The sequence below is a fragment of the Aromatoleum aromaticum EbN1 genome, assembly GCF_000025965.1.
Classification (GTDB): Bacteria; Pseudomonadota; Gammaproteobacteria; order Burkholderiales; family Rhodocyclaceae; genus Aromatoleum; species Aromatoleum aromaticum.
Genome location: NC_006513.1, coordinates 3572376 through 3627097 on the forward strand (window position 1 = coordinate 3572376; position 54722 = coordinate 3627097).

Below are 54722 nucleotides of genomic sequence, written 5' to 3' on the forward strand. Positions count from 1 at the left end.
CGCCGACCCGGTCGCGCGCAAGATCCGCGAACAGGCCGTGCTGCACATCGTGCCCAACATGAATCCCGACGGCGCCGTTCACGGCAACCTGCGTACCAACGCCGCCGGGCGCAACCTGAACCGCGAATGGCGCGCGCCCGACCCGGTTGCGAGTCCCGAAGTGTTCTGCGTGCGCGAAGCGATGGAGGCGAGCGGTTGCGACCTGTTCCTCGACATCCACGGCGACGAGTCGCTGCCGTACGTGTTCTTCTCGACCGCCGAGGAAGTGCCCGGCTTCACCGCCGAGATGGCGCAGCAGCAGGCGCGCCTCGTTGCCGCCCTGGCCGCGGCGAGCCCGGATTTCCAGACGCGGCACGGCTACAAGTCCGGCCGGTTCGGCGACGAACTGTTGACGCTCGCAAGCAAGTGGGCTGCATACCGCTTCGGTTGCGTGTCGCTGACGCTGGAGATGCCGTTCAAGGACAACGCCAACCTCCCCGATGGCCTGGCCGGCTGGAGCGGCGCGCGCAGCAAGCGGCTGGGCGGCGCGATGCTGAATGCGATCCTCGCGCACCTGGAGGGCTGACCGAGGTGATCGAATCCCTCGCGATCAAGGTTTTGTCGTTCTCATGAACGGTTCTTGAAATGCTATTTTTGAACTACCCTGACATCGGGTTTCGAGAGGAGTGGACCATGGGATAGCTTGATCGGATCAGCCAGGAGCCCGGGGTGATGGGCGGCAAAGCGTGCATCCGGGGCATGCGTGTCACGGTCGGCATGGTCGTGGGACAGATCGGTGCAGGGCATAGCATCGACGAGATCCTTGCCGACTACCCCTATCTTGAACGTGAGGACATCATGCAGGCGCTTCGCTACGCTGCATGGCGGGCCGAAGAGCGCGAGGTGGTGCTGGTCTCCGCATGAAGCTGCTCGTCGATATGAATCTGTCGCCGCGCTGGATCGGGGTGCTGGGCGATGCAGGATTCGAAGCGGTGCACTGGACTTCGCTGGGGGCGAAGAACGCCCCAGACTCGGAAATCATGGCCTACGCCAAAGCCGCCGATTACGTGGTGCTCACCCACGATCTGGATTTCGGCGCGATCCTCGCCGCTACGCACGGCGAGAAGCCGAGTGTCGTGCAAATCCGCGCGGAGGATGTCAGCCCGGACGCAATAGGCGAGCAGATTATCGTCGCCCTGCGACAGATGACCTCCGAGCTGCGGAGACGCCGTGGCTTTTCCGCCCTACGCTCGCTGCGCCGGCACTGAGGGGCTTGCGTTCATAAATAGGACGCCCTAAAAATTTGTAAGGAACTGTATTGTTGGGTGAAGTGAGCTTGATGTAAAGTGCATATATTCACGCTGACGGGTTGCGCCCCGTCATTTAGGCGGTCCACTTATAGTTAGCCCTTTTCATCATGTCCGAATATCAGCTCACCGAACGACTCATTGCTCTAAGCGTTGGCGACACATGGGATGAGGCGAAACTCGAATGGGGCCTTGAGGATGTCTGGCGTGACGACGAACCCGACACCTGCCTTTGCGGGCATTTTCCCATAATCGAAATCTGTCTCCTCAGAAATGCAAGGAACCGCAACACCGGAATTGTCGGAAACTGCTGCGTCAAGAAATTCACCAACCTTCCTTCCGACCTCATCTTCCAGGCCGTTAAGCGAATCGAAAGCGACGTTGAGCGCGCCATCAACGTCGAGACAATTCATCATGCCCATGAAAAAGGGTGGATCAACGATTGGGAGAGAAAGTTCTACATAGACACTTGGCGAAAACGAAAACTGTCGGGTGCCCAGCATACGAGGCGCGTGCAGATCAATCAGAAGGTGTTGGCCAACATCGTGAGGGCGCGTAATCGTGCAAAGGGCTAACACAACGTTCGAGGGGACCTGCGCGAAAAGCCGCGCAGGCCCCTCAACTTCACGTTAGCGCGAAAGGAGACAGGCGTTGTTTGCATCTATATCGTGCTGGTGGGGGAGCTTGGATTCCACAGCCATAGGAAACCTCATTGCCACATTCGCTGCGGTGGTGGCTATTGGCAGCCTGGCCTATCAGTCGCGATCCACCCGGAAGCAAATAAAGCTACAAAACTTCATTGAATATACGAAGCGGTATCAAGAGATTATTCTTCACTTCCCAGAGAGGATAAACAGAAGCGATTTTGTCCTCACCGAGCTATCCGCGGAAGAGTACGAACGGACCATGCGATATATGCGCGCGTACATGGATCTATGCTTTGAAGAGCACCTGCTACACGAAAAAGGGTTCATCGATGATGACCTTTGGTCTATATGGGAAGGCGGCATGAAGACCGCCTTTTCCAAGAAGGCGTTCCAAGACGCATGGGCTGCCATCAAGCAGGACACGGAATATGGCGAGAAATTCACGGCTTTTGCTGACAAATTTGGGCTCAATCGCTAACAAGCGCTTGGAGCCGACCGTCACACTGCTGCGCAGTTTGCCGTCGGCTGAAGCTTCACGTTGGGTATCTTGATTGGCCATGAAGAAGTACCTTCTGTACATCGACATCCTCGGTTTCAAAGACCTTGTTTCCCAGAAACCTCGCAAGATCGAGATGCTTTACGGCATCATCGACTCACTCAACGTTCACGCTCATCACGCATTCAGAACGATTGTGTTCTCAGACACGATCCTTGTTTACAACTCGGCAGACCCTGTAACCGAAGCCGATCGCGACTATTTCGTGATGTATGCATGTGAGTTTGCGCAAGATCTTCAGCACCGACTGGTTGGCCAAGATATCTACTTCAGGGCAGTGTTGGTACTGGGCGACTTCGATCATTACCTTCTGAAGAACATCGAGTGCTTCTACGGCGCGGCTCTAATCAAGGCTTACGTCAAAGAGAAGGACATTCCCGCCATCGGTCTGTTTATTGATGATGCATCAAACAGTCACAACAATATTTTCCCAACGGTACGATTCGATCCTGATCTCAGCTTTGTATTTCTCAATCAATCTCTCGAACGATTACAGAGGGACACCGAGGGAGACCTTCCAATAGACTCTTTTTATCTCGCCGAGACAGGTGAGTATTGTGAGATTCTTTGGGATATCCGGTTTCTGAACGATATTTTTAGCAATACGCAGCGGCAAAATAGTTCGCGCATAAGAACCAAGTACCTCACTACTTGGCATCTTTTTCGGCGGCGCTATCCGAAAATTCTAGACGCGCTAGAATCCCGTGCCTTTTCGCCAAAGGCAATCTGTGAGCACTTTGACTGGACGCAAAGCATCGAGAATTTCAAAGAGTCCTTGGTGCACTTTCGCAGCATCGGAGCCGATGCCCAACCCATCATTCCATCGGGCCTTGCGCATAAAGCCGCGCAAGGCCGGTGAATTCAAACGTTGGGCGGCTCAAAATTCAACTCCCCTGCAAGTTACATATGGCCAAAATAGTTTTCAATTCGTTTGAGTCCTTTCTTTCGAGGCATCCTGAGTCATTCAGTTTCACTGCCACCATCACCTCTGCTGAACCAAAGGGGCTGAGCACCGACAAGAGTGACAAGAAATTGCCAACGCCATATAAACTTTTCCATGAGTGGGCGTCACTCTCGCTTGCAGGTGAGTGGGTTACAACAAAGTACAAAGGTGGGTTCATCATTTGCGTTTCAGACCTGAAAGACGCAACCCTTATTTCTCAAAAATTTGGAACAACGGGCACACCGAGAAAAGCTTTTACAACGGAACGCAATGTAGCACTTGGATACAAAGACGATGACTACAGTCAGCTAGCAAGGGAGCTTGGGTATGATATTTGAGTCATTTTGTCCAACCTATCATTCCACCGGATCTGCGCGACATCGAGGCACTGATTATCGGTCTTGGTGGTGAAGTCCATGAACGAAAAGGCTCTCGCGTCAAGATCCTTCTCAATGGTGAGCAGTGGCGTTGCCATCGCCCTCACCCTGGCAAAGAGGCCAAGCGTTACCAAGTCGAAGAGGCCCGAGAATTGCTGGAACGAGTAGGAGTAAAACCATGAACACCATGACCCACAAAGGCTATACAGCCCGCATCGAGTTCGACGAACGCGACAACATTTTTGTCGGTCGCGTACTTGGCCTGCGCGTCATGATCAGCTTCCATGGTGAAACTGTGGCTGAACTGCATGAGGCATTCGCTGGCGCCATCGAGGACTTTCTTTCCGATTGCAAGGAACAAGGGGTCAAGCCAGAAAAGCCTGCCTCCGGCAAGCTCATGCTGCGCGTTCCGCCAGAAGTCCATGGTGCGGCACTCGTCGCTGCTCAAGCTTCGGGCAAGAGCCTGAATCAGTGGGCAACGGAGGTTATTCAGCGCGCATCCCGTGCGTATTGAAATGCCGCCGCCGTCTAACCGTGCGTTGCGCGCGGGCGCTAACCCGTACCGGGTGGTTGCCCTCTGCCTTCGGCTCCGGCGCCGGTGAAGCCTGCGCGCCCTACGTGAAGAGGTTCAGCAGCCCGTCCAGCCCGACGTGGTCGAGGCGGCAGTCGGCTACGGTGCGCAGCACGGGCTTCGCCCGGTAGGCGACGGCGAAGCCGGCTTCGGTCAGCATCGGGATGTCGTTGGCGCCGTCGCCGGCGGCGATCACCTGGTCGGACTTCAGGCCCAGGCGCTCGCGCGCGTGACGCAGATGGGCGGCTTTCGCGGCGCCGTCGACGATCGCGCCCCGCACCCGGCCGGTGAGGCGCCCGTGGTGCGTTTCGAGTTCATTCGCGTGAGCTTCGTCGAAGCCGAGCCGCGCCTTGAGGCGCTCGGTGAAATACGTGAAACCGCCTGACACCAGCACGGTGTGGAGACCCGCCCCCTTCAGTCCGCGCATCAGGCGTTCGGCGCCCGGGTTCACCTGCAGCCGCTGCTCGTAGACCTCGGCGAGCGCCGCTTCGGGCAGGCCGGCGAGGAGGCTCACGCGGCGCGTCAGGGATTCACGGAAGTCGATTTCCCCGCGCATCGCCGCTTCGGTGATCGCTGCGACTTGGGGCTTCAGGCCCTGCATGTCGGCGATTTCGTCGATGCACTCGATGTTGATCAGCGTCGAGTCCATGTCGGTGACGAACAGGCCGAAGTCGGCGAGCTTGCGTCCGGCGGGCACCCACGCCCAGTCGAGCCCGGCTTCGGCGCACAGAGTGTCGACGCCTTCGCGGTCGTGCCCGGCCACGAGCCGGAAAGCCTGCGCAGTGATCTGCTCGATGGCGCTCGCGCCGGTGAGTTTGGCGAGATTCTTCAGGGCGACCGAATCGACATCCTCGCCCTGCACGACAAGATTCATGCGCGCTCGCTCCGGCGCTGCAGCGCTTCGCGCAGCACGCTGTCGGCCTTGCGGATGGTGTCCTCGGTGCTGGCCCAGTCGATGCAGGCGTCGGTGACCGAGCAGCCGTACTTCAGTTGCGACAGATCGGCCGGAATCGGCTGGTTGCCGGCTTCGAGGAAGCTCTCCATCATCAGCCCGACCACCGAGCGGTTGCCCTCGCGGATCTGGTGCACCACGTCCTTCATGACCAGCGGCTGCAGCTCGGGTTTTTTCCACGAGTTCGCGTGCGAGCAGTCGACGACGATGTTCAGCGGCAGCTTCGCCTTCGCCAGCGCCTGTTCGGCGAGCGAGATCGACACCGTGTCGTAGTTCGGCCGTCCGCCGCCGCCGCGCAGCACGACGTGGCCGTAGCGGTTGCCGCGCGTGCGCAGGATCGCGGACTGGCCCTTGCCGTTGATGCCGAGGAAGCTGTGCGGATGCGACGCGGAAACGATCGCGTTGATCGCGACGTCGAGGTCGCCGTCAGTGGCGTTCTTGAAGCCGACCGGCGTCGACAGGCCCGACGACATCTCACGATGCGTCTGCGACTCCGACGTGCGCGCGCCGATCGCCGTCCACGCGATCAGGTCGCCGTAGTACTGCGGGGCGATCGGGTCGAGGGCTTCGGTCGCCGCCGGCAGGCCGAGTTCGTTCACGTCGAGCAGGAAGCGCCGGGCTTTCTCCATGCCTTCCTCGATGTGGAACGAATCGTCCATGTGCGGATCGTTGATGAAGCCTTTCCAGCCGGTGGAGGTGCGCGGCTTCTCGAAATACACGCGCATCACCAGCACCATCGTCTCGGCCACGTCGTCGGCCAGCGCCTTCAGGCGCTTCGCATAATCGAGGCCGGCGATCGGATCGTGGATCGAGCACGGGCCGACGACGATGAAGAGGCGCCTGTCCTTGCGGTCGAGAATGTCGTGGAGCGCGCGGCGGCCGGCGACGACGGACGCAGCGGCGCGCTCGGTAAGCGGCACGCGGGCCTTGATCTCCTCGGGCGAGGGCATCGGGTCGACGGCGACGATATTGAGGTTTTCGGTTTTGGCCAGGGGCATTACGCGCTTCTCCGCAGTGCAGCAGGGAGGGCGCATTGTAACGCTGCGCGCCGCGGGCGGGTGAGCGCTTCCAGCGTCCTCCAAGAGGGTGGGCAGGAGGCCGCGGCGAGGCGGAAACGCCGCCGCCGCAGCCCTTTCGAGGGTCAGTCGAGTGTTGCGGGCGCGCGGCCGGCGAGCATCTGCTTGCGCGCTGTTGCGCTGCCGAGCAGGACGAAGCCGAGGAGTTTTTCGTTTGCGTCGAGATACTGCGCTTCGATGCCGCCGCCGGCCTCGTCGCTGGCGACGACCTGCCAGCTGCCCTGCGCGTTAATCGCCGGGGGGCAGACGACCGCGGGGCATGCCGGGGTCTTCACGACGACCGGCATCGCGGGATAGTTGACCGCAGTCGGCGTGCCGGCGAGCGTCGCTGCGAGCGCGCGCGCCTGGTGCATGATCGGCATCACGTACGGCAGCGTCAGGCCTTCGACTTCAACGCAGTCGCCGAGCGCGTGGATATGCGGATCGGAACTCGCCAGCCGACGGTCCGTCAGCACGCCGCGATTGACGGCGAGGCCCGCGGCGGCGGCGAGCGCAGTGCGCGGTCGCAGGCCGACTGCCGACAGCACGACGTCGGCGTCGAGCGTCGAGCCGTCGCTGAGCGCGAGCCGGTAGCCGCCGGCGTGGCGCGACACCGACGCTGCGGAGACGCCGAGGCGAAAGCTCACGCCAGCCGCTTCGAGCCGCTGCCGGAACCACTGTCCGGCGTCTTCCGGCAACAGCCTGCCGAGCGGCCAGCGAGCGATGTCGATGACCGTCGGGGTGATGCCGCGGGCGAGCAGGTCGTTGGCGAATTCGCAGCCGATCAGCCCGCCGCCGAGCACTGCGACGCGCTTCGCGCCGTCGAGCCGTGCGGCGAAGCGGGCGAAGTCGTCGAGGTCATTGACCGACAGGACGTCCGCCGCGGCATCCCCGCCGAGCGGCAGGCGGATCGGGTCGGCGCCGGGTGCGAGCACGAGGTTGCGATAGGGGATTTCTTCGCCACCGGCGAGTTCGACGATGCGTCGGGCAGGGTGGAGCGCGGCGACCTCGACGTGGGAGCGGATCGTCGCGGCGAGTTCGGCGGCCATTTTTTCCGCCGGTTTCATCACCAGGCTCGCTGCGCTGCGGTTGGCTGAAAACGCGTTCGACAGCATCGGCTTCGAATAGAAGCCGGCCGCGTCGCGGCTCAGGATGACGAGTGGCGTGTCGCGGTCGAGCTTGCGGAATTCACGTGCCAGCGTGTAGCCGGCGAGACCGCTGCCGATGATGACGATGGGTGGAGTCATGTGTTTGCCTCTATGTTGTTCGTCTTGTCGGCCAGGCGCCGGGGCGCGGGTGAGGCACGATCAGGCAGCGGGCAGCCTGCTCCCGGGGGGCAGGGAGCAGGCGATGCCGCGTCAGACCGTGACCATCTCGAAGTCGGCTTTCGCGACGCCGCAGTCGGGGCAGGACCAGTCGTCCGGAATGTCTTCCCAGCGCGTGCCGGGAGCGATGCCGTCGTCCGGCATTCCGGCCGCTTCGTCATAGATGAAACCGCATACAACACATTGCCAAGTCTTCATGATGTTCTTCCTTTCAAGCTTGATTCGTCGATTCGGCGCAGCCCGGTTCAGGCGGAGATCCGGTCAAGCGCTTCCTGATAGTGGTTGGCGTGACGCTCTTCGACCTTGGCGAGCGCCGCGAAGCGCTTCGCAGCGCGTTCGAGCACCGCCTTGAACTGTTCGGCGTGTTCCTTCGACTCGACGATCTGCTCGTCGATCTCCTTGACCGCGTCGGCATGGCCTTCCTCGACGGCCGCGTGGCGGAAGCCCGGGTACATTTCGGTGTATTCGTAGGTCTCGCCTTCGATCGCGAACTGCAGCGCGCGCGCCGGGGTCATCTTCGCTTTCGGGTAGAGCAGGTCGAGGTGGCCGAACGCGTGCATCACTTCCTGGTCGGCGGTCGCCTCGAAAACCTTTGCGGTTTCCTCGTCGCCCATTTCGCGGCACAGCTTCGCGAAGTAGCGGTACTTGATGTGCGCCATCGACTCGCCGGCGAAGGCGGCCTCGAGGTTCTGGATGGTGACCGATTGCGGGTTGTGGAAGGGATTTGTCATCTTCTTTCTCCTTTCTTCGCTGGTTGCGTTGAAATCATCTTACGCAGTGCGTGACGATTGGAGAAATTGAATGTGAGAATGTAATCGATAGGTTTGTTCTATTGATAGGCCTGGCTCGAGCCGATGTAATTCGCCTCAGGTGCGCCGTTCTCCGAAAACATCACGGCCGCATCCTGTGCGGCCGTGATGTTTCCGGAATGAACCGGGATCGCCAAGCCGCACCTGGCGCGGCCGTTTGCGGTTCAGGATTCGAAGCGGAACCCGACTTTCAGCTTGACCTGGTAGTGTGCGATCTTGCCGTCGGCGATGTGCCCCCGGATCTCGGTGGTTTCGAACCAGTCGAGGTGCCGCAACGACTGGCTCGCCTGCTCGATCGCGTTGCGGATCGCATCATCCACGCCGACGGGCGATGTGCCGACGAGTTCAACGAGTTTGTAGACGTGGTTCTGATCTGGCATCGTCTTCTCCTCCTGGAATGAATGGGCAGGCTTTCCAGTATAGGAGCATGTCGCGGAGTTGCCCGGCGAACCGCGACGCAGGGTGCCTTGGCGGGTCCGGCAGCCCGAGTGTCAGGAATGTGCTTCCTGAGTCCGCGCTTCGCGCAGGAAAGCGCCGAGCGCGGCCGGATCGAGCGGGCGGGAGAAATAATGGCCCTGCGCGAAATCGCATCCGATCCGGCGCAGGAAATCGACTTGCCCGGCGTGCTCGACGCCTTCGGCGACGACCGACAGCCCGAGGCTTTTGGCGACGGCGACGACGGCGCGCGTGAGCGAGCGGTCATTGCGGTCGCCGGGCAGGCCGCTGACGAACGAGCGGTCGATCTTGAGGCTGTGGACGGGAAAACGCTTGAGATAGGCGAGCGAAGAGTAGCCGGTGCCGAAATCGTCGATGCTGATGCTCACTCCGGCTGCGACGAGTTCGGTTAGGACGACGACCGCGCGCTCGGGATGTTCCATGATCATCCCTTCCGTGACCTCGAGTTCGAGATCACGGGGCGCGAGGCCGGCTTCGTCGAGCACCACGAGCAGACGGCTCGCGAGATCGCTGCGGCGGAACTGCCGCGGCGACAGGTTCACCGCGACCCTGCCGGCGAAGATTCCCGCGTTCTTCCACTCGCGCACGCGGCGCGCCGCTTCCCGCAGCACCCATTCGCCGATCGGCTCGATGAGCCCGGACTCTTCGGCGAGCGAGATGAAGCGCGACGGCAGGATCGTCCCTTTTTGCGGATGCTCCCAGCGCACCAGCGCTTCGACACCGGCGACTTCGAGTGTCGCGAAGTCCATGCAGGGCTGGAACACCAGCCTGAGCTCGTCGCGGTCGAGCGCCGCGCGCAGGCTGTTCGCCATGAACAGCCGTTCGCTCGCCTGGGCGTTGATTTCGGGTGCGAAGAAGCGGTAACGATTCTTGCCTTCCTGTTTGGCGCGGTACATCGCCATGTCGGCTTGGCGCAGCAGCGTTTCCGCGTCGAGGCTGTCGGACGGATAACAGCCGATGCCGATGCTCGCCGAGATGTACTGGCACTGAGGTTGCCCGGCCAGGATGTAGGGCCGCTCAAGGGTATCGAGGATGTTGCGGGCGATGATGCCGGCCTCCTCGGGGGAGCGCAGCTCGTCGAGCAGGACGGCGAATTCGTCGCCACCGAGCCGGGCTGTCGTGTCGCTCGCGCGCACGCAGCCGCCGAGGCGTTCCGCGACGCGTCGCAAAAGTTCGTCTCCGGCCGCGTGCCCGAGGGTGTCGTTGATCGGCTTGAAGCCGTCGAGGTCGATGAACAGCAGCGCGAGCATGTTCCCGTGTCGCTCGGCGCGGACCAGCATGTCGGCGAGGCGCTCGCGAAACAGCAGGCGGTTCGGCAGTTCCGTGAGCGCATCGTAATGAGCGAGGTGCTGAAGGCGGGCCTCGTACTGCTTCGCCGCCGAGATGTCGGAGAAAACACAGACGAGGATCATCTCGTCCGACCCGTACGCGGCCCTGCTGATGCTGCTCCACGCCGGATACATCTCGCCGTTTTTCCGCCGGCCGTGGACTTCGCCCTGCCACTGCCCAGTTTCGCACATCGCGCGGCGCCGGTCGTTGCGGTGCGTCTTTTCGGCTTCCGCGAGGAGTATCGCGAGCGGCTGGCCGATCACTTCCGCCGACCGATACCCGGTGATCGACGTGAACGCGCGATTCACGGTCGCAATTCGCCCGCCGCGCGCGATCACCACGCCCTCCACCGCGGAGTCGAGCGCCGTCGCGGCGAGGGCGAGCTTCTCCTCCGCTTGCGCGCGGTCCGCTTCGCGTTGGTGCAGCAGTTCCTGCGCCTGGGCCAGCGCGCGGCCCACTTCGTCGGCTTCTTCGAGTGCGAGCGGCGGGAGCGAAACCGGCTCGCCCCTGCCGATCGCCAGCGCCGGGGCGACGAGGGCCTGCACGGGGCGGGCTATCCTGCGGCCGAGGAGGCCCGCGAGCGCGAGCCCGCCGAGCAGCAGCGCCAGTGCGCCGACGGCATACTGGCGCAGTGATTCCGCGAGCCCCGCGGTCAGCGCGCTCTGCGGAACGCCGACCGCCGCCGTCCACCCGTAGGGGGCGGAACGCGAGAAGAAGCTCACGAAAGGTATGCCCTGCAGCGAGACGCTCTCGATCGCGCCTTCCGTTTCGCGCTGGGTTGCCTCGAGCAAGGCGGGGAACGTCTTCTGCCCCATCAGTGTCTCGTCCATGGGGTTTCGCGCGAGCCGCCGGCCTTCGCTGTCGAGGAGCACTGCGACCCGCCCGGGCAGCAGCCCCTGCTGCTGCAGAAGCTCACCGAGGTGTTTCAGCTGGATGCGCAGGCCCAGGCTGTAGAGGACCTTTTCATCGCGGATGACCGGGACTTCCAGGCTCACGACATGAGTTCGCGACACCCTGCTGATATAGACGCCCGACACCACGGGCAGGCCGGTTTCGAAGACGCGGCGCAGCAATGCCGGATTGGCATGCTGCGGCAACGGCGAACCCAGAGGCTGCAGGAGGTTCAGGAGCTGCCGTCCCGAAGCGTCCGTCAGCACGATCGTGAACCCGGCGGTGTGGCGAAGAACTTCCTTTGCCTGGCGGTAGAACTCGGTGTGGTCGCTGCGGTCGATGTCCTCGGACGCCGCGAGGGTTTCCAGGGCAGCCTGGTTTGCCGCGATGTCCCGTTCGACGAGCCGCAGCAGGGTGTGGGTGGCCTCGCGCGTCTGGTCGAGAACGGCTGCCCGTTCCCGTTCGTAGGACAGGTAGATGACGATGGCAGCGAGCAGCCAGGCGGGCAGGATGCAGGCGACGACGAGGAGTACGACCGTCGAACGGATCGTGCGGCGGCGCGGAGCCTGAGGGCGCATCTCGTAACCTCCACGACACGACTGCGACAGAGCGGGCAGACGTCGTCATCACTGTAGTCCGGGGGCGCCAAGCCGGCAGAAACCATACGACTAAAGTGGTAGGTGCCCCGACCGCGCACTGTATGCCAAACCTGCCGTGTTCGCCAATCCCGAGAGCGGCGAATGCGCATGGGAAGGTGCTGCTCGGTCCGGCTGGAACACGCGACGTTCTGGCCCGCAGCGATCCCGTTTAGAATCGCCCCCTCCCGGCGACCCCCCGCGTGGTCGTCCCGGCCCCTTCGCCGACCCGTTACAACCTGGACACTGGATTCCCCGATGCTGCGACTCACCGAACTCAGGCTGCCGCTCGATCATCCGCCCGAGGCGCTGGGCGCTGCGATCGTCGAGCGGCTCGGCATCGCCGCCGGCGACCTCGGCGAAGTCATCGTCTTCAGGCGCAGCTACGATGCGCGCAAGGTCGCAATGATGACGATGATCTACACCGTGGATGTCGTCGTGCGCGACGAGGCCGCGCTGCTGCGCCGGTTCGCCGGCGACCGCCACGTCGGGCCGACGCCCGACACGAACTACCGCTTCGTCGGTCGCGCGCCGGAAGGCTTCGCGAACCGTCCGGTCGTCGTCGGCTTCGGCCCGTGCGGCATCTTCGCCGGGCTGATCCTCGCGCAGATGGGTTTGCGGCCGATCATCCTCGAACGCGGCAAGGCGGTGCGCGAACGCACGAAGGACACGTGGGGGCTGTGGCGCAACAACGTGCTGAATCCCGAATCGAACGTCCAGTTCGGCGAGGGCGGCGCCGGGACGTTCTCGGACGGCAAGCTCTACAGCCAGATCAAGGACCCGAAGCATTACGGCCGCAAGGTGCTGACCGAGTTCGTCAAGGCCGGCGCGCCGGAAGAGATCCTGTACGTTGCGAAGCCGCATATCGGCACATTTCGCCTCGTCGGCATGGTCGAGGCGATGCGCCATGACATCGAGGCGCTCGGCGGCGAGATCCGCTTCCAGCAGCGCGTTGCCGACGTGCTGATCGAGGACGGCCACGTGCGCGGGCTGACGCTCGCGTCCGGCGAGGAGATCCGCTGCGACCACGTCGTGCTCGCGCTCGGCCACAGCGCGCGCGACACGTTCGGGATGCTGCATGCGCGCGGCGTGTTCATGGAACCGAAGCCGTTCTCGATCGGCTTCCGCATCGAGCATCCGCAGTCGCTGATTGACAAAGCCCGCTTCGGCCCGAACGCGGGCCATCCGCTGCTCGGCGCCGCCGACTACAAGCTCGTGCATCACGCGAAGAACGGCCGCTCCGTTTACAGCTTCTGCATGTGCCCGGGCGGCACGGTCGTCGCGGCGACCTCCGAGCCGGAGCGCGTCGTCACCAACGGCATGAGCCAGTATTCGCGCAACGAGCGCAACGCGAACGCCGGCATCGTCGTCGGCATCACGCCCGCCGACTATCCGGGCGGGCCGCTCGCCGGCGTCGAGTTCCAGCGGCGCTGGGAAACGCGCGCGTTCGAGCTCGGCGGCGGCGGCTACGTCGCGCCGGCGCAGCTCGTCGGCGACTTCATCGCCGGCCAGCCGTCGGCGGTGCTCGGCTCGGTCGAGCCGTCGTACAAGCCGGGCGTCAAGCTCGGCGACCTCGCGACCAGCCTGCCGGACTATGCGATCGGCGCCGTGCGCGAAGCGCTGCCGGCGTTCGAGCGCCAGATCAGGGGCTTCTCGATGCGCGACGCGGTGCTGACCGGCGTCGAGACGCGCACTTCGTCGCCGCTGCGCATCACGCGCGGCGCCGACTGCCAGAGCCTGAACGTGAAAGGTCTTTATCCGGCGGGCGAGGGCGCGGGCTACGCGGGCGGCATCCTGTCGGCGGGCGTCGACGGGATTCGCGTCGCCGAAGCGCTCGCCAGCGCGCTGCTCGGGGAGCATGTCAATGCATGACGGCGACGAGGGGAAAGAGATGGACGAACGCCTGACGAAGATCGAGACGAAGATCGCGCTGTCCGAGGATCTGCTCGAGGAGCTGAACCTGGCCGTGTACCGGCAGCAGCAGCAGCTCGACCGCCTCCAGCAGCAGGTTCTCGAACTGGCGCGGCAGCTAGCGGGGGGTTCTCCGGCCGATCGTCCGCGCGACCTGCGGGACGAGATCCCGCCGCATTACTGAAGCCATTCGCCGGCACTCCGTCGGGGCGGAGCTGTCGATCTTGTGCGAAGCGCAGGACGGTGCGGGGCCGACATCGGTGATGATGGCATGACCGGTGACGCGAAGGATTTGTGCGTGAAACTCGTGGCCGGGGAATATTTCCGGGCCGGTGCTGCACGAGTAAATACAGCCGTTGAGTGACGTACGCCACAAGGGTGGCTGGGCCTTGGATGATATCATCAAGTCAAGTTCTTCCTGCCATCTGTATCGGTCGTTTCGTCCGTAATGACCCCAAGGAATGGTGCCATTTCGGATCCTCCGTTCGCCCCGGTCCGTGAGGTGCGTCCCGAGGGCCGGTTCCGGGCGGCAAACCGGCTCCGATTCCTTTGATTCAGCCCTGATGACTGCGATCGCCGACATACCGGCAGAACAAACCGCCTCCGCCAGTACCGTGGGGCCTGTGGCCCTCTCGTCGAGGATCGTTGTGCTTGCTGCGATGTATATCGCGGTTGGCCTGTTCGCGCGCGCACTGACACAGTCGTCCGGCTATTCGTCACCCGTGTGGCCCGCGGCCGGTTTCGCTCTGGCGGCCTTGCTGGTGTGGGGCGCGCGTTGTTGGCCCGGCGTCTGGCTCGGCGCCTTCGTGATCGTTCTTCTACCGGATCGCACGACTAGCGGCGCGCTGGTTGCCGCGCTCGGTGCCAGCGGCATGACGCTTCAGGCGCTGCTCGGCGTCTGCCTCGCGAGACGCTGCCTGCGTTCGTCATCGTTTCCGGCACGCAACCGGGATATCGCACGCCTCGTCCTGCTGACCGGGCCGCTGGCCTCGCTGGTGGCGTCCAGCATTGCCGTCGCCGCGCTGCTCGCCTTCGAACGCATTGCCCCGGCGGCCGGGCCGAGCGAGTGGCTGACATGGTGGGCGGGGGATACGCTGGGCGTGTTGCTGTTCGCACCGCTGGTGCTGCTGGCGTGGCCGGGGCCGCTGCGCGGTTGGATACGCCGGAGCGGGGGCGGGAGGATTTCGATCCTGCTGGTTCTCGCGGCCGCACTCTTCTCCGCCGGCAGCTTCACGGTCGATCGGCTGTGGAAGGAACGCGAACGCACCGAGATCGCCCAGCGGATGGACGAGGTGTTCGAAATCGGTTTTCTTCTGCTGCCTGAGGTCATCGCCTCGCTCGAAGGCGTCGAACGCTTCGTGAGCGCCAGTTCGGCTGTGACGAGGGACGAATTCGAGACTTTCACGGTCTGGATCACGCGGCATCCGGCGGTGGTGTCGATCGATTGGGCGCCCCGCGTACTAGCGGAAGAGCGCGAGAGTTTCGAACGGGCGGTCCGCGCCGAGGGGGGGCGTGATTTCCGTATTTTCGAGCCCGGCGACGACGGCAACACGCGGCCCGCCACAGGGCGACCGGAATACTTCCCCGTTCTGTACAGCGCGCCGAGGGAAGCGGGGCGGAGCATCCTGGGACTCGACCACGGCTACGATCCGCATCGACGTGTCGCGATGGAGCAGGCGCGGCAAAGCCGCGAGGCTCACACGGTCCGCGGAGTGCCGCTGCTGCGGACGAAGCGCCTGTCGCTGCTCGTTTTTCAGCCGGTGCACGATGTGGCGCGCGCTTCATGGGACGCTGCGGCGCGGGCCGGGCCCCGCGATCTGCTGGGCCATGTCGTGGGTGTCTTCGACGTCGAAAAGCTGTTCATCCCGCTCGCCGAGGCCGCGCATACGCGCAGCATCGGTTTTCGTGTATCGGATGTGACGTCCGGCGAACCTGCGCAGATCTTGCTCGATGAAATGCCGGCGGGGGTCGCCCCGACTTTGCGCAAGGAAATCGGGTTTGGCGGACGGACGTGGAGTCTGGAATTGGCGGCTAAAGCGCCGACCGGATACGTCGATACTCACGGCGAGGAGGAGATCTATCTTGCATTTTCGGTTCTGGCGGCCGTCCTCGTGGCTTATATCGCGCTGAGCAACGCGGGACACACGGCGGCGATCCAGAGGGAGGTGGCGGAGCAGACCGCCGAGCTCACGCGGGCCCTCGACGCTCGTCTGGCCGCGGAAGACGAGCGCGACCGCATTTTCGAACAGTCTGTCGATCTGCTCGGTATCGTGGGTATCGATGGTTACTTCAAGCGTGTGAATCCGGCTTTCGCCCGGACGCTCGGGTGGAGCAATGAGGAATTCCTGTCGCGGCCCTATCTCGATTTCGTCCATCCGGACGATGTGGAGGGGACGCGCGCCGATGCCGCAAGGGTCGCCGCAGGGCATACGACAGTCGGTTTCGAGAATCGCTATCGCTGCAAGGACGGAAACTGGCGCTGGCTGGAATGGAAGGCAGTGCCCCGAACAGGCGGGTTGATGTTCGTGACCGCGATCGACACGACGCAGCGACGCGAGAACGCTCGGCACCTGCGCACGCTCAACGCTGAACTTGTGCATCGCGTCGACGAACGCGAAGCGGCACTGGAAGCCCTCGGTGCCAAGAAGGACGAGATTCGAGCGGTGCTCGACAATCTGATCGAATGTGTCGTGACCATCAATGCGCAAGGGATCGTCCAAGGGGCGAATGCAGCGGTCGAAGCGGTGTTCGGATACCCGCTCGGCGAGGTCATCGGACGCAATGTCTCGCTGCTGATGCCTTCTCCGGAGCGGGAGCGGCATGACGATTACCTGGCGCGCTACCTCGATACCGGTGCAAGACACGTCATCGGAAGCACTCGCGAGGTGGAGGGGCAGCACAAGCTCGGACACCGGATCCCGATGGAGCTGAGTGTCGCCGAGTACCGCGTGCGCGACGAGCAGTTCTTCGTCGGCACGTTGCGGGACATCAGCGAGCGCAAGGCATTTATCGCGGCACTGACGCGGGCGCGGGAAGACGCGGAGCAGGCAAGTCGGGCGAAATCCGCTTTCCTGGCGGCGATGAGCCACGAGATCCGCACCCCGATGAACGGCGTGATGGGGCTGATCGAAGTGTTGGCGCGCACCTCGCTGTCGGAGCATCAGGCCGATCTCGTCGCAACGATCTGCGGATCGTCATCCACGCTGTTGCGCATCATCGACGACATCCTCGACTTCTCGAAGATCGAGGCCGGTCGACTGAAACTCGACGTCCGGCCAGTATCGATCGGAGATCTCGTCGAAAGCCTGGCCGGTTCGCTTCTTCCGCTGGCGGCCCGGCTCGACGTCGATCTGTCGGTATTCGTCTCGCCGGAGGTCCCCGAGCGCGTGGAGGCCGACGAGGTGCGGCTACGGCAGGTTCTATACAACCTCGTGGGCAACGCGGTGAAATTCTCCGCCGGTCGTCAGAATGTGCGGGGCCGAGTGGCGGTCCGCGTCGCGGTCGCGGACGTCGTGCCCTTGCAGCTCGCCGTCTCGATCGTGGACAACGGCATCGGCATCGATCCGGAAAAGGTGGAGGAACTGTTCAACCCCTTCACGCAGGCGGAAGCCTCGACGACTCGCCGTTTCGGTGGAACCGGTCTCGGACTTGCGATCTGCAGGCGGCTCGTCGATCTGATGGAGGGAGGAATCAAGGTTCGCAGCGAACCCGGACAGGGATCGACATTCACCGTCACCATCCCGTTCGTGCTGTCCGACGAACAGCCGGCGCCGATTCTGCCCGAAGTCCGCGGAATAAATTGCGTCGTGATCGACAGCCCGGAAATCAACAGCGAAGACCTTCGCGTATATCTCGAGGATGCGGGGGCAAGCGTGTTCCGGGTGGATGACGAGGCGGCAGCCGGCGTGAAGGCAGCGAGCCTCGCCGCCCCGGTGGTCCTGATCGACTTTGCCCGAGAAGGGAAGAACACGGAAACCGACGGGACGGTGCCTGCGAGCGGCGCAGCCCGCGTGCGGATCACGCGTGGCAGGCGCCGGCGTCCGCGGATCAAGGATCGCCAGGTCGTCATGCTCAACGGCAATGCGCTGCGGCGGCAGTCCCTGCTGCGCGCCGTCGCGGTTGCCGCCGGGCGGGCGTCGCCCGAGATCATCCACGCTGGAACTGCCGAACGCGCCGTGCTGCCGTCGACGACCGCGCCGACCATCGACGAGGCACGCGAGCACGGGCGCCTGATCCTCGTCGCCGAGGATGATCCGATCAACAAGAAAGTGATCCTCGAACAACTCGCGCTGCTCGGCCACGCCGCCGAGATCGCCGGCGATGGGGCCGAAGCGCTGGAGATGTGGCGGCGTGGGACCTATGCGCTGATCCTGACCGACCTGCATATGCCGAAGATGGACGGTTATCGCCTCACGGAGGCGATCCGGCAGGCGGAAGGGGAGGCGGCGCGCATTCCGATCGTGGCGCTTACGGCAAACGCGCTGCAGTCCGAATCGCGGAGAGCGCGTGAAGCGGGGATGGACGAGTATCTGACCAAACCCGTCAGGCTCGAGGTGCTCGGCGCGCATCTCGACCGATGGCTGCCGCGACAGGAGACAGCGCTTGCTGAAACGGCGCAGGTCCCGCCCGATGCTGCGCCGGACGCCGTCGCATGCACGTTGCCAATCCTCGATGTGTCGGTGCTGAACGGACTGATCGGGGATGATCCGCAAGTCATTCGCGAGTTCCTGGGCGACTATCTCGCATCCACAAGGAGCCTGGCCGCCGAGACCCGGACGGCGTTTTCCGACGGTGACCGCGGCGCGGTTGCAGCCAGCTCCCACAAGCTCAAGTCTTCGTCGCGCGCCGTCGGTGCGCTGGCCCTCGGGGATCTGTGCAACCGCATCGAAAGCGCGGTGATCACTGGCGACCGGGTCGCGTTCGAGCAGGAGATGAGCCGGTATGACGATGTGGTCCGCACGACGGAAACTCATGTGATCAAGCTGTTGAACGAACCGATTTCCGCAGCCGGGGGTACGCAATGAACATACTCGTGATCGATGATGAACCGTTCGCGCGAAAGCTCCTCATGCACCAGCTCGGACGTCTGGGATTCGAACGCGTGCAGCCCTGCGCGAGCGCGCAGGAGGCGTTGTCGATGATGGGGACGCCGGGTGAAAGTCCCGATTTGATCTTCTGCGATCTCCAGATGCCTGAAATGGACGGGGTCGAATTCGTCCGTCACCTGGTGCGCGTCGGTTATACGGGTGGTCTGGTCCTGATCAGCGGCGAGGACGAGCGGGTCGTGCAGACCGCGGCGAAGCTTGCCAGCGCCCACAGGCTGACGGTACTCGGCGCACTGAACAAACCGGTGTTGATCGACAGGCTGAAGGAGGTCCTCGCTGGCGGCGTGGCGCAGAGCCCTGCGCTGGCGCGCGCCGAGCGCAAGATTTACTCCGAGGAGCGGCTGCGGCGGGCGATTGCCGACGGCGAGCTGGTCAACCACTACCAGCCCAAGGTCGACCTCGCATCGGGAGCCGTCGCCGGGTTCGAGACCCTGGTGCGCTGGCGGCATCCCGAGGACGGGCTGATTTTTCCCGATCAGTTCATTCCGCTCGCCGAAGAGAGTTCACTGATCAACGATCTCACGCGCTCGGTGCTGCGCGCCGCCTTGTGCCACGCGCGGAAATGGCGCGACGACGGGTTCCCGCTGCAGGTTGCGGTCAACGTGTCGATGGACAATCTGGTCTCGCTGGACTTCCCCGACTTCGTCGAGTGCGCGCTGGACGAAGCGGGCATCCCGGCCAGTGGCCTGTTGCTGGAGGTTACGGAAAGCCGCCTGATGAAGAATCGGCTGGCGCCGCTGGAAGTGCTCGCGCGCCTGCGGCTCAAGCGCATCGGATTGTCGATCGACGACTTCGGCACGGGGCACTCCTCGCTTGCCCAGCTGCGTGACATTCCGTTCAGCGAACTGAAGGTCGACCGCGGCTTCGTGCATGGCGCCTGGCGCAACGCCTCGCTGCGGGCGATCGTGGAGGCGAGCCTGCGGATGGCACGCCAGCTCGGCATGAAGACGGTCGCCGAAGGGGTCGAGGACAGGGAGGACTGGGACTTCCTGCGCAATAGTGGCTGTGAACTGGCGCAAGGCTGGTTCATCTCGAAGGCTCTGCCGCCCGAGCAGATTCCGGACTGGCTCGCCGCCTGGGAAGTGCGGCGGTCGACATTCCTGGACTTCGGGTGATGAATGGTCGCGCGCGGATTCTCGTTGCAACGGACGTTGCCGCCGAGGCGGTCGAGCCGCTGATGCTGTGGATCGACTCGATCGAGGACGAATTCGCCCCACAGCTCGAAGCTGCCCGCGCGCTCAACGTTCCGACGATTCGAGCGCGCTCCACATCACCCACTGGCCGCAGGCATTGCGCGGGCCGCGCAGCGAGCCGTGCCACGGCCCTTCGATGCACGGCCCCTTGTCGTCGTTCTCGTCATATTCGACGCTGCCGGGTTCGCTCCCGGGATGGCGCTTGCCGCCCCAGCGCTTGCAGGACAGGCAGCGCTTGCGGTCGAGCGGCTGGCTGGTCATCGGTTCGCTGCGCTGCGCATCACGCATCGTGCCCAGCGCTGCGGCGCTGCAGCGCTGCGCGGAAGTTGCAGTCGCGCTGCCACGCGCGGCGCTCTTCGTTCGCGAACGCATAGGTGCGCGCTTCTTCGTCGTCGAAGGCGGCGAAGGTTTCGAGGGTGCGCTGCAGGAACACGTGCTGCGGCAGCAGCGTGCCGAAGAAGAGCACCAGCTCGCCGCGCTGGATCAGCAGCGTCGGGAAGTTCTCGACGTCCAGGTCGCCGAGCCAGTCGGCGTCGTCCTCGATGTCGACCCAGTGGAACCCGGCGTGCGGCCACACGCGGGCGAGAGCTTCGAAGCCGGTGCGATAGTCGCGGCAGGTGCCGCACCAGTCGGCACACAGGCAGGCGACGAGGAGTTCGGGAAGCGGTTGGTCGTCCATCGGGAAGGCTGTCAGTCGGTCATCGCGCGTGAGCGCGTACCGGCTGAGGCTAGCATATTCCGCGCGCGACGGCCGCCTGCCGCGGCCATCTCGCAGACGTCGCGGATGGGCTTGCACTCGATCCGTCGTTACCGCAGAGTTTCAGGAGTATCCCCAGCCCGCGACAGCGGGCCGCACCGAGGAAGAGCGCGATGAAAATCCAGATCCTGTCCGACCTGCATCTGAACGTTGCCGAGATGGAGCCTGCGCTCACCGATGCCGACATCGTGGTCCTCGCAGGCGACATCGCACGCCCGGAGCGGGCGATCGCGTGGGCGCGGCAGTTTCCGCAGCCGGTCGTCTATATCCCGGGCAACCACGAGTACTACGGCGGCAGCCTGGCGGGCGTCGGGCAAAGGCTGCGTGCCGCGGCCGAAGGGAGCAACGTCCGCATCCTCGACTGCGGCGCCGCGGTGTTCGGCCGGGTGCGCATTCTCGGCTGCACGCTGTGGAGCGATTTCCGGCTGTTCGCGGAAGCCGAACGCCAGCAGCAGTCGAGAGCGGAGGCGACGCGGCTGATGTACGATTTTTCGCGCGTCCGCATCGATGACGACGCGCCCGAGCTGTTCACGCCGGCGCTGTCCGCCGAACTGTTCGATCGCGCCTCCGCATGGCTGCGCACCGCGCTGCAGGCGCCCCACGACGGAACGACGGTCGTCGTCACCCATCACGCGCCGTGTACGCACAGCGTGCATCCCAAATACGCCGATTCGCCGATCACGCCGGCGTTCGTCTCCGACCTCGACGAACTCGTCGCCGCGTCGGGCGCGGCGCTGTGGATCCACGGTCATGTCCATGATTCGCACGACTACCGCATCGGTGCGACGCGCGTGCTGTGCAACCCGCGTGGCTATGGCAAGGACGGCGTGAACGAGAACCCGCGGTTCGACCCGGCGCTGACGGTGATCGTCCCGGAGTAAGCCTGCCCACCGTTCAACGGTCCGGGTTCGGCAGGGATTCCGTCACGGATTTTCCGGGCAGGCCGTGCCGGGGCGCGAGGTCTCGCGCAGCCATTCGATGAGCGCGGCGCGCTCGGCCGGATCGGGGATGCCTGCGTAGCCCATCGTCGTGCCGGGTACGACCCGGGTCGGCGCCGCGAGAAATCGGTCGAGCGTTGCCGCGTCCCAGACGATGCCGGACTCCCGCATCGCATCCGAATATCCGTAGTCGGGAAGGCTGCCCGCTCGCCGGCCGAACAGTCCGCAATGGCGCGGGCCGGTGCGGTTGTAGGCGAGCGCGTGGCAGGCGAGGCAGCGTGCATAGATTTCCTCGCCGCGCAGCGCCGTGCCTGCCGCCCCGGACGATGAGGCGGATGCCAGCACAACCAGCACGCTCATCCAGCACGACGGCCGCAGCATCGTCGTGACCGTTCAGGACACGAACGCCGACGGCACCGGGTCTTCGCCGAGCGCCTGGCGCAGGATCGCCCAGTGCATCGCTTCATCGCCGAGGATGCTGGCAGCGGCCTTCGCGAGATCGGGGTTGGCGAACAGCGGCACGGCGCCGAGGTAGGCGCTTACCGCTCCCTGTTCGAGTCCGGAGGCGAAACGCAGTACATCCGCCTCGGCTTTCAGGGTGGCGACCGGAAAATCGTACTTCTGCCTGCTTTCGGCCGGCTTGCCGCCGAGCTTCGTGACCGTCTGCGCAAGGAGGTCGACGTGGGCTTTGTGATGACCCTGGAACTGCAGCGCCAGGTCCCGCATCGGCGCACGCAGCAGCCCGCTGCCGGCGCCGAGCTGGTACGCGGCGATCGCTTCGTGCTCCGCGGCGAGCGCCGTGTTCAGGATGCGCGCGTCCGCGGCGGGATCGCCTTGGCGCGTGTCCGCCTGGGCGGCGAGGGCAGGACGGCCGGCGAGCAGCGCGACCGCTGCGGCCGACAGGGTCGCGCTACCGTGCAGGAAACGACGGCGGCTCGGGACGATCAGCAGGGAAGGGTGGTCGATTTTCATGATGGGCTCCGTTTCTTGAGGTCGAACGATCGCTCGATGCGTCGGGCGACGCATCAGCGGGGAAGGAAAAGGAAATCCGGACGGGGTTCGAGGCGGCGGCTCGCAGGCTTCGTCCAGCTTCCCGGAATCCGAATCCGCGCAGGAACCGGAAAGCGGACGATGTGCCGATGCTGCCGGTGCGCGGCCGCGACGGGTCAGCCGGGCGGCGGTGCCTGCTCGAAGGCGAGTTCCAGGCGCCGGTGCACTGCGGCGACGAGGCGGTCGCAGCGGGCGCCGTCGAACGAGAAGAATTCGTCGATCGTCGGGCCGATCTCGCGGCCGATCGTGTCGCGCAGCAGATGACGTGCGCGGAACAGCGCGGTCTTGACGGCCCCTTCCGACATCCCGAGGCTCGCGGCCGTTTCGGTGACGCTCAATTCCTCGACCGCGCGCAGCATGAACACCGCGCGGCAGCCGTCGGGCAGACGGTCGATCGAGCTTTCGATCACGCGTCGCAGTTCGCGCCGCATCGCCATCGCTTCCGGTGTTTCCGCCGGTGCGGTTTGCCTCTCGTCATATGCGGCGGAGTCCTCCGCGAGTCCACCCGAACGCGACCTGGACCGCAGCCGCTCGAGCGATTTGTTCACGACGATGCGCGTCAGCCAGGTCGACAGGCTCGACTCGCCCTTGAAGTCGGCGAGCGCCCGGTAGGCGCTGACGTAGGCCTCCTGGACCGCGTCCTCGGCGTCGGCATCGTCGCGCAGAATGCCGCGGGCAGTGCGGAACAAGCGGCGATTGTTCGCGCGCATCATCCGTTCGAGCGCGCCCGGCTCGCCGTGCAGAACGTGTGCGACCAGTTCGGAATCCCGGGCGGCCGGAAGCGGAGACGGGGCGGTGACGACATCGGTCATGATCGGGACTCCATCGATTCATCCGACCATTGGATGATGCCGCCCCCCGAAAGGTTACGCGGATGGATGATGGATGCGGAACACTTCCGGATCATTGCCGTGATCGAGCAGGATGCGGCGCACGCGGTCCTGCCACAACGCGCCGAACTGCCGCTGCTCGTCCGCGTCGGCTTCGCCCATCAGGCAGCGCGCCATCAGCGACGGCATCGCCGGGTCGGCCGGAATCGTCGAGAGGTCCGCTTCGGCGTCGACCGCCACGCCAGTGTCGAGGCGCGTGAAACGCAGCGCCAGCGGCAGGTCGACGGCGAACTGCTGCAGCCCGCGACGCACGTGGCGTCCGGCGAGGCCCTTGAAGCCGCCGTCCTGCGCCGCACCGCTCAGCAGCGTCACGACGCTCGCAATCACGCCGGTGACGCCGTCCTCGAAGCGGTTGCGGAACTCGACGCGCACTCCGCCGCGTTGGGGCAATTCATCGGGGTACAGCGCGGTCAGCGCATGGCAGGTGAGAAGATAGGCCGAGCCGACCGTTGGGCACGAATGCCCGGCGAGCTTCACGGCGTCCTCGTAGCCGTATTCGATAACGCCGTCTTCGGCAGCGCCGAGGAAAGCGGCCAGCGCGTCGCGCACCTTGAGTCGCGGCACTGCGCGGTAAAAATCGGGAAATTGCATTGCTGCTCCATGGAATCGTGGGTTCGGGAAAAATGGCATCGGCGGCACGGCCCGGCCGGCCGCCGAGGGGTGGCGTGTCACGCGCGGTGCAGCAGCATCGTGATCAGCAGCGAGGCATCTTCGAGCGCGGTCACCGCGTGGGGCTCGGCATCGGCGAGATAGACCAGCGTGCCGGGGGTGAGCGTCTGCGCCTGGCCGTGCGAGTCGAGTTCGACGACGCCTTCGAGGCACTGGATCGTGATCAGGCCGGCGGCGCGGTGTTCCTGCGTGGACTTGCCGGCCGGCAGCACCAGCCGGAAGACCTCGAAGTGCTCGGCCCTGATGAGCGTCGACGACACCGTGTCGCGGACGCGTTCGCCGAGCGGCGTGATGTCGATCAGTTCGCCGGAAGCGGCGTGCGAAATGGCCATGATGTCTCCTAACCGATGGTATAGCCGCCGTCGACGACGATGTCCTGGCCGTAGATGTTCTTCGCGCCGTCCGACGCGAGGAACACCGAGGTCTCGGCAATGTCTTCTGGCTTGCCGAACTCGCCCGTCATCAGTCGTGAGTTGATCTGCCCGGCGACTGCGCCGAGCACGTCCGGCGGCAGGCCGACGGTGCCCCACAGCGGCGTGGCGATCGGCCCCGGCGCGATCGAGTTGACGCGTATTCCTCTCGGCGCGAGCTCCGCCGCGAGCGTCTGCGCGAACGATTTCAGCGCCGCCTTGCTGGCGCTGTAGATCGCGAGGCCGGGGAAACCGACCTGCGTCAGGAAAGTGGTGATGAACTGCACCGAGCCGCCGCGGCGGATATGCGGCAGGAACAGGCGCACCGTCTCGGCCGCGGCGAAGAGGTTCACCGAGAACTGCGTCTCGAAAGCTTCGCGCGTGCTGTCCTCGAACGACACGACCCGGGCGATACCGGCGTTCGGCACGACGATATCGACCCCGCCGAACGCCTTGAGCGTCTCGTCGACGAGGCGCTGCAGGTCTTCGGCGCACGTGGCGTCGCCCTTGACCGTGACGACTTTCCCGGCGTGTGCAGCCGCGAGCGCGTCGAGCGCCTCGGTGTTGCGGCCGAACGCGGCGACTTTCGCCCCTTCGGCGACGTAGCGCTCGACGATCGCGCGGCCGATGCCGCTGCTCGCCCCGGTCACGACCGCGACCTTGTCTTCCAGACGTCCTTTCATGTTCGGATCCTCACCGGTTTTCTGTCGTTACGGAGTGGGCAAGCATCACTGTCCGCGCCGCGGCCCTCATTGATATGCATCAATCGTCGGCATCCGACTGTTGCTTCGATCAAATAACATGACCAGTGCGCGCCCCTCGCGTTCCCGCTGCCGCGGCGATGGAACCGTCGCGCATGGAATGGTTTCTGAACTCGCCCGAGCTCGACGATGTCATTTACCGAGCCCGCGCCCTTTCCGATCCAATGGAAACCCCCACGCCGAGGAGAACCCGATGCTTCCGATCCGCCGCCTGCTCGTTGTTTCCGCGTCCGTGTCGTCGTTCGTCGCGTTCGTCGGCCTCGCGGCGAACTTCCATGCCGCGTTGGCGCAGGAGACCGTCCGCAGCGAAGCCGGAGCGGTGAAAGTCGTCGAGGTCGCGCGCGGGCTCGAGATCCCGTGGAGCCTGGCGTTCCTGCCGGACGGCCGGATGCTGGTGACGGAGCGGCCTGGGCGCATGCGCATCGTGTCGCCGGACGGCAAGCTGTCGGCGCCGCTGAAGAACGTGCCCGAAGTCCAGGCCGGCGGGCAGGGCGGTCTGCTCGATGTCGTGCTGAGTCCGCGCTTCGCCGACGACCGCACGATCTTCTTCTCGTACGCCGAACCGACGCGGCGCGCAGCGCGCACCGCGGTGGCCCGTGCCGAGCTCGATGTCGAAGGCCTGAGCCTTTCCGCGGTGAAAGTGATCTTTGCGCAGAACGACGACCCTTCGGGGCGCAATCACTGGGGATCGCGGCTGGTGTTCGACCGCGACGGGCTGCTCTACGTCACGCTCGGCGAACGTTTTTCGTATCGCGACAAGGCGCAGGAGCTCGACAGCCATCTCGGCAAGATCGTCCGCATCCGGCCCGATGGCAGCGTGCCGCCAGACAATCCTTTCGTCGGCAAGGCGGGCGCGCAGCCCGAAATCTGGTCCTACGGCCATCGCAACGTACAGGGCGCGGCGCTGCATCCGGAAACGGGCGTGCTGTGGGCGCACGAGCATGGCCCGCAGGGCGGCGACGAAGTGAACGTCATCAAGCCGGGACGCAACTATGGCTGGCCGGTGATCACGTACGGCCGCAACTACGGCACCGGCACGAAGATCGGCGAAGGCACCGAGCGCGCCGACATCGAACCTCCGGTGCATTACTGGATCCCGTCGATCGCGCCGTCGGGGATGGTTTTTTACACCGGCGACGCTTTTCCCGCGTGGAAAGGGAGCCTGTTCGTCGGCGCCTTGCGCGCGCAGCTGCTGACCCGGCTGGAACTGGACGGTACCCGCGTCACCCGTGAAGAACGCCTGCTGACCGAGCTGGGCAAGCGCATCCGGGACGTGCGGCAGGGACCGGATGGGAAGCTGTATCTGCTTGACGAAAGCGATGGGCGGATTCTCCGGCTCGATCCGGGCTGACCCCGCACGGCCTCACGTTGATGTTGCAAACACATCAAAGTAAGGCCAGAATGAGCTTATGCACCTTATCGAGGATCACCCGCCATGAGCGTTGCCGCCCTTCGCAAACCCGATGCGACACAGGTCGTCACCAAGGCCCTGCTCAACGCCGGCAAGGAAATGGGGCTGACGCAGGCGGCGCTGGGCGTGGTCATCGGCAAGGACCGCACCGCGATCAGCCGCAACGGCATCGACCCCGACAGCAAGGCGGGAGAGCTCGCGCTGCTGCTGATCCGCGCGTATCGCGCGCTGTTCGCGCTCGTCGGGGGCGACGCCGCGCAGATGAAGCACTGGATGCACACCGACAACCACCACGTCGGCGGCGTCCCGGCCGAGCAGATTCGCACCGTCCAGGGTTTGCTGCGCGTCGTCGAATACCTCGACGCGATCCGCGGCCGGCTGTGACGGACATCTGGGCGGCGGTCGGCGCAGAAGCGCCGGTCGTCGAGCTCGCAGGCAATCTCGTGCGGCTCGTCGAGAGCCAGGAGCAGATCGCGACGAACCGCCTCGTCGATACCCTCGAGGAACAGGCGCTCCTCGAATCCCTGCTGGAAAGCTCGAAGCCGCCGCTGCCGCACGCGGCCCGCGGCCTGCATTACCTGCTGGCCACCCCGTTCCGTTATCCGCCGCTGCGCCACGGCTCGCGTTTCGGCGGGCACTTCGAGCCCAGCCTGTTCTACGCGGCGTTCGATACGGCAACGGTGCTGGCCGAGTCGGCCTATTACCGCTTCGTCTTCTGGCACGGCATGACCGTCGCGCCGGCGTCCCCCCTGGCGTCCCAGCACACGCTGTTCGGCGCGCCGTGGCGCTGCGCCCGCGGCGTGCAACTGCAATGCCCGCCGTTCGATCGGTGGCGTGAACAGCTCACCGACCCCGCGAATTACGCCGCGACCCAGCGACTCGGCACGGCGATGCGGCAAGCCGGCGTCGAAGCTTTCGAATACGTCTCCGCGCGCGACCCGGCCGGCGGCCTCAACGTCGCGCTATTCACTCCGATGGCGCTTGCCGCCCGGCGGCCGGACTTCATGCAGGCGTGGCTCGCGGAAACGGACGCCGGCGAAGTGCGCTTCTACTGCCAGGAAGAGCGGCTCGTGCATCGCTTCCCGCTCTGGCAGTTCCTCGTCGCGGGCGAGCTGCCGATGCCGGCGGTATAGCGTTTGAATTGAGCGGCCTGGGCGACTTTTCGCGCAGGTTCGCTCGAATGATGGGTGGGCTGTCGCACGCCAGCCACCTGACAGGTCCGGTGGAATGGCCGGTTGGGCCTCTCATTCATAGTGCGTCCACATACGCAGGACGCGAACCGTTTTCTCGTTGGCAAAGACTTCGTACACGATGCGGTGTTGAATATTGATGCGACGAGAGTATGCACCGGCAAGATCACCGACCAATTTTTCAAAGGGAGGTGGATTTTTAAATGGGTCGTCGGCAAGAACCGCGAGGAGTTCTTGCGCCTTTGGTTTAAGACCGCTTGCAGCAAGTTTCTTTGCATCCTTCAGTGCTTGCCTGGCATAAACGACTTCCCAACTTACCACTTAAGCTCCTTCGAGCTTTTTGCGAGAGGTTCGGCCATCCCAGCCTTGATGGACTCACGCATGCCAGGTACGGCTAGCAGGTACAGAGTTTCCTGAATTGCGCTCCAGTCTTCTGCGGAGAGAAGCACGGCACTGTTGCGTTTTCCGGTAATGATGATTGGCTCATGAGACTCAACTGTTTGATCAATGAGCCGGTAAAGATTTGCCCGGGCTTCGCTGGCGGTAAGTGTGTTCATTTCGCGCACCTCCAAAGAGGCTTTATGGTACGCGATGGCGTACGTGTGTCAAGTGACTCTGCAAGCGCAGCAAGAGGCCCAACGTTTGAGTTCACCTGCTCTTGGAGACAGAGCGAAGCCAGCCGTAGCGAGTCGGGTGCAACCCTCACGCTCACTCGCGGCCCTGCTGGAACGGCGAAGCCGCGAAGGCACAGACGTCGGGTGCAGCGTGTTGTTCGGCCTCACCCTCGCCGATCCTTGATTTTCTCGATCACGACTTTGCCTAGTTGACGCATGTTGTACGGGTTGCCTTGCGAGTTTGTGATCGCTAGTTGCAGTTGGATAGCCAGTTCTCGAAGTACTCTCATCGCCGGGGTCAATAACTTTCCCTGGCTTTCCACCTCGATTGTCCCAGTCTCCATCTCACGAATCGTCAGCCCCTCGTAGCTCACCTCCGCTATTGAGCGCACATTCTCCTTAGTCTTCTGCTGCGCCACCGCTGCGGTAACGCCGTGCTGCTGCTCTACCCCAGGGCAATTGCACCGTCTTGTCATAACCCGAGGCGCTCAAATGGCCAACCCAAGTAACTCTTCGCGAAAGTCATCCTCCATGCAGGCGAGCAGTCGCTTGGACTTGATGCTGGCCTTGCGGGTGGTGTTGTGGCGCAGCAGGTTCAGTACGATGTGGCGCAGCACCACGAAGTTGTTGGCCGCATAGCCTCGGCGCACACGGGACTGATCATCGTTGAACTGCACATCGAGCGACCAGTGAAGCTGATTTTCGACCGCCCAGTGGCTGCGCACGGCCTGCGCGATTCTGGCGGCATCTGCGGGCAGGGAACTGATGTAGTAATGGCGCTCGACGCTGGTCTTGCCGTCGACGGTGCGTTCGCGCTCGACGAGCGCAAACGATTGCAGCCCGGCCCACTGCTCGGACTTGTACAACTGGCTGACCGCATCATAGGCCCAGCAGCGGCGCACCTCCACGCGGCCGTGGCCCTTGGTTTGTTCTTCGAAATGCGAAGCCGGCGCGATCTTTTCCGCCACGCCGGCCAGGGTGAGCAGAATCGAGTCGGTCAGCGTGGGGTGGTTGTCTTTGACGCACAACACGTAGTCTGCGCCACGACTACGGATGGTGCGGGCAATCGCTGCCTGGGTGCCCATCGCATCGATCGTGACGATGGTGCCTTCGAGCGCCAGCATGGCGAGCAACTCGGGAATCGCCGTGATCTCGTTGCTCTTCTGATCGATGGCGCGCTGCCCCAGCACCAGACCCATCCCGGCGGCAAAGGCGCTGACCATGTGCAACGGCCCCGACGTATCCTTGCCGCCACTGCGCCGACTGGTCTTGCCATCGATGGCCACCACGCTGTCCGGCGCCAGCGCCGGCACCAGCACGCCCACCCAGCGCAGAAAGGCCGCCTCGAAGGCCGCGGGATCGATCATCGCGAGCACCCGGCAGAACGTGTCATGCGAGGGCACGCCCGCCTTGAGCTTCAGGAACTTGCGCAGCCAGGCCAGGTTGGACTTGCCCCACAGCGCCACATCCACGAAATCGTTCGCCCCGCACAGCACCGCGCACACCGCCACCGTCAGCAACTCGGACAGATCGTGCCGGGCCTGACGCTTGCTGCGCGGGTCGGGTACCGACACGAACACTTCGCTCACGGGCATCAACTGGCCTGTCTTCATGGGCGTCCCAAAAAGACAGTAAGCTACACAAAATATGACGTTGTGAACAGGGGCTCGCTAAGCGCATGATCGTAAACGGTTTACCTGTATCGGTTATGCATTTTAGGTGCGATTGCCCTGTGCTCTACCCCTGCTTCCGCGAGGCCAAGAATGCTTTTGATGATGAGGCTTCCAAGTTACCTTGTATTGAATACATTGCCGTTCGAGTTCACCAAGGGCACATTCAACTTTAATGCTAACTCCTTGAGCATCGGCAATGCGGGCGTAACGCAATGCACAGATGGGGTCTTGCGTCCGAGCACTGGGCTGTGCTGCGTTACTATGCCATATTGCAAGACCTGACCCTATTGTCGCTGACCCTATTGTCGCTTGCACGCAGTGCCCGGTGGAATGATGGATTGGGCATCGGCGCGAGTTGGTATCATGTTTGAGCGTGAATTCAAAAAGTGGCGGCAAATTGAAGAAGGAATGCCGCTGCAAGCATTCCCCACCCGAGCGGAGTGTAAATGCGGTTACGTCGATGTGATCTTTTGACTCTCTCGATATTCCGGTCGCTCGGTTCCATCGGGTCAAGACCCGTAAAGATTATCGAACCATTCTTCCCGATTACACCTACCGTTCCCGACAGGGCAAGTACAATAGAGCCAAGAAAACCGAGTACCAGACCGGCTTGATTGAGCAATAAAGCCATGTTTTCGTCGACCATATAAGCGTGCTGCAGCCTTAATGATTCCTGACGGAGATCATTCCCAGTAGCTGGATTTAGTGATTGCGCTCTTCTTAAAATCAACCCATTGGTCGAGAGGAATTTTTGTAATGTCGGACTGATACTTGCCGACATTGAACTTGAAGCCATTCGAAGCCATGCAACTCCTTATGAGCTCGGCTCGCTGCTCTTCCAGCTGGGAACGAAGACCGGGGTCATTGGAGACCATACCTACGGTGATTTTTTGCGCCTCGTTCTCGCATTGCGCCATGGTTACATCCGGGGTCTTTACGCAGCCAAGTAATGAAAGGCAGAAAGTTATCGCAAGTAGCATTCTCATCTAAGTCCTCCTTGAGGCTCAACGTAGAAGCCACCGACGCTGCGCGGCTTTATCGCGCAGCGTCCGTGTGGACTGCCGGGTTAGCCGATTTTTTATTTGATTTCTCCAACTTCACGAAATGTTGTTTCGGTGGACAGCACCCAGCCACTGCCATCACATTTTTGGCAACCGCCTCTTACGCCACCATCACCACCACATCTCTGGCAGACGCCCCTTGATTCCACTGATTCCTTTACGATTTTGATTTCGACCTCACCAAAGCGCTCGCGATATGTTTTCTCAAGCAAATCAAGTTTATGCAAGCGGGCTTGAACATCTTTTGTTTTTTCTTCGAATGTAGATCTCTGCAAGGAAAACTCTTCCCGAATTTTCGCCAATCTTGATTTCTCGGATTCCAGTCGAGTTGAAATGACATTTTCAATGTCGTTGCGTAACGCTTTAGTCTCGGTTTCAAGTTTCTCGATGATAGAGTCCTTCTCTACCAGCCGATCTCTCAGCTCTGCAATTTCTTCTCGAAATGAATCATCGTGTGCGGTCGAGTGACCGCTACTGGTAGCGCCAATGACGCGGCCATCTCCGAGCTGAACAATGAAGGTGCCGGTGCTGTCCCGAGTCATCACTGCCCCGGGATTTTTCTTGGCGATCTCAGAAGCTTCGCAGAAATCCATTTGGATACCCCGTATGGCTAACATATGGTCGACACCAGGTGTCTGCGTAAAAGTGTTATTGGGCGTGTCGGATAAGCCGGGACTGACTGGCAAGCCCTTGTTCCGGCAGGTGTGACGTGTATATCCATTTAGTATTTTGCCCAATAACATGGAACAAGCCATCCGGTCTCTCGGTACGACTGCGCCACGGCTGCTTGATCTTTTCGGGATCGGCGGCGGCTGAAGCACTACAACCTCCGTACTGGGCAGGCGTATGTCGGCTGGGTCAAAAGATACATCATTCAGCCCGGTCGGCGCCATCCAAAGGGCATGGGAAAGCAGGAGGGAGAGGCTTTTCGGTCCTCGCGCGGAGCTGAGCGCGACGTGAGCCCGACGACACAGGGGCAGGGTTTGTCGGCGATCCGCTGTTTCGTTACCGGGAGTGCTGGAGCACCTCTTGCCATGGCTGGATGAGGCGACGCGGACGAAGCGGCCGGCGCGCCGGTCTTCGGTGATGTCCCGCGAGGAAGTGCAGTGGCTGATCGGGGGGGTGGATGACCCTTTGCCGGGGCTGATCATCGCGCCGCCGGATATGAGAAACTGCCGCGAACGCGGATCGGTCGCGCGCCCAGCCGATTGGTCCCGCCGAAACCTTCCGTTTCCGTCTGGGGTCCTCGGGCGGCGCGCAATCCACCGCCCTTGAACCCTGCAGGAGAGCCGATGCATCTGCCGAACCACCAACTCGCGATGACCGTGCTGATGACGCCGGACATGGCCAATTTTTCCGGCAACGTCCATGGCGGCACGATCCTCAAGCTGCTCGACCAGGTCGCCTATGCGTGCGCGAGCCGCTACGCCGGGCACTATGTCGTGACGCTGTCGGTGGATCAGGTGATGTTCCGCCAGCCGATCCATGTCGGGGAGCTCGTGAGCTTTCTCGCGTCCGTCAATTACACCGGCAAGACGTCGATGGAAGTCGGCATCAAGGTGCTAGCCGAGAACATCCGCGAAAAAGTCGTGCGCCACGCGAACAGCTGCTTCTTCACGATGGTCGCGGTCGACGATGACGGCCGCTCGATCCCGGTCCCGCCGCTCGTCCCGACCACGCCCGACGAGCTGCGGCGTCACGCCGCCGCGCAGATCCGCCGCGAATTGCGCCATGAATTCGACCTGCGCCAGCGCGCGTTGAGGCCGGCAGCAGCATGAGCGGCACCCAGGCGAACAATCCGCTGCACGGCGTCACGCTCGAACGCATGCTGACCGAGCTGGTGGAGCATTACGGCTGGGACGAACTCGGACAGGAGATCCCGATCCGCTGCTTCCAGCACGAGCCGAGCGTCGCGTCGAGCCTCAAGTTCCTGCGCCGCACTCCGTGGGCGCGCGAACGGGTCGAGTCGCTGTATCTCCACGTGCTGCGCTCGCGCCGAAGATAAGCCGGTGCGCCCGTGCACAACGGTCTATGATGATCGTGCCCTGTTCCCGGTTGTTCGCAAGTATCGCCGGCGGGGCCACCCAGTAACGGCAACAAGGCGGTGACGGCGCCTTTCACGGCGCACGCATTGCAAGGAGAAGCACAATGGCCAAAGGTCAGGTACGCGGAAACAAAGAGGCCAAGAAGCCGAAACAGCCGAAAAAACCCGAACCGCCGGCTGCGGGCGGAATCATGGCGCCGAAGACGGACAAGTCGGCAAAGAAATAGCTTCGGCTTGCTTCGGCAAACCACGAAAAAAACCGGCGTCAAGCCGGTTTTTTGTTGCCTCCCGATCGCGCGTCCGTCGAGGGGTTCAGTGTTCGAAGCGCACGCAGTAGATCGGCGGAAGGTGCGCCGACAGGCACGTCCAGGTTTCACCGCCGTCTTCCGACACCCACAGTGCCCCGGTCGTCGAACCCATCGCAAGCCGCCTGCCGCTGTTGTCGACGTCGAGCCCGTGGCGATACACGAGGTCGTACGCCGGCGCCCGCGGCAGTCCGTGGTCGAGCGGCTCGAAGCTCGCGCCGCCGTCGCGGCTGCGGGTGACGACGAGGTGCGCCCCGACCGGCACGCGGCACGTATCTTTCTCCGCCGGCACGAACCACGCGGTGTTGGCATCCTGCGGATGGGCCGCGACGGTGAAACCGAACGACGACGGCTGCGCCGCGAGCGGCTGCCAGCTCGCTGCGGCGTCGGTCGAACGATAGATGCCCGAATGCTGCTGCGCCCACAGCACGTCGGGATTCGACGGGCATTGCACCATGCGGTGCACGTCCTGGATGTTCGGGTCGCCGCCGCGTTCGTCCGGCATGTAGTCGGCGATCATGCCGCTCGCGCGGCACTCCCAGCTGTCGCCGCCATCGCGCGTCTGCCACACGCCGCCGCAGGAGACGGCGATCGTCACCACCCGGCTGTCGCGCGGGTCGATGCAGATCGAGTGGATGCCGGGGTAGTCGTAGCCGCCGCCGAACCATTCGCGGCGCTCCGGGCGATCCCACAACGATCGGACCAGCGCCCAGGAATCGCCGCCGTCGGCGGAGTGGAACAGCCCGCCGGGGATCGTTCCGGCCCACAGCACGCCGGGTTGGTCGGCGCCGGCCGCTTCGAGCGCCCACACCTGGGCGAGTGACCAGGCGGCGTCGGCCTCGTCCGCGGCTGCCACAGGTTTGGGCGGGTAGGCGGGCACCGGGCTTTCATCCCAGCTGCGCCCGGCGTCATGCGAGCGGCGCATCTTGACGCCGAAGTGCCCGAGGTTGAGCGCCGCATGCCAGGTGCCGTCGCGCGGGTCGGCGAGCACCATCGTGACCGGATCGCCGAGGAAATGGACGTGCGCTTCGGGCAGCCAGTGCGGGCTCGCATGCGGATGGCGGTCGAACACGAACAGCCCTTTGCGCGTGGCGACGAACAGTCGGTCGGTCATCGATGCCTCCTTTTGCGGCGCTTCAACCGCCCGAGAGCGCCTGCACGACGTAGATTTCCGCGTTTTCACCGGCAGGATCGGTGAGGTGCAGGCGGTCCTTCACGACCTGGCCATCGACGAAGATCGCGACATGGCGACGCAGTGTTCCCTGGTCGTCGAGAATGTAGTCGCGCATCTGCGGTTTTTCGGCGAACGCAGCCGCGAGCGCGCCATTCACCGTGCCGCCGGCAACGCGCAGCGGCGGACAGGGCTGGTGACGCTGGATCGCGGGGGCGAAGACGATTCGCGGCATGATTGATCACTCGGAGCGGCGGCGGCTGGGCAGCGAGAATGGCATGTTGCGGCCTTCACCAGTCTAGACCAGCAATCCGGGCGTCGCATGAGGTCTTGCCCGGCATGGGCGGGAACGTCTCGGCTACGGCACGGCGTATGGCGTCAGCCGCAGCACGGTGTATCGCAAGCTCGGGCGGATGACCTGAGCATTCAGAATCGATAGCTCGCCCGCACGCCGGCATACCAGCTGCGCTCCGGGCCGGGTTCGTAGAACCGGCCGTTGCCGTCACCCACGATCACCGAGGCGACGTGCTCGCGGTCGAACAGGTTGTCGAGCCGCAGCATCTCGTTGAATGTCCACGGGCCGGATTTCTGTTCCGCGGTGAAGCGCAGGTTCGCCAGGGCGTGGGCCGGCGCGGCACGCTCGGTATTGGTGTCCTCGACGTACATCTTGCTGCGATAGAGCGCCTCGAGTGCCGCGGCGATTCCGCCGACGGGGATCCATTCGAGTTCGGCGTAAGCTGACAGCGCAGGAATGCCGGGCAGGCGTCTGCCGTCGGCAATCGTCTTCGCCGCCGTACCGCTGCCGGTCACGAAGGTTTCGTCGTAGATCGCCTGCAGCCGCGTCACGCTGAGCCGGGCGCGCCAGTTTGGCGAGAACTCGCTGTCGAGTGCGAGTTCGACGCCCCGGCGCAGCGTCGTGCCGGCGTTCTTGAACACGGTGCGTCCGCCGGAGCTGCTCTCGACGACCAGTTCGTTGTCGGTGCGCACCTGGAAGATCGCGGCGTTGAGCCGCGTGTTGTCGCCGACGAAAGCTTTCACGCCCAGTTCGAGCTGCGTGCTGGTTGCAGGCTCGAGGCCGAAATTGAAGCCTGCGGCGCCGCCCGCACCCGAATATGCGAGTTCGGTCATTGTCGGAGTCTCGAAGCCGCGCGCGGCGCTGCCGTAAAAATTGAGCGCCGGGCTCAGCTTGTAGACGACGCCGAGCGCCGGAGTCGTCTCGCGGAAGGTAAGCGCGCCGCTGTCGTCGCCGTTCGCGAGGTAGTCGTCATCGACGTCGAATTTCACGCGGCTGTGGCGCAGCCCCGCGGTCCATTGCCACGCCCCCTGTTCCCACGCGGTCTGCACGTACGGGTCGATGCTCGTGACGGTGTCCATCTCGTCGCGGCGCAGCCGGCCTTTGACTCCGAGAGTCGTGCCGATGAAGTTCTCGAAGCCCTGGCGGTCGTCCTCGGAGCGGTCGACGTCGATGCCCGCCGTGAAAGTCAACTTGCCCGGTCCGAGCTCGCGCCGGCCGATCCAGCGTGCGCCGACGCCATGGAAGTCGCGATCGAAATCGATGACGCCGCCGGAGTGCCGCGGGTTGGCCTGCGGGCCGGCCGGGATCGACTGGTACTGCGTGACGCTGCGCTGCCCGGCATAGGCGACAAGCTGCAGGCGGTCGTCGCCGAAGCGCCGCTCGTAGGTCGCGCCGCCCTGGAGGTGGTCGATGCGCTTGCGCGTGTCGAATGTTTTTGCGACCGATTCGGTCGCGCGCGGATCGCGCCGGTAGGTCGCCCACGTCAGGCCCAGCGGGTCCTCGGTATCGGGCTGGCGCAGGCCGCTCGCGGTCAGCGTCAGCCGGCTGTCGGCATCGGGCGCGAAGTTCAGCTTCGCGAACGCCTGCTCGCGCGTCGCCGCGCTGTGGTCGCGGTAGCCGTCGGTGTCGAAGCGCGACGCATCGAGCAGGTAGCCGACGCCGTCCTTCTCGCCTTCACTGCCAACTCCGATCCGGGTCGTGCCCCAGGAGCCGGCAAGGGCGCCGCCGCGCACGCTCGGCGTGCCTTTCGGGTCGCGCGAAAAAAGCTGGATCACGCCGCCTGCGTGGTTGCCGTAGATCGTCGAGAACGGGCCGCGCAGCACTTCGATGCGCTCCGCGACGTCGAGGTTGAAAGTCGCGGCCTGGCCCTGGCCGTCGGGATTGCTCGCCGGGATGCCGTCGGCGATGAGCTTCACGCCGCGTACGCCGAAAGCGGAGCGGGCGCCGAAGCCGCGGATCGAGATCTGCAGGTCCTGGGCGTAGTTCTGGCGGTTCTGCACGACGAGTCCGGGAATGCCTGTCAGTGCTTCGGAAGCGTTGACGCCGAGGTTTCCTGCCCGGACCCGGGCCATGTCGACGACATCAACGGAAAACGGCAGGTCGAAGCTCTCGGCCTCGACCCGGCTGCCGGTGACGACGACCGGATTCAGGACCGGCGCCGCCTCGGCAGCGAAAACCGGCGCTGCGCCGACGCCGGCGAGCAGCGCCAGCACGATGCAACGCGGGTGGGAGCGGGGAGCGTTGTCGCCGGACGTCGAAGAAAGGCGATTCATCGGTCGGTGTCCTCAGGGGCATTGCACGGGCCACTGTACGGGAATTTCGGAGGGGATTTTCCGTTCGGGCGTGCGTTGCAGGTCGTTTCCCCCCGTAACAGCAGGAAACGGTAGCCCGGCTACCCGCTTATTCGTAGATACTTTCGCCTTCCAGAATAAATGCCGATCGACCGGGCGCAAGCGCCGGGCGGTTGGCCCAACGAGAAGGGAAGAGCATCTGCAATGGATAACGGACTGACCAATGCGCAATGGTTCCTGCTGGTCGGCGGGCTGCTGCTCGTCAGGGGCCTCACCTCGTCGATGATCCGGCGCCTGCCGGTAACAGCGGCGATCATCTATCTCGCCGTCGGCCTGATCGTGGGCCCGACGGTGCTGAACCTGTTCCACTTCAATCCGCTCAAGGAATCGGCGCTGCTCGAAGTGCTGACCGAAGCGGCGGTGCTGATCTCGCTCTATGCGGCGGGCGTGAAGATGCCGGTGCCGGTGAGCCTCGCGCGCTGGCGAGCGCCGATCCTGCTGGCATTCGCGTCAATGGCCGTGACCGTGGGCCTGGTAGCGGCGTTCGGACATTACGCACTCGGGCTGCCGCTGGGCGCAGCGGTGCTGCTCGGCGCGATCCTCGCTCCGACCGATCCGGTGCTCGCCACCGACGTGCAGACGCGCCACCCGGGCGACCGGGACCGGCTGCGCTTCACGCTGACCTGCGAGGCGGGGATGAACGACGGCAGCGCGTTTCCGTTCGTGATGCTCGGCCTCGGTCTGCTCGGCCTGCACGAGCTCGGCGACTTCGGGCTGCGCTGGGCGCTCGTCGACGTGGTGTGGGCGACCGTCGCAGGGCTCGCGATCGGGGTCGCCTGCGGCGTGACGATGGCGCATGTGGTCGCTCGACTGCGCCGCGCTGGCGCAGCCCACGGGTTGCTCGACGATTTTCTCGGCCTCGGGCTCATCGGCATCGTGTATGGCTTGAGCGTCATGGCGAACGCGTGGGGCTTCCTCGCGGTGTTCTTCGCCGCCGTCGCGTTGCGGCAGACTGAACGCAAGCTCGCGGGCGCCGCGCCCGACAAGGCGGACCGCCTGCAGACGGCAGACGGCGCTGCGCATGCCGCGCCGGTTCACGACGTACCGACCCTCAGCGAGGGGTCGCTGATCTTCAAGGAGCATCTCGAGCGCCTCTCCGAACTGCTGCTGATCCTGCTCATCGGCGGCACGCTGTTCGTCGATTCATGGAGCTGGCGCGCGGTCGGGATGGCGCTGTTCCTGTTCCTCGTGGCGCGCCCGGTGAGCGTGATGATCGGCCTGGTCGGCACGCGCACGCCGTGGCGCATCCGCGGACTCGCCGGCTGGTTCGGCGTGCGCGGCATCGGCTCGCTGTATTACCTGATGTACGCGATCCAGCACGGACTGCCGAAGGATGTCGCGCTGGAGCTGATCCACATGACGCTGATCGTCGTGACCCTGTCGGTGATCTTCCACGGCACCAGCGTCAAGCCGCTGATGGAGCGTTTCTGGCCGGAGGGACGGTCGGCAGCGATCGGCCCGCACCGGCGCGGCGCCGGGTGATTCAGGGAGTGATTCAGGACTTGCGCCACACGGTCGCAAGCCACGGCTGCTGGTCGCGCGGCAGGCCGGGCGGCCGGTAGTAATGCTCGATCTCGGTGAAGCCTGCGGCGCCGACATAACCGCGCCAGGCTTCGAGGTCGTGGAAGCAACCGTAGCGCTCGCCGTTGAAGCCTTCCTCGTTGTTGCCGCGCGGATTCGACGCGAACAGCACGCCACGCGGCTTGAGCGTGGCGTGCAGCTTGCGCAGCACCTCGGGCAGCGCTGCGCTTGGGACGTGGAACAGCGAGGCGTTCGCGAACACGCCGTCGAAGCGGCCCGCGGGCAGATCCAGCGCGAGGAAATCCTGATGCAGCACTTCGCATCCTGAATAGGCCCGCGCCATCGCCACGAACTCCTTCGTGCCATCGAGGCCGACAGCTTCGTGGCCGAGCCGGCGCAGGCGCAGCAGATCGCGCCCCGGTCCGCAGCCGAAATCGAGGATCGAATACGGCGGCTCGCCTTCGATCGCGTTCAGCAGCGCAGCCAGGTTCTGGCTGACGTCGTGATCGCGCGTGCCCGACCAGTACGCCGCCGCGTTACGCTCGTAATGCGCGAGCGTCCGTGCCGTCGCCTGGGGCAGCGCGGGCGCGCTGCCAGAGGGCTTCTCCGGGCTGCTCATTGCCGCCGCTTCCGCCTCAACGATACTTCCGGTACACCGCCGCGGCGTCCTGGTGCGCGCGATCCAGCGTGCACAGCGACGGATCGTCGTCGTGCCCGCTGAAGAAATCGTCGGCTTGCGCGCGCATCGTCATGCGGATCGCCTCGTCGTCTTCGACGTCGTATTTCTCGGTGATCAGCGTCGTGACTTCGTCCAGGTGTTCTTCGTAGGTCATTTCGCGTTTCCCCAATCGGGCGACATCACTGCGAGGCCGGCGGCAACGGCGCGAACTCGGCCGGAATCCAGCTGTAGATGCCTTTGCCGTCGGCACGTACGTGGCCGATGCCGGGAAACGGCAGGTGCATGCCCGCGACCAGCGTCTTCGTCGCCGCCAGCGAATACATCAGGCTCTTCCTCGTCGCCACCGCCTGCGCCTGGTCGACGTCGAACTCGAATGCGACTTCGGGCCGCGCGAACTGCACTGCGTGCGAATGCACGACATCGCCCCAGATCAGCAGCTTCTCGCCATTGGACTCGACTGCGTACGCAGTGTGCCCGGGCGTGTGGCCATATGCTTTCACAGCGCGGATGCCGGGGACCACTTCGCTGCCTTCGGCGAAGGTTTTCCATTGTCCGCGAGCCTGGTAGGGCGCGGCGGCATCGACGGCCATCTTGAAGAACGGCTGAATCTCGGCAGGCGCCTGGGCAGCCATCTGCGGCGACAGCCAGAAGTCGTTGTCAGTCTGCGCCACATGGATGGTCGCGTTCGGAAACACCATCTGGCCGGCGGAATCCCCGAGGCCGCCCACGTGGTCGCCATGCAGGTGAGTGACGATCACGGTATCGACCTGGGCCGGGTCGTAGCCGGCGGCGCGCATGTTGCCGACGATGTGGCCCAGCCCGGACCCGAACAGCTTCGCAGCGCCGGCATCGACGAGCACCAGGTTGCTGCCGGTGTTGATCAGGTAGGCGTTCACCGCAGTCTGCATTTTCGGCCCCTCGATGAACATCCGTGACAGCAGCCGCTCGAGTTCCTGTTCCTTCACGTTCTTCAGCAGCTGCGAGTCGAGTTCGATCGCGCCGTCATAGAGCGCGGTGATCTCGAACTGTCCGAGCATCGTGCGGTAGTAGCCCGGCACCTGTGTCTTGACCATCGGTGCTTCGGCCTGCGCGGGCGCGACCGGCGCGAGGACGGCGAGCGCGCCGCAAAAAGCAAGCATGCATTTGAAGGTTTTTTTCATCTTGTATGGCTCCCGGTGATAAATCGTTCAGCGGCTGATTGGCTTGTAGCGGATGCGCTTGGGCTTCGCGCCTTCCTCGCCGAGGCGTTTCTTCTTGTCGTCTTCGTATTCCTGGTAGTTTCCGGCGAAGAACGTCCATTGCGAGTCGCCTTCGGCCGACAGGATGTGCGTGCAGATGCGGTCGAGGAACCAGCGGTCGTGGGAAATGACGAGCGCGCAGCCGGCGAATTCGAGCAGCGCGTCTTCGAGGGCGCGCAGGGTCTCGACGTCGAGGTCGTTGGACGGTTCGTCGAGCAGCAGCACGTTGCCGCCGGCGATCAGCGTCTTGGCCAGGTGCAGTCGCCCGCGCTCGCCGCCGGACAGGTTGCCGACGATCTTCTGCTGGTCGCCGCCCTTGAAGTTGAAGCGGCCGAGGTAGGCGCGGCTCGGCATTTCGAAGCGCCCGACGGTGAGCACGTCGGCCCCGTCCGAGACCGCTTCGAACACCGTCTTGTCGTTGGCGAGGCCTTCGCGGGTCTGGTCGACGGCGGCGATCTTGACCGTCGGCCCGACGACGACTTCGCCTGCGTCCGGCTTGTCGCGGCCTTCGATCATCTTGAACAGCGTCGACTTGCCGGCGCCGTTCGGACCGATGATGCCGACGATCGCTCCGGGCGGGATGCTGAAGCTGACGTTGTCCATCAGCAGCTTGTCGCCGAACGCTTTCGATACGCCGTTGAATTCGATGACCTTGCTGCCCAGGCGCTCGCCGGGCGGAATGAAGATTTCCTGGGTCTCGTTGCGCTTCTGGTATTCGACGGTCGTCATTTCCTCGTAGCGCGCGAGCCGCGCCTTCGATTTGGCCTGGCGCGCCTTCGGGTTCGAGCGCGCCCATTCGAGTTCGGTCTTCATCGCCTTCTGGTGGGCGGCTTCCTGCTTGCTTTCCTGCGCCAGGCGCTCGCCTTTCTGCTCGAGCCAGCTCGAGTAGTTGCCTTTCCACGGGATGCCGTGGCCGCGGTCGAGTTCGAGGATCCATTCGGCCGCGTTGTCGAGGAAGTAGCGGTCGTGGGTGACGGCGACGACGGTGCCGGGGAAGCGCGTGAGGAACTGTTCGAGCCACTCGACCGATTCGGCGTCGAGGTGGTTCGTCGGTTCGTCGAGCAGCAGCATGTCGGGCCGCGACAGCAGCAGCTTGCACAGCGCGACGCGGCGCTTTTCGCCGCCGGAGAGCTTGCCGATGACCGCGTCCCACGGCGGCAGGCGCAGCGCATCGGCGGCGATTTCCATCTGCGTCTCGATGTCGGCGCCGGCGGTCGCGAGGATGTTCTCGTACTTCGCCTGCTCTTCGGCGAGCTTGTCGAAGTCGGCGTCGGGTTCGGCGTACGCGGCGTAGATCGCGTCGAGCTTGTGGCGCGCTTCGAGGATTTCGCCGAGGCCCGATTCGACCTCCTCCTTCACTGTCTTCGCCGCGTCGAGCTGCGGTTCCTGCGGCAGGTAGCCGAGGCGGATGCCCGGCAGGTGCTGCACCTCGCCGTCGAATTCCTTGTCGACGCCGGCCATGATGCGCAGCACCGTGGACTTGCCGGAACCGTTCAGGCCGAGCAGGCCGATTTTTGCGCCGGGAAAGAACGAAAGGGAAATATCCTTGATGATCTGCCGTTTCGGCGGCACGATCTTGCTCACACGGAGCATTGACATTACATATTGGGCCATGAGCGGGGGAGTCTGGGCAAACAGGAATGGTAAGACCGCGAAGGATACCGCAAGGCCGTATCAGGTTGCTCTTCCGGAACCGGGGTGCTCGACCTCGCGACGAAGCAGAAGTGGCCGTGTCGAACTCCTGGCCTTTTCTGCCGGGACCTGACCGGCCGCGAACACCACGAGGCGCAAGCATGGCCGACGACCGTAGCATCGGGAGTGCCGGAAGCTGGTCGGGGCGTCGCCCCGGCCGGATTGTGACGATGACGCTGCTCGCCGCGGCGTTGGCGGCGCTCGCGATGTGGGTCGTGTGGAAACAGCAATCCGTGGAATATCAGCGCGATATCGCCAGCCAGTTCGAGTCGGAAGCCGGGGAAATCGCGGTGCGCCTCCACGAGCGGTTTCTCGCCTACCGACTCGTGTTGCAGGGGGGGCGCGGCCTGTTCCAGGTGATGGACCGGGTCGATCGCCGGACATGGCGTGAGTACGTCGGCTCGCTGAAGCTGGGAGACGACATTCCGGGTGTCCAGGGTCTCGGTTTTACGCTCTGGCTGGAGCCCGCGGAGCTCGATCGCCATATCGACGCGCTGCATGCCGAGGGGTTCGACAGTTATCGGGTGTGGCCGGAAGGGCCGCGCGGCGGCTATTCCAGCATCATCCTGCTCGAGCCGTTCGAGTGGCGCAACCAGCGTGCTCTGGGCTACGACATGTACTCCGAAAGGGTGCGCCGCGAGGCGATGGACCGCGCCCTGCGTACCGGCAGCGCTGCGATGTCGGGCAAGACCATCCTGGTCCAGGAAACGACTGCCGACGTCCAGGCGGGAGTGCTGCTCTACACGCCGGTGTTCGTGAAAGGCATGCCGATCGCGACCGAAGACGAGCGGCGGCAGGCGCTGCACGGCTGGGTGTATATGCCGTTCCGCATGAGGGATCTGATGCAGGGCATGCTCGGGCCCTATTCGGAAGGCGTGCGCCTGAGAGTCTTCGACGAGGTGGAAAGCTCGCAAGCCCTGCTGTATGACAGCCATCGCGGGCGCGTGGCCGACGAGCAGCCGGAATTCCTGAGCGTCAAGCACCTCACGCTGGCCGGTCGCACGTGGCTGGTGAGGCTCGAGGCACTGCCCGGGTATGCGTCCCCGTTCGATGTCCGGCACGCCGAAATGGCTGCGATCGGCATGGTCGGGCTGTTGTTCGTCATGGCGACATGGTTTTTCGCGCTGACGCGCGAGCGCGCGAGGGCCCTCGCGCGCATGACGGCGTCGCTGCTGCACAGCGAACGCCGGTACAGCGCCCTGGTGAATGTGGCGCAGGAGGGGATTGCAGCGACCGACGAGGAATTTCGCCTGACTTTCGTGAACCCCAGCCTGGCGGAGATCCTCGGCCGCAGCGAAGCGGAATTGCTTGGTCGCCGGTTGGACGAGTTATGGCGAGGTAGCGAGGCGGAAAGCCGCGAACAGATCCTCGCGCGGCTGGCCAGGGGGCAGGGCAGACGCTACGAAACGGATCTCGTGCGCGGCAACGGGCAGTGGCTCACCGCACTGGTGTCCGACGCTCCGCTCACCTACACCGAGGGCGGATTGAGGGGGGCGATCGTCGTGCTGCTGGACATTACCGAGCGCAAGGACGTCGAGCGCCGTATCGCCCACCTGGCCACGCACGACGTGCTGACCGGCATTCCGAACCGCCTGATGTTCAGCCAGCAGCTGACGCACGCGGTGGATCAGGCGAAGCGGTATGGGCACCGGTTCGGCCTGCTGTTCGTCGATCTCGACCACTTCAAGCGCGTCAATGACGAATTCGGTCATCACGCCGGCGATCAGCTGCTGCGTGAAGCGGTCAGCCGGATGCAGCATGCAGTGCGCTCGAGCGACATGCTCGGGCGGCGCGGCGGGGACGAATTCGTCGTGCTGCTGCCTGAGATCGAGTCCGGCCACGACGCGGAGGTGGTCGCCGAGAAGATCCGCCTGGCGCTCGAGCAGCCTTTCGTCCTCGACGGAAAAGAGGCCCGCATCTCGTCGAGCATCGGCATCGCGCTGTATCCCGACCACGGCGCCGACGAGGGTGCGTTGATGCGGCGTGCCGACGAGGCGATGTACCGCGCCAAGAGCGAAGGGCGAAACCGCGTCGCGTACTGATCGCGCCCGCCGTCACCCGACCAGTTCGTCGAGGTTGATATCGGCGATCAGGTCGTTCGAAAGGCGCTCGAGATCGGCCTTGAGCGCGTCGGCATCGACATGCTCGCCGGCCTTCAGCTCCGCTTCGGCATGGAACAGCGTCTCCGACGACATCGGCGCGCTCGACGTGCGGGTGACGAGTTTTTCGACGTTGACGCCGTGACGCGCGAACACTTGCGAGACTTCGCGAACGATGCCGATGCGGTCGTGCCCGACGAGGCTGAACGAGAGCCGGCGATGGCGGTGGGCTGTCTCGACGGCGCTGTCCATCGAGCATTCCACCATCACGCGCAGCGCCGAGAGTTTCGCCAGCGCGGTTTCCAGCGCCTGCACGTGTTCGGGCGGCACGCTGATCTTGAGCAGGCCGGCGAACTTGCCCGCGAGCTGGGCCATCGACGATTCGAGCCAGTTGCCCTGATGGGCGGTGATCACCGACGAGAGCTCTTCGACAAGCCCGGGGCGATCGTCGCCGATCACCGTGAGAACGAGTAGTCTGGACACGAATGCACCTCCGTCGGATCGTGGGAAGGGGAAGGAAGGAAGGGGCTCTCCGTTGTGCGGGAGCCGCGTCCTGGAATTCTATCCTTCCGGGCGGGCGGCAGGCTCATGCCGTGGTCCGAAGGAGAGCTGGGAGGAATTGCCGAGCCGGTTCAGTCGACTTCGATCGTCGCGATGACTTCGCCTTCGTCGATCGGATCGCCTTCCTCGACACGTACGTCGATAAGGATTCCGGAATACGGACTGGGAATGTCGAGCGCGACTTTGCCCGTTTCGAGGACGATCAGCGTGTCGTCCGCGCCGATTTCTTCGCCGTTGCGGACCAGCACGCTCTGGACGAACACTTCGCCGGTTCGGCATGAGCCGCAGCTGTCCCAGCATTCGGGATACTTCGGCATGCGGATTTCGACTATGCGGCCCAACGTCGGTCCTCCTTTTTGCCGCACGGCCACGGGGCCGACGGGCACGGCGTGGGGCGGGGGATGAGGTCGCGCACCACGAACTCGAGGCAGCTGTCGCGCCAAACACGGGCGACAGCTGCCGGTCTGCAAGGCATCATCGGGAGTTCCGGAGGGAGAAAGCGGAGAAGTTTACTCCTCCCGACCTCACTTCTCGACGAAGGCGCGCTCGATCACGTAGTCGCCCGGCTCTCCGATATGGCGCGAGATCTTGAAGCCGCGCGCGTCGAGCATCTCGCAGCTGTCCTTGAGCATCGCCGGACTGCCGCAGATCATCGCGCGGTCGTGCTCCGGATCGAGCGACGGCAGGCCGATGTCTTCGAACAGCTTGCCGGTTTCGATCAGGTCCGTCAGGCGCCCCTGGTTGACGAACGGCTCGCGCGTGACGGTCGGGTAATAGATCAGCTTGTTGCGTGCGTCCTCGCCGAAGAACTCGTTGTCCGCCAGTTCTCTCGTGATGAAGTCGCGGTAGGCGAGCTCCGACACGGTGCGCACGCCATGAATCAGCACGACGTGCTCGAAACGCTCGTACGTATGCGGATCCTGCATCAGGCTCAGGAACGGGGCGAGACCGGTGCCGGTCGCGAGCATGTACAGGCGCTTGCCGGGCTTCAGGTCGTGCAGCACGAGCGTTCCGGTCGGCTTCTTGCTGACGACGATCGGATCGCCTTCCTTGAGGTGCTGCAGCCGCGACGTGAGCGGCCCGTTCGGCACCTTGATGCTGAAGAATTCAAGATGCTCCTCGTAGTTCGGGCTTGCGATGCTGTAGGCGCGCGTCAGCGGCCGGCCGTCCACTTCGAGGCCTATCATGACGAACTGGCCATTCTCGAAGCGCAGGCCGCGGTTACGCGTCGTGCGGAAGCTGAACAGCGAGTCGTTCCAGTGGTGGACGCTCAGGACACGTTCGACAGCGAGATTGCTCATGGCCTTGCCTTTTGAAGGAGTTGAAAGCGGGGTAAGTTCGTCAGTTGCAATTCTAGGATGGGCGTAATATCTACGGGATGGGTAATTCAGATATTCGTTAGAGACATTACCGATATGCGCTATACCTTGCGGCAGCTCGCGATTTTTGTCGCCGTCGCGCGCAACGGCAGCATTTCACGCGCCGCCGAGACGCTCTCGATGTCGCAGTCGGCGGCGAGCAGCGGACTCGCGGAGCTCGAGCGCCAGTTCGACGTGCAGCTGTTCGACCGCGTCGGAAAGTCCGTCCGGCTGAACGAGCTGGGCGAACGGCTGTTGCTGCGCGCGGTGGAGTTCCTCGGTCGCGCCGAAGACATCGAGGCGCTGCTGCGGGGGCAAACCGGCTACGGGACGTTGGACATCGGCGCGACGCTGACGATCGGCAATTACCTCGCGACGCTGATCGTCGCCGAATTTCTCCAGCGTCACAGCGACAGTCGCATCCGTCTCGGCGTTCACAACACGGCGACGATCATCCAGCAGGTGGCGAGCTTCGAACTCGACCTGGGGCTGATCGAAGGCAAATGTCAGCACGCCGAACTCGAAGTCGTGCCGTGGCTCGAAGACGAGCTGGTGGTGTTCTGCGCGCCGACGCATCCGCTCACCGGCTGCACCCAGGCCGACGAGAAAACCCTCCTGGAGCAGCCATGGATCCTGCGCGAGATCGGTTCGGGCACGCGCGAGACGTTCGACCAGGCGATGCGACACGTCGAAGGGCGGCTCGACGTGCGGCTCGAACTCGAGCACACCGAAGCGATCAAGCGAGCGGTCGAGTCGGGCCTCGGTGTCGGCTGCATTTCGCGGCTGGCCCTGCGCGAAGCGTTCCGCCGCGGCAGCCTCGTGCCCGTCGAGACGCCGTGGCTGGACCTGCGGCGGCGCTTTCATTTCCTGTGGCATCGGCGGAAGTTCCGCACGCCGGGGATGCGAGCCTTTCTCGAACTGTGTCTCGAGATGACCGCAGGCGCCCGACGCAGCGACGAGATCGCGTTGAGTTACATTCGCTGACCGTGGCAGGTAAGGCGTCGTGCCATGGTCGAATCGAACTGCAGCACCACGAATCGTGGCGAGCGGTTGCTCCGGAGGGACGATGATGAGTCGGGGCTTTGTGGGGGGCCTTGTTCGGGACCTTGTCCGCCCGTCCTGGCGGGCGGCCGTTCTTTCAGTAGCGCTTGTTGCCGGCATTCCGGGCGGCGATGCGGTCGCAAGCGGGGTGGCTGAAACGCTTTATGCTGCCGGCGAGGCCGCGGTGGTGCTCGACTATGCAACGCTCGCGAAGCGCATTGTGGCTGCCGACGTCATCTATCTCGGCGAGCAGCACGGCAACCCGCATCATCATGCCGCGCAGCTCAAAATCGTGACCGACCTTGTCGCCGCCGGCCGCCGTCCGGCAATCGCGTTCGAGTTCGTGACCGTTCCGCAAACCAGCGAGTTGATGAGCTTCGTGTCGATGTCCCGGATTCCCGCACACGACAAGGCCGCGGTGCGGCGACTGCGCGGTGAGCTCGGCTGGCAGACCGGTACCGAGTGGCGCGACTACGGGCCGCTGCTCGAATTCGCGCGTGCACATCGGCTGCGTGTCGCGGGGATCGACCTTCCGCAGAGCCTGCGCCGCCGCATCAGCCGCGTCGGCACCGAAGGGCTCAACGCCGTCGAACGCACGCAGTTTCCCGACAGCGGGCTGGTCGATCCGGCCTATCGACAGCTGATGCACGAGCGGCTGAACGCGGCGCATTGCGGCTTCGCTTCGCCCGAACTCGTGGCGCGCCTGTACGCGACCTGGCTTGCCCGCAACGACACGATGACGATGGCCGTGACCGCGCTCGCAGCCGAACAGCCCCTTGAACCGGTGGTCGTGATTCTCGGGCTGGGCCATGTCGAGAACAACATGGGAGTTTATGAACGAGTGGCACAGCGCGCGCCGACACTGCGTCAGCTCAATATCGGCTTCCGCGCCCGCTCTGCGGAACTGCGCATTGCGGATGAACTCGCGCCGCTCGATCGCTTCGGCAAACAGTTTGCGGCGGCGCACGAGATCCTGTGGGTGACGCCGCCGGTGGCCGCACAGCAGCCGGCCCCTTGCGAAGGGCTGGAGCTGCGCATGAAGAAAATGGAGAAGTGATTTCCGGCATCGCTCCCTTCGATACCGGAAATCGACCGCTTCGGCCCCTTATTCGCCCCTTATCCTCGCTGTGGCGAGAACAGGTAACCGGGATCCTGGGGCAGGTCAGCCGCCCGCACGCATTGCCTCGACTTCGACGATCGGCGTGACGCTTGCCTCCTCGATCGGGGTGACGCTCGCCGACGGCCTGGTTTCGGGCGCCGGCTCGACCGTCGTCGCAGGGCGTTCGGGCATGTACGAAGCGGCCTGACAGGCGATCGCGGCGAGGTAGGGAATGCACTGCAGCGCGAGGATGCCGACCCACAACTGCGCTTCGAGATCCTGTGCGCCGCGCAACCAGACCAGCACCACCGAGCCGAGAACCAGCGCGAGCAGCAGTCCGATTTCCTCGCGGATCGGCGAGAAGAATGCGAGCGTTCCCTTGTCCTTCCACCCCTTGGGAGTGCGGACGAATTCCCCGCGTTTCTTGACGAGGCCCGCAAACACGCCGCGGGCAATCGCATGCGCCATGCCGACCGACAGGATCGAGGCACCGAGGATGTCCTTCCATGGCGCATCCATGGTGCGCCGGTACAGGATCGGACCGAGGCCGCCCTTGAACGCCATGAACACCAGGATCGGCAGCGCGAGCGCAGACACCGGCAGGCCGAACTCCTGGGGCATGTAGAGCATGCCGATCGTCCACGCCAGGCTCGCGAACACGAAAACGAGCTGCAGCGCGTCACCGAGCCAGGCGAACCAGCCGGTGAGGAAATGGTAGCGTTGCGCGATGTTCAGCCGGCTCGGGCCGATCATCGCGGGCAGGTGATGCTTGAGTATCTGCATCGCGCCGAAAGCCCAGCGGAAGCGCTGGCTCTTGATCGCGGCGAAGTCCGATGGCGTCAAGCCGCGGCCGAGGATGTGGTCGACGTAGCGCGTGTCATAGCCTTTTTCGATCAGGCGCAGGCCCAGTTCGGTGTCCTCGCAGATGCACCATTCGGACCAGCCGCCGACTTCCTCGAGCGCGAGGCGGCGCACCAGCGTCATCGTGCCGTGCTGGATCAGCGCATTGCGCTCGTTGCGGTGATGCATGCCGATGCGGAAGAAGCCCTCGAATTCCCAGTTGCACATGCGGCGGAACGGCTGCGTTTCCCAGTCGCGGTGCGCCTGCGGCGCCTGCACGACAGCGACGTCGGCGGCGTCGAAGTGCGGGATCAGGCAGGACAGCCAGTCGGGCGAGACGACGTAGTCCGCGTCGACGACGCCGACGACCTCGGCGCGCGGATCGGTTTGCTTGAGGCCGAAGTTCAGCGCCCCGGCCTTGAATCCCGGCCAGTTCTCGAGGTGGAAGAAGCGGAAACGCGAGCCGAGCTCGGCGCAGCGCGCTTCGAGCGGCTTCCACAGCGCCTCGTCCTTCGTGTTGTTGTCGAGTACCAGCACCTCGAAATTACCGTAGTTCATCGCCGCCAGGCTGTCGATCGTCGCGATCACCATCTCCGGCGGCTCGTTGCAGCAGGCCAGATGGATCGACACGAAGGGTTCGCGTTCGGCGGCGAGCGGGGTGAGCGGGAGGAAGCGCCGCTTCCAGCGTCGCTTGAAGAGCACCTCGCCGAATTCGAAACCGTGCGACAGCAACACCGCGATCGTCAGCACCGTCGCGCCGATCAGCATCGCCAGCCCGATCAGGTCGCGCTGCGTCAGGTAGTAATCGGCCGGCACGTTCGCACCGATCACCAGCGTCACCGCACAGGCCTGAATCAGCGCCGAGAGCCACAGCCGCCCGAGGATGCTCCAGTCGCGCAGCAGGAAGCAGATCAGGAACATCGGCACGAGCGCGATCAGCGCGGCCATGCGCGCCTTCTCGTGCCAGCGGATATCCTGCACGACGAGGCCTTCGAGCGGGAACTTCGCCTGGCGCTCGGCGTTGAACATGCCCCAGTAGGCGCCGGCCCAGCCTTCCAGCTGGATCTTCCATGGCTGGTCGATCGCTTCCATGATGAAGTAGTCGAGCGTCGGGCTGCGCGGATGGGCGAGGAACTCGCGGATGAAGCGCGCCTCGTTTTCCACCGACGGCACGGAGGTCGTTTCCTCCGCGCCGAAACTGTTCATGACCGGGCCGCGGCTCGGCCAGCCGACTTCGCCGATGACGATCTTCTTCTTCGGAAACGCTTTCGCCAGCTCGTCGTAGCGCATCAATACGTATTCGACAGCGGACTCGACCGGCACCCCTTCGTGGTAGGGCAGCAGGTGGACGGTGATGAAATCGACGCTCTTGGCCAACTCCGGGTGCTTCAGCCACACGTGCCACGGCTCGGCCGTGGACACCGGGACTTTCGGCCGTCGCAGGGCCTTGCGCACCTTGTCGAGATAGGTGGAAAGCTCGGCGACGCTCAGGTCGCCGCGCAGCAGCACTTCGTTGCCGACGATGACGCGCTCGATGTGCCGCATCTCGCGTGCGGACTCGATCAGCGCGTCGATCTCGCGGTCGTTCGCTTCCGGGTCCGGCGACAGCCAGGCGCCGGCCGTGACCGTCAACCGGCGCTCGCCCGCCAGCCGGACGATCGCCGGCACTTCGGTGCTGCCATAGGTGCGGATGCGTTCGCCCGTCTGCGCGAGCAGGTCGAGGTCCGCGGCAATTTCGGCTTCGTTCGGATAAGTCCCCTTGAGCGGGCTCTGGTCACGCTGGAAAGGACTGTAGGCATAGCCGCGGATGCTGTTGCCGGCGCCGATGAACTCGGTGCCGCGGTTCCACCGCTCCGCGAAGAGGTATTGGGCTCCGGCGACCAGGCCGGCAAGAATCAACGCTACGATCAGACGGTAAATCAGCGAAGCGGCGTATTTCATTAAAATCGGGATCCCCACAGGGGGTTGATCGATCGCCGCGGCCCCTCATTCCTCGCATGCTTCGGAATTGCGGCTCGATGCAGCGCAAAAATCAATCCTGGCCGGGCTTGTGACACAATTCACCAGCTCGACCGCAACTGATGCGGCGCGAAGTTTATTCGTTTTTTCAGTTGCTTAGCAAAGTTTCCCTGTGTGCAATTTGCAACAGGAAGTAGGCCTGCAAGCGGATGCTTGATTTGTAAGGGAAAACGGAGTTGAGGAAAAATAATTTGCGTCAATACGATCGAAGCCGTATTTCGCTGGTCGTCGCGAGTGTAGTGCTTCTTGCGGCCGTGTTCGGTCTGCGCTACGGATTGCTCGAAGCCGGCGCGTTCCCGCTCGACTGCGGCGAGTCGCTCGCCGAAGGGCTCGGGCCGTGGTGCGCGACAAAATGGCTGCTGGTGCAGTCCTTCCTCGACCAGCGCCTGGGCTGGTTGAGCTTTGCGTGCGGCGTTGCGGCTTTCGTGCTGCGCTATCGTCCCCTCGCGTGGGGAGGGTGGTTCGGCGGCCTGGCCGGGCTGGTGCTGTACAGCTTCGACCCGTCCGCGGTCGGCGCGCTGCTGTCGCTACTGGTCCTCGCGCGCAGCGGCCCGCAGCGTCGGCGCGGCGAGGAGGAGGCCAGTGAAGAGCCAGACCGCGGCCTGCGGGTTCAGCGGCTCGGATAGCCAGCGGCCGAGGACGGACACCACGATCACGGCTGCGCAGAGCCGCTCCTCGGCCGCGTGGCGGCTGTTCGCGAACCACCCGACGACGCCGAGAGTCAGCGCCGGCACGATGAACAGCAGCGACGGAAAGTCCCGGTAGCGCGGATCGACGAACAGCAGCAATGCGCCGACCGCCGCGGCGAACAGCAGCACGACGCGCAGCAGTCCGAGGCACGTCGACGCATCGAGCGACGCAAGGCGACCGCGCAACCACGCGCTCCATGCCGACGCGCCCGAACGTATCCCGTCGTCCGGAGACCAGCGGGCGAGGGTCACAGGCACCAGCATGCCAATGGCGAAGACGAGGCCGAGCAACGTCCATTCGAGTCCGTTCCGATACGCGAGTTCGGCGTGTTCCCAGTGCAGGATGGCGACTGCGCCGGCCACCGCCCCCATCGCGGCGACGGCCGCGAGCTGCAGCAGCGTGCGCCTCTTCGAGCGCCCTCCGGCGGCCACAGCGAGGCACAGCAGCACGCCGAGTCCGGCGCCGAGCGCCGGTGCGACGAAAGTGTCGCGTTCAGCTACCGGTCCGGCAAGCGGAAACTTCGGTGCCAGGTCGACATCGAGCACGCCCCAGTAACCGCCGACAGTGCCTTCGAGGCGGCGCTTCCACGGCTGGTCGATGGCTTCGATGAGGTTGTAGTCCCAGCCTTTGTCATGCGCGCGGCGGATGAATTCGCGGATGTAGCGGGCTTGATTGATCGCTGACGGCAGCGACGCTTCGCGCTGGCGCCCGGCGCTCGGCCAGCCGGTTTCGCCGATCGTCACCGGTTTGTCGAAGTGTTCGCGGACCTCTTCGAAAACTGTCGCGACATGCGCGACCGCGTGCTCGATCGCCACCGGATCGTCCTCCCAGAACGGCAGGATATGCACCGTGACCCGGTCAACGGCGCCCGCCAGACTCCGATGCTTGAGCCAGAATTCCCACACGTCCGCATACGTCACCGGTATTTCCGTACGGGCGTTGGCGTATCTGATCAGCTCCCGCAGCTCATCTTCGGTGCGCTCGCGGCGCAGCAGCACCTCGTTGCCGACGATCAGCATGCGCACGACGTCGGCGTTGTCGTTGGCGATGCGGATCGCACGGTCGAGCTCGATCGCGCTGCGCTTGCGGTCGGCGCTGATCCATGCGCCGAGCAGCACCCCGAGCCCGAGTTCGCGCGCGACATCCGGCACCTGCTCCAGCCCTTGGGTGACCGAATAGAGGCGCACGCACTCGGTCATGCGCGACAGCGCGGTCAGATCGGCGACGATCTGCTCGCGCGAAATCACCAGCGTCTCGTCGTACGGCGTCTGGCCGGGAAGGCGATAGGGCGCATAGGACACGCACTTCATCCGTTCGCCGTCCGCCAGCTGCAGGTCATGCATCGGGACGGGCTGCATCTGGCGCGCGACCACCATGCCGAGGCCTGCCAGCGCCACGACGTGAACGAGCAGCAGGGCGAGCCAGGGAACGAAGGACCAGCGTGGCGGGCGAAAGTAGGGCATGTCGAGGGTGAAGCGTCGGGCCGATGCATGAAAAAAAGCCACGCCTGGCTTGGCGTGGCTTCCCGGCGACGGGGGGCGATTCTAGCTCGCGTAGTCCTCTATGGGCACGCAGGCGCAGAAAAGATTGCGGTCGCCATAGACGTCGTCGATGCGGTTGACGCTCGGCCAGAACTTGTTTTCGGCGACCCACGGCAGCGGGAAAACCGCCTGCTCGCGGCTGTACGGGCGGCTCCATTGCGCGCCGTCGGCAGCGATGAAATCCGCCTGCGTGTGCGGCGCGTTCTTCAGTGGGTTGTCGTCCGTCGGCCACGCGCCGTTCTCGACTTCGCGGATCTCGTTGCGGATCGTGATCATCGCCGCGATGAAACGATCGAGCTCGCCGAGATCCTCGGATTCGGTCGGTTCGATCATGATCGTGCCGGCGACCGGGAACGACATCGTCGGCGCGTGGAAGCCGTAATCCATCAGCCGCTTGGCGATATCGACCTCGCTGATGCCGGTATTCGCCTTGATCGGACGGATGTCGAGGATGCACTCGTGCGCGACCCGGCCCTGCGAACCAGTGTAGAGCACCGGGTAATGCTCGGCGAGGCGGTTCGCGACGTAGTTCGCGTTGAGGATCGCAACCTCGGTGGCAAGCTTGAGCCCGGTGTCGCCCATCATCGCGATGTACATCCACGAGATCGGCAGGATGCTCGCCGAGCCGAAGGGCGCTGCGCTCACCGCACCCTGGCCCTTGTTCGGGCGCGTTTCATCGCCGGTCGCCGCGACGACGTGGTCGGCCATGAACG

At 64.4% G+C, this 54722-nt stretch carries 60 protein-coding genes and 1 pseudogene (2 of these 61 cut by a window edge); 26 read left to right on the top strand and 35 right to left on the bottom strand.

Annotation, left to right across the window (positions count from 1 at the left end):
* The 9 genes from EBN1_RS17080 to EBN1_RS17115 form a co-directional block, all read left to right on the top strand.
* Positions 1 to 565, top strand: partial view of a M14 family metallopeptidase gene (locus EBN1_RS17080; protein WP_011239222.1) — the 3' portion only. The gene continues 560 nt to the left of window position 1, outside the view; 565 of the gene's 1125 nt are visible here — the last part of the coding sequence; its start codon lies beyond the left edge, outside the window; it ends in the stop codon at positions 563 to 565.
* A gap of 125 nt (positions 566 to 690) precedes the next feature.
* Entirely contained in the window at positions 691 to 903 is a 213-nt protein-coding gene (locus EBN1_RS17085) for a DUF433 domain-containing protein (protein ID WP_256469909.1), read from the top strand.
* The gene (locus EBN1_RS17090) at positions 900 to 1247 is read left to right on the top strand and encodes a DUF5615 family PIN-like protein (RefSeq protein ID WP_011239224.1); all 348 of its coding nucleotides are present in this window, start codon (positions 900 to 902) and stop codon (positions 1245 to 1247) included. Before EBN1_RS17085 ends, EBN1_RS17090 begins: the two co-directional genes overlap by 4 nt.
* 149 nt (positions 1248 to 1396) lie before the next feature.
* Entirely contained in the window at positions 1397 to 1861 is a 465-nt protein-coding gene (locus tag EBN1_RS17095) for a hypothetical protein (protein ID WP_011239226.1), read from the top strand.
* Between the two features lie 109 nt (positions 1862 to 1970).
* A complete protein-coding gene (locus tag EBN1_RS17100; protein WP_011239227.1) occupies positions 1971 to 2411 on the top strand; it encodes a hypothetical protein in 441 nt (146 codons plus the stop codon).
* Between the two features lie 79 nt (positions 2412 to 2490).
* Complete coding sequence (locus EBN1_RS17105) at positions 2491 to 3348, top strand: hypothetical protein (RefSeq protein WP_193759529.1); 858 nt, start codon at positions 2491 to 2493, stop codon at positions 3346 to 3348.
* Positions 3349 to 3395: 47 nt separating this feature from the next.
* On the top strand, positions 3396 to 3770 hold the full coding sequence (locus EBN1_RS17110) for a hypothetical protein (protein ID WP_157866644.1): 375 nt from the start codon (positions 3396 to 3398) through the stop codon (positions 3768 to 3770).
* Positions 3767 to 3991: a type II toxin-antitoxin system HicA family toxin gene (locus EBN1_RS22990; protein WP_083782990.1), complete on the top strand. Its 225-nt coding sequence runs from the start codon at positions 3767 to 3769 to the stop codon at positions 3989 to 3991. Before EBN1_RS17110 ends, EBN1_RS22990 begins: the two co-directional genes overlap by 4 nt.
* Positions 3988 to 4323, top strand: coding sequence for a type II toxin-antitoxin system HicB family antitoxin (locus tag EBN1_RS17115; RefSeq protein ID WP_011239230.1), 336 nt, complete (start codon positions 3988 to 3990; stop codon positions 4321 to 4323). Before EBN1_RS22990 ends, EBN1_RS17115 begins: the two co-directional genes overlap by 4 nt.
* A gap of 100 nt (positions 4324 to 4423) precedes the next feature.
* Here the strand turns inward: EBN1_RS17115 and serB are convergent, their stop codons facing one another.
* The 7 genes from serB to EBN1_RS17150 all read right to left on the bottom strand — a co-directional run bounded on the left by serB (position 4424) and on the right by EBN1_RS17150 (position 11775).
* The gene (gene serB / locus EBN1_RS17120; RefSeq protein ID WP_011239231.1) at positions 4424 to 5254 is read right to left on the bottom strand and encodes a phosphoserine phosphatase SerB; all 831 of its coding nucleotides are present in this window, start codon (positions 5252 to 5254) and stop codon (positions 4424 to 4426) included.
* The gene (locus EBN1_RS17125) at positions 5251 to 6330 is read right to left on the bottom strand and encodes a 3-deoxy-7-phosphoheptulonate synthase (RefSeq protein ID WP_011239232.1); all 1080 of its coding nucleotides are present in this window, start codon (positions 6328 to 6330) and stop codon (positions 5251 to 5253) included. Before EBN1_RS17125 ends, serB begins: the two co-directional genes overlap by 4 nt.
* A 143-nt stretch (positions 6331 to 6473) precedes the next feature.
* A complete protein-coding gene (locus EBN1_RS17130) occupies positions 6474 to 7634 on the bottom strand; it encodes an NAD(P)/FAD-dependent oxidoreductase (protein WP_011239233.1) in 1161 nt (386 codons plus the stop codon).
* 111 nt (positions 7635 to 7745) lie between these two features.
* On the bottom strand, positions 7746 to 7910 hold the full coding sequence (locus EBN1_RS17135; RefSeq protein ID WP_041646542.1) for a rubredoxin: 165 nt from the start codon (positions 7908 to 7910) through the stop codon (positions 7746 to 7748).
* A gap of 47 nt (positions 7911 to 7957) precedes the next feature.
* Entirely contained in the window at positions 7958 to 8443 is a 486-nt protein-coding gene (locus tag EBN1_RS17140) for a rubrerythrin family protein (protein WP_011239234.1), read from the bottom strand.
* 242 nt (positions 8444 to 8685) lie between these two features.
* A complete protein-coding gene (locus EBN1_RS17145) occupies positions 8686 to 8901 on the bottom strand; it encodes a dodecin (protein WP_011239236.1) in 216 nt (71 codons plus the stop codon).
* 111 nt (positions 8902 to 9012) lie between these two features.
* Positions 9013 to 11775, bottom strand: a complete 2763-nt coding sequence (locus EBN1_RS17150; protein WP_011239237.1) for a bifunctional diguanylate cyclase/phosphodiesterase — start codon at positions 11773 to 11775, stop codon at positions 9013 to 9015.
* Positions 11776 to 12090: 315 nt separating this feature from the next.
* Between EBN1_RS17150 and EBN1_RS17155 the strand changes: the two genes are divergently transcribed.
* From EBN1_RS17155 to EBN1_RS17170, 4 genes are all read left to right on the top strand, one after another.
* Positions 12091 to 13704: an NAD(P)/FAD-dependent oxidoreductase gene (locus EBN1_RS17155; protein ID WP_011239238.1), complete on the top strand. Its 1614-nt coding sequence runs from the start codon at positions 12091 to 12093 to the stop codon at positions 13702 to 13704.
* Positions 13697 to 13927, top strand: coding sequence for a SlyX family protein (locus EBN1_RS17160; protein ID WP_241762756.1), 231 nt, complete (start codon positions 13697 to 13699; stop codon positions 13925 to 13927). Before EBN1_RS17155 ends, EBN1_RS17160 begins: the two co-directional genes overlap by 8 nt.
* 463 nt (positions 13928 to 14390) lie before the next feature.
* A complete protein-coding gene (locus EBN1_RS17165; RefSeq protein ID WP_157866645.1) occupies positions 14391 to 18767 on the top strand; it encodes a PAS domain S-box protein in 4377 nt (1458 codons plus the stop codon).
* A complete protein-coding gene (locus tag EBN1_RS17170; RefSeq protein ID WP_011239241.1) occupies positions 18764 to 19963 on the top strand; it encodes a GGDEF/EAL domain-containing response regulator in 1200 nt (399 codons plus the stop codon). Before EBN1_RS17165 ends, EBN1_RS17170 begins: the two co-directional genes overlap by 4 nt.
* A 123-nt stretch (positions 19964 to 20086) precedes the next feature.
* On the opposite strand, the gene EBN1_RS17175 is transcribed toward EBN1_RS17170, so the two are convergent.
* Both EBN1_RS17175 and EBN1_RS17180 read right to left on the bottom strand, forming a co-directional pair.
* The gene (locus EBN1_RS17175) at positions 20087 to 20329 is read right to left on the bottom strand and encodes a hypothetical protein (RefSeq protein ID WP_011239242.1); all 243 of its coding nucleotides are present in this window, start codon (positions 20327 to 20329) and stop codon (positions 20087 to 20089) included.
* Positions 20322 to 20720 (bottom strand): thioredoxin family protein, encoded by a 399-nt coding sequence (locus EBN1_RS17180; protein ID WP_041646543.1) that lies wholly within the window; start codon positions 20718 to 20720, stop codon positions 20322 to 20324. Before EBN1_RS17180 ends, EBN1_RS17175 begins: the two co-directional genes overlap by 8 nt.
* Positions 20721 to 20911: 191 nt before the next feature.
* On the opposite strand from EBN1_RS17180, the gene EBN1_RS17185 reads away from it, so the two are divergent.
* The gene (locus EBN1_RS17185) at positions 20912 to 21679 is read left to right on the top strand and encodes a metallophosphoesterase family protein (protein ID WP_011239244.1); all 768 of its coding nucleotides are present in this window, start codon (positions 20912 to 20914) and stop codon (positions 21677 to 21679) included.
* A 42-nt stretch (positions 21680 to 21721) separates the two neighbouring features.
* Here EBN1_RS17185 and EBN1_RS17190 read toward each other — a convergent pair whose 3' ends face one another.
* The 6 genes from EBN1_RS17190 to EBN1_RS17215 all read right to left on the bottom strand — a co-directional run bounded on the left by EBN1_RS17190 (position 21722) and on the right by EBN1_RS17215 (position 25438).
* Entirely contained in the window at positions 21722 to 22096 is a 375-nt protein-coding gene (locus EBN1_RS17190; protein ID WP_041647572.1) for a c-type cytochrome, read from the bottom strand.
* A 33-nt stretch (positions 22097 to 22129) separates the two neighbouring features.
* Positions 22130 to 22708: a ferritin-like domain-containing protein gene (locus EBN1_RS17195; RefSeq protein WP_011239246.1), complete on the bottom strand. Its 579-nt coding sequence runs from the start codon at positions 22706 to 22708 to the stop codon at positions 22130 to 22132.
* A gap of 194 nt (positions 22709 to 22902) precedes the next feature.
* The gene (locus EBN1_RS17200; protein WP_011239248.1) at positions 22903 to 23598 is read right to left on the bottom strand and encodes an RNA polymerase sigma factor; all 696 of its coding nucleotides are present in this window, start codon (positions 23596 to 23598) and stop codon (positions 22903 to 22905) included.
* 54 nt (positions 23599 to 23652) lie between these two features.
* The gene (locus EBN1_RS17205) at positions 23653 to 24267 is read right to left on the bottom strand and encodes a hypothetical protein (RefSeq protein ID WP_011239249.1); all 615 of its coding nucleotides are present in this window, start codon (positions 24265 to 24267) and stop codon (positions 23653 to 23655) included.
* A gap of 77 nt (positions 24268 to 24344) precedes the next feature.
* Positions 24345 to 24677: a cupin domain-containing protein gene (locus tag EBN1_RS17210; RefSeq protein WP_011239250.1), complete on the bottom strand. Its 333-nt coding sequence runs from the start codon at positions 24675 to 24677 to the stop codon at positions 24345 to 24347.
* 8 nt (positions 24678 to 24685) lie between these two features.
* Positions 24686 to 25438, bottom strand: coding sequence for an SDR family NAD(P)-dependent oxidoreductase (locus EBN1_RS17215; RefSeq protein ID WP_011239251.1), 753 nt, complete (start codon positions 25436 to 25438; stop codon positions 24686 to 24688).
* Between the two features lie 271 nt (positions 25439 to 25709).
* On the opposite strand from EBN1_RS17215, the gene EBN1_RS17220 reads away from it, so the two are divergent.
* From EBN1_RS17220 to EBN1_RS17230, 3 genes are all read left to right on the top strand, one after another.
* The gene (locus tag EBN1_RS17220; RefSeq protein ID WP_011239252.1) at positions 25710 to 26867 is read left to right on the top strand and encodes a PQQ-dependent sugar dehydrogenase; all 1158 of its coding nucleotides are present in this window, start codon (positions 25710 to 25712) and stop codon (positions 26865 to 26867) included.
* Between the two features lie 84 nt (positions 26868 to 26951).
* Positions 26952 to 27311, top strand: coding sequence for an MbcA/ParS/Xre antitoxin family protein (locus EBN1_RS17225; protein ID WP_041646544.1), 360 nt, complete (start codon positions 26952 to 26954; stop codon positions 27309 to 27311).
* A complete protein-coding gene (locus tag EBN1_RS17230; protein WP_011239254.1) occupies positions 27308 to 28060 on the top strand; it encodes an RES family NAD+ phosphorylase in 753 nt (250 codons plus the stop codon). The genes EBN1_RS17225 and EBN1_RS17230 overlap by 4 nt, the downstream gene beginning before the upstream one ends.
* A 111-nt stretch (positions 28061 to 28171) precedes the next feature.
* On the opposite strand, the gene EBN1_RS17235 is transcribed toward EBN1_RS17230, so the two are convergent.
* The 7 genes from EBN1_RS17235 to EBN1_RS17265 all read right to left on the bottom strand — a co-directional run bounded on the left by EBN1_RS17235 (position 28172) and on the right by EBN1_RS17265 (position 32058).
* Positions 28172 to 28438, bottom strand: a complete 267-nt coding sequence (locus EBN1_RS17235; protein ID WP_011239255.1) for a Txe/YoeB family addiction module toxin — start codon at positions 28436 to 28438, stop codon at positions 28172 to 28174.
* Positions 28432 to 28674: a type II toxin-antitoxin system Phd/YefM family antitoxin gene (locus tag EBN1_RS17240; RefSeq protein WP_011239256.1), complete on the bottom strand. Its 243-nt coding sequence runs from the start codon at positions 28672 to 28674 to the stop codon at positions 28432 to 28434. The genes EBN1_RS17235 and EBN1_RS17240 overlap by 7 nt, the downstream gene beginning before the upstream one ends.
* A gap of 221 nt (positions 28675 to 28895) precedes the next feature.
* Positions 28896 to 29150 (bottom strand): hypothetical protein, encoded by a 255-nt coding sequence (locus EBN1_RS17245; protein ID WP_041646546.1) that lies wholly within the window; start codon positions 29148 to 29150, stop codon positions 28896 to 28898.
* Positions 29151 to 29219: 69 nt separating this feature from the next.
* Positions 29220 to 30344: an ISAs1-like element ISAzo3 family transposase gene (locus EBN1_RS17250; RefSeq protein WP_011235911.1), complete on the bottom strand. Its 1125-nt coding sequence runs from the start codon at positions 30342 to 30344 to the stop codon at positions 29220 to 29222.
* A gap of 439 nt (positions 30345 to 30783) precedes the next feature.
* A complete protein-coding gene (locus EBN1_RS17255; protein WP_157866646.1) occupies positions 30784 to 31050 on the bottom strand; it encodes a hypothetical protein in 267 nt (88 codons plus the stop codon).
* Between the two features lie 37 nt (positions 31051 to 31087).
* Positions 31088 to 31390 carry a hypothetical protein gene (locus EBN1_RS17260; protein WP_041646547.1) on the bottom strand — a complete coding sequence of 101 codons (303 nt, stop codon included), beginning with the start codon at positions 31388 to 31390 and terminating at the stop codon, positions 31088 to 31090.
* 92 nt (positions 31391 to 31482) lie between these two features.
* On the bottom strand, positions 31483 to 32058 hold the full coding sequence (locus tag EBN1_RS17265) for a hypothetical protein (RefSeq protein ID WP_157866647.1): 576 nt from the start codon (positions 32056 to 32058) through the stop codon (positions 31483 to 31485).
* A 213-nt stretch (positions 32059 to 32271) separates the two neighbouring features.
* On the opposite strand from EBN1_RS17265, the pseudogene EBN1_RS22995 reads away from it, so the two are divergent.
* The 4 genes and pseudogenes from EBN1_RS22995 to EBN1_RS17280 all read left to right on the top strand — a co-directional run.
* Positions 32272 to 32511 (top strand): annotated as a pseudogene (locus EBN1_RS22995) (phage integrase N-terminal SAM-like domain-containing protein); the annotation flags it as partial.
* Between the two features lie 246 nt (positions 32512 to 32757).
* Positions 32758 to 33243: an acyl-CoA thioesterase gene (locus tag EBN1_RS17270; protein ID WP_011239262.1), complete on the top strand. Its 486-nt coding sequence runs from the start codon at positions 32758 to 32760 to the stop codon at positions 33241 to 33243.
* The gene (locus EBN1_RS17275) at positions 33240 to 33470 is read left to right on the top strand and encodes a VF530 family protein (RefSeq protein ID WP_041646548.1); all 231 of its coding nucleotides are present in this window, start codon (positions 33240 to 33242) and stop codon (positions 33468 to 33470) included. Before EBN1_RS17270 ends, EBN1_RS17275 begins: the two co-directional genes overlap by 4 nt.
* A 143-nt stretch (positions 33471 to 33613) precedes the next feature.
* Positions 33614 to 33736, top strand: a complete 123-nt coding sequence (locus EBN1_RS17280; RefSeq protein ID WP_256469848.1) for a hypothetical protein — start codon at positions 33614 to 33616, stop codon at positions 33734 to 33736.
* An 85-nt stretch (positions 33737 to 33821) separates the two neighbouring features.
* On the opposite strand, the gene EBN1_RS17285 is transcribed toward EBN1_RS17280, so the two are convergent.
* The 3 genes from EBN1_RS17285 to EBN1_RS17295 all read right to left on the bottom strand — a co-directional run bounded on the left by EBN1_RS17285 (position 33822) and on the right by EBN1_RS17295 (position 37553).
* Entirely contained in the window at positions 33822 to 34928 is a 1107-nt protein-coding gene (locus tag EBN1_RS17285) for a WD40/YVTN/BNR-like repeat-containing protein (protein WP_011239264.1), read from the bottom strand.
* A 22-nt stretch (positions 34929 to 34950) separates the two neighbouring features.
* Entirely contained in the window at positions 34951 to 35220 is a 270-nt protein-coding gene (locus EBN1_RS17290; protein ID WP_041646549.1) for a ubiquitin family protein, read from the bottom strand.
* 191 nt (positions 35221 to 35411) lie between these two features.
* Positions 35412 to 37553 carry a TonB-dependent receptor family protein gene (locus EBN1_RS17295; protein ID WP_011239266.1) on the bottom strand — a complete coding sequence of 714 codons (2142 nt, stop codon included), beginning with the start codon at positions 37551 to 37553 and terminating at the stop codon, positions 35412 to 35414.
* Positions 37554 to 37775: 222 nt separating this feature from the next.
* Between EBN1_RS17295 and EBN1_RS17300 the strand changes: the two genes are divergently transcribed.
* On the top strand, positions 37776 to 39113 hold the full coding sequence (locus tag EBN1_RS17300) for a cation:proton antiporter (protein ID WP_011239267.1): 1338 nt from the start codon (positions 37776 to 37778) through the stop codon (positions 39111 to 39113).
* Positions 39114 to 39126: 13 nt separating this feature from the next.
* Here EBN1_RS17300 and EBN1_RS17305 read toward each other — a convergent pair whose 3' ends face one another.
* The 4 genes from EBN1_RS17305 to ettA are packed head-to-tail and all read right to left on the bottom strand — an operon-like array spanning position 39127 to position 42683.
* A complete protein-coding gene (locus tag EBN1_RS17305) occupies positions 39127 to 39771 on the bottom strand; it encodes a class I SAM-dependent methyltransferase (protein WP_011239268.1) in 645 nt (214 codons plus the stop codon).
* 16 nt (positions 39772 to 39787) lie between these two features.
* Entirely contained in the window at positions 39788 to 39985 is a 198-nt protein-coding gene (locus EBN1_RS17310) for a hypothetical protein (RefSeq protein ID WP_011239269.1), read from the bottom strand.
* Positions 39986 to 40010: 25 nt separating this feature from the next.
* Complete coding sequence (locus EBN1_RS17315; protein ID WP_011239270.1) at positions 40011 to 40991, bottom strand: MBL fold metallo-hydrolase; 981 nt, start codon at positions 40989 to 40991, stop codon at positions 40011 to 40013.
* A gap of 27 nt (positions 40992 to 41018) precedes the next feature.
* Complete coding sequence (ettA, locus tag EBN1_RS17320) at positions 41019 to 42683, bottom strand: energy-dependent translational throttle protein EttA (RefSeq protein ID WP_011239271.1); 1665 nt, start codon at positions 42681 to 42683, stop codon at positions 41019 to 41021.
* A 179-nt stretch (positions 42684 to 42862) separates the two neighbouring features.
* Here ettA and EBN1_RS17325 point away from each other — a divergent pair, with 179 nt between their 5' ends.
* Positions 42863 to 44803: a CHASE domain-containing protein gene (locus EBN1_RS17325; protein ID WP_011239272.1), complete on the top strand. Its 1941-nt coding sequence runs from the start codon at positions 42863 to 42865 to the stop codon at positions 44801 to 44803.
* Positions 44804 to 44815: 12 nt separating this feature from the next.
* Here EBN1_RS17325 and EBN1_RS17330 read toward each other — a convergent pair whose 3' ends face one another.
* From EBN1_RS17330 to EBN1_RS17340, 3 genes are all read right to left on the bottom strand, one after another.
* Entirely contained in the window at positions 44816 to 45343 is a 528-nt protein-coding gene (locus EBN1_RS17330) for a glycine cleavage system transcriptional repressor (protein ID WP_011239273.1), read from the bottom strand.
* A 149-nt stretch (positions 45344 to 45492) separates the two neighbouring features.
* Positions 45493 to 45738 carry a biotin/lipoyl-containing protein gene (locus EBN1_RS17335; RefSeq protein WP_041647581.1) on the bottom strand — a complete coding sequence of 82 codons (246 nt, stop codon included), beginning with the start codon at positions 45736 to 45738 and terminating at the stop codon, positions 45493 to 45495.
* Between the two features lie 207 nt (positions 45739 to 45945).
* Positions 45946 to 46722: a ferredoxin--NADP reductase gene (locus EBN1_RS17340; RefSeq protein ID WP_011239275.1), complete on the bottom strand. Its 777-nt coding sequence runs from the start codon at positions 46720 to 46722 to the stop codon at positions 45946 to 45948.
* A 114-nt stretch (positions 46723 to 46836) separates the two neighbouring features.
* On the opposite strand from EBN1_RS17340, the gene EBN1_RS17345 reads away from it, so the two are divergent.
* Positions 46837 to 47763 (top strand): LysR substrate-binding domain-containing protein, encoded by a 927-nt coding sequence (locus EBN1_RS17345; RefSeq protein ID WP_011239276.1) that lies wholly within the window; start codon positions 46837 to 46839, stop codon positions 47761 to 47763.
* A gap of 205 nt (positions 47764 to 47968) precedes the next feature.
* The gene (locus EBN1_RS17350) at positions 47969 to 48877 is read left to right on the top strand and encodes a ChaN family lipoprotein (RefSeq protein ID WP_041646551.1); all 909 of its coding nucleotides are present in this window, start codon (positions 47969 to 47971) and stop codon (positions 48875 to 48877) included.
* 105 nt (positions 48878 to 48982) lie between these two features.
* Here EBN1_RS17350 and EBN1_RS17355 read toward each other — a convergent pair whose 3' ends face one another.
* The gene (locus tag EBN1_RS17355; RefSeq protein ID WP_011239278.1) at positions 48983 to 51700 is read right to left on the bottom strand and encodes a glycosyltransferase; all 2718 of its coding nucleotides are present in this window, start codon (positions 51698 to 51700) and stop codon (positions 48983 to 48985) included.
* 269 nt (positions 51701 to 51969) lie between these two features.
* Between EBN1_RS17355 and EBN1_RS17360 the strand changes: the two genes are divergently transcribed.
* Entirely contained in the window at positions 51970 to 52404 is a 435-nt protein-coding gene (locus EBN1_RS17360; protein ID WP_241762757.1) for a hypothetical protein, read from the top strand.
* Here EBN1_RS17360 and EBN1_RS17365 read toward each other — a convergent pair.
* Both EBN1_RS17365 and gcvP read right to left on the bottom strand, forming a co-directional pair.
* Positions 52306 to 53931, bottom strand: a complete 1626-nt coding sequence (locus EBN1_RS17365) for a glycoside hydrolase family 17 protein (RefSeq protein WP_011239279.1) — start codon at positions 53929 to 53931, stop codon at positions 52306 to 52308. The two genes, EBN1_RS17360 and EBN1_RS17365, sit on opposite strands and share 99 nt — an antisense overlap.
* A gap of 81 nt (positions 53932 to 54012) precedes the next feature.
* Positions 54013 to 54722, bottom strand: the end of a protein-coding gene (gene gcvP, locus EBN1_RS17370; protein WP_011239280.1) for an aminomethyl-transferring glycine dehydrogenase. 2209 nt of this gene lie beyond the right edge of the window; 710 of the gene's 2919 nt are visible here — the last part of the coding sequence; its start codon lies off the right edge, out of view; the stop codon is at positions 54013 to 54015.

Excerpts from the sequence above, each read along its gene's own strand:
- EBN1_RS17340 (WP_011239275.1), bottom strand. The coding sequence starts at position 46,722 with ATGAGCAATCTCGCTGTCGAACGTGTCCTGAGCGTCCACCACTGGAAC.
- EBN1_RS17155 (WP_011239238.1), top strand. The coding sequence starts at position 12,091 with ATGCTGCGACTCACCGAACTCAGGCTGCCGCTCGATCATCCGCCCGAG.
- EBN1_RS17250 (WP_011235911.1), bottom strand. The coding sequence starts at position 30,344 with ATGAAGACAGGCCAGTTGATGCCCGTGAGCGAAGTGTTCGTGTCGGTA.
- EBN1_RS17285 (WP_011239264.1), bottom strand. The coding sequence starts at position 34,928 with ATGACCGACCGACTGTTCGTCGCCACGCGCAAAGGGCTGTTCGTGTTC.
- EBN1_RS17335 (WP_041647581.1), bottom strand. The coding sequence starts at position 45,738 with ATGCCGAAGTATCCCGAATGCTGGGACAGCTGCGGCTCATGCCGAACC.
- EBN1_RS17210 (WP_011239250.1), bottom strand. The coding sequence starts at position 24,677 with ATGGCCATTTCGCACGCCGCTTCCGGCGAACTGATCGACATCACGCCG.
- EBN1_RS17195 (WP_011239246.1), bottom strand. The coding sequence starts at position 22,708 with ATGAAAATCGACCACCCTTCCCTGCTGATCGTCCCGAGCCGCCGTCGT.
- EBN1_RS17365 (WP_011239279.1), bottom strand. The coding sequence starts at position 53,931 with ATGCCCTACTTTCGCCCGCCACGCTGGTCCTTCGTTCCCTGGCTCGCC.
- EBN1_RS17290 (WP_041646549.1), bottom strand. The coding sequence starts at position 35,220 with ATGCCGCGAATCGTCTTCGCCCCCGCGATCCAGCGTCACCAGCCCTGT.
- EBN1_RS17265 (WP_157866647.1), bottom strand. The coding sequence starts at position 32,058 with ATGGATTTCTGCGAAGCTTCTGAGATCGCCAAGAAAAATCCCGGGGCA.
- EBN1_RS17115 (WP_011239230.1), top strand. The coding sequence starts at position 3,988 with ATGAACACCATGACCCACAAAGGCTATACAGCCCGCATCGAGTTCGAC.
- ettA (WP_011239271.1), bottom strand. The coding sequence starts at position 42,683 with ATGGCCCAATATGTAATGTCAATGCTCCGTGTGAGCAAGATCGTGCCG.
- EBN1_RS17255 (WP_157866646.1), bottom strand. The coding sequence starts at position 31,050 with ATGGTCGACGAAAACATGGCTTTATTGCTCAATCAAGCCGGTCTGGTA.
- EBN1_RS17170 (WP_011239241.1), top strand. The coding sequence starts at position 18,764 with ATGAACATACTCGTGATCGATGATGAACCGTTCGCGCGAAAGCTCCTC.
- EBN1_RS17140 (WP_011239234.1), bottom strand. The coding sequence starts at position 8,443 with ATGACAAATCCCTTCCACAACCCGCAATCGGTCACCATCCAGAACCTC.
- EBN1_RS17280 (WP_256469848.1), top strand. The coding sequence starts at position 33,614 with ATGGCCAAAGGTCAGGTACGCGGAAACAAAGAGGCCAAGAAGCCGAAA.
- EBN1_RS17095 (WP_011239226.1), top strand. The coding sequence starts at position 1,397 with ATGTCCGAATATCAGCTCACCGAACGACTCATTGCTCTAAGCGTTGGC.
- EBN1_RS17130 (WP_011239233.1), bottom strand. The coding sequence starts at position 7,634 with ATGACTCCACCCATCGTCATCATCGGCAGCGGTCTCGCCGGCTACACG.
- EBN1_RS17160 (WP_241762756.1), top strand. The coding sequence starts at position 13,697 with ATGCATGACGGCGACGAGGGGAAAGAGATGGACGAACGCCTGACGAAG.
- EBN1_RS17220 (WP_011239252.1), top strand. The coding sequence starts at position 25,710 with ATGCTTCCGATCCGCCGCCTGCTCGTTGTTTCCGCGTCCGTGTCGTCG.
- EBN1_RS17225 (WP_041646544.1), top strand. The coding sequence starts at position 26,952 with ATGAGCGTTGCCGCCCTTCGCAAACCCGATGCGACACAGGTCGTCACC.
- EBN1_RS17145 (WP_011239236.1), bottom strand. The coding sequence starts at position 8,901 with ATGCCAGATCAGAACCACGTCTACAAACTCGTTGAACTCGTCGGCACA.
- EBN1_RS17355 (WP_011239278.1), bottom strand. The coding sequence starts at position 51,700 with ATGAAATACGCCGCTTCGCTGATTTACCGTCTGATCGTAGCGTTGATT.
- EBN1_RS17175 (WP_011239242.1), bottom strand. The coding sequence starts at position 20,329 with ATGCGTGATGCGCAGCGCAGCGAACCGATGACCAGCCAGCCGCTCGAC.
- EBN1_RS17240 (WP_011239256.1), bottom strand. The coding sequence starts at position 28,674 with ATGAACACACTTACCGCCAGCGAAGCCCGGGCAAATCTTTACCGGCTC.
- EBN1_RS17315 (WP_011239270.1), bottom strand. The coding sequence starts at position 40,991 with ATGAAAAAAACCTTCAAATGCATGCTTGCTTTTTGCGGCGCGCTCGCC.
- EBN1_RS17135 (WP_041646542.1), bottom strand. The coding sequence starts at position 7,910 with ATGAAGACTTGGCAATGTGTTGTATGCGGTTTCATCTATGACGAAGCG.
- EBN1_RS17090 (WP_011239224.1), top strand. The coding sequence starts at position 900 with ATGAAGCTGCTCGTCGATATGAATCTGTCGCCGCGCTGGATCGGGGTG.
- EBN1_RS17205 (WP_011239249.1), bottom strand. The coding sequence starts at position 24,267 with ATGCAATTTCCCGATTTTTACCGCGCAGTGCCGCGACTCAAGGTGCGC.
- EBN1_RS17270 (WP_011239262.1), top strand. The coding sequence starts at position 32,758 with ATGCATCTGCCGAACCACCAACTCGCGATGACCGTGCTGATGACGCCG.
- EBN1_RS17275 (WP_041646548.1), top strand. The coding sequence starts at position 33,240 with ATGAGCGGCACCCAGGCGAACAATCCGCTGCACGGCGTCACGCTCGAA.
- EBN1_RS17185 (WP_011239244.1), top strand. The coding sequence starts at position 20,912 with ATGAAAATCCAGATCCTGTCCGACCTGCATCTGAACGTTGCCGAGATG.
- EBN1_RS17105 (WP_193759529.1), top strand. The coding sequence starts at position 2,491 with ATGAAGAAGTACCTTCTGTACATCGACATCCTCGGTTTCAAAGACCTT.
- EBN1_RS17305 (WP_011239268.1), bottom strand. The coding sequence starts at position 39,771 with ATGAGCAGCCCGGAGAAGCCCTCTGGCAGCGCGCCCGCGCTGCCCCAG.
- EBN1_RS17300 (WP_011239267.1), top strand. The coding sequence starts at position 37,776 with ATGGATAACGGACTGACCAATGCGCAATGGTTCCTGCTGGTCGGCGGG.
- EBN1_RS17200 (WP_011239248.1), bottom strand. The coding sequence starts at position 23,598 with ATGACCGATGTCGTCACCGCCCCGTCTCCGCTTCCGGCCGCCCGGGAT.
- EBN1_RS17295 (WP_011239266.1), bottom strand. The coding sequence starts at position 37,553 with ATGAATCGCCTTTCTTCGACGTCCGGCGACAACGCTCCCCGCTCCCAC.
- EBN1_RS17125 (WP_011239232.1), bottom strand. The coding sequence starts at position 6,330 with ATGCCCCTGGCCAAAACCGAAAACCTCAATATCGTCGCCGTCGACCCG.
- EBN1_RS17110 (WP_157866644.1), top strand. The coding sequence starts at position 3,396 with ATGGCCAAAATAGTTTTCAATTCGTTTGAGTCCTTTCTTTCGAGGCAT.
- EBN1_RS17180 (WP_041646543.1), bottom strand. The coding sequence starts at position 20,720 with ATGGACGACCAACCGCTTCCCGAACTCCTCGTCGCCTGCCTGTGTGCC.
- EBN1_RS17215 (WP_011239251.1), bottom strand. The coding sequence starts at position 25,438 with ATGAAAGGACGTCTGGAAGACAAGGTCGCGGTCGTGACCGGGGCGAGC.
- EBN1_RS17260 (WP_041646547.1), bottom strand. The coding sequence starts at position 31,390 with ATGAGAATGCTACTTGCGATAACTTTCTGCCTTTCATTACTTGGCTGC.
- EBN1_RS17325 (WP_011239272.1), top strand. The coding sequence starts at position 42,863 with ATGGCCGACGACCGTAGCATCGGGAGTGCCGGAAGCTGGTCGGGGCGT.
- EBN1_RS17150 (WP_011239237.1), bottom strand. The coding sequence starts at position 11,775 with ATGCGCCCTCAGGCTCCGCGCCGCCGCACGATCCGTTCGACGGTCGTA.
- serB (WP_011239231.1), bottom strand. The coding sequence starts at position 5,254 with ATGAATCTTGTCGTGCAGGGCGAGGATGTCGATTCGGTCGCCCTGAAG.
- EBN1_RS17310 (WP_011239269.1), bottom strand. The coding sequence starts at position 39,985 with ATGACCTACGAAGAACACCTGGACGAAGTCACGACGCTGATCACCGAG.
- EBN1_RS17345 (WP_011239276.1), top strand. The coding sequence starts at position 46,837 with ATGCGCTATACCTTGCGGCAGCTCGCGATTTTTGTCGCCGTCGCGCGC.
- EBN1_RS17190 (WP_041647572.1), bottom strand. The coding sequence starts at position 22,096 with ATGAGCGTGCTGGTTGTGCTGGCATCCGCCTCATCGTCCGGGGCGGCA.